Annotated in this window: 64 protein-coding genes (1 of these 64 cut by a window edge); 38 read left to right on the top strand and 26 right to left on the bottom strand. The window is 65.1% G+C overall.

The features are described 5' to 3' along the window. The 13 genes from nuoH to GQ651_RS07805 form a co-directional block, all read left to right on the top strand. Positions 1-139, top strand: partial view of an NADH-quinone oxidoreductase subunit NuoH gene (gene nuoH / locus GQ651_RS07865; protein WP_160763622.1) — the 3' end only. It extends 899 nt beyond the left edge of the window; only the last 139 of its 1,038 coding nucleotides appear in the window; the start codon falls outside the window, past its left edge; its stop codon occupies positions 137-139. A gap of 4 nt (positions 140-143) precedes the next feature. After that, the gene (nuoI, locus tag GQ651_RS07860) at positions 144-638 is read left to right on the top strand and encodes an NADH-quinone oxidoreductase subunit NuoI (RefSeq protein ID WP_160763621.1); all 495 of its coding nucleotides are present in this window, start codon (positions 144-146) and stop codon (positions 636-638) included. Then, positions 635-1,039, top strand: a complete 405-nt coding sequence (locus GQ651_RS07855) for a carboxymuconolactone decarboxylase family protein (protein WP_160763620.1) — start codon at positions 635-637, stop codon at positions 1,037-1,039. Before nuoI ends, GQ651_RS07855 begins: the two co-directional genes overlap by 4 nt. Then, complete coding sequence (locus GQ651_RS07850; RefSeq protein ID WP_160763619.1) at positions 1,036-1,650, top strand: NADH-quinone oxidoreductase subunit J; 615 nt, start codon at positions 1,036-1,038, stop codon at positions 1,648-1,650. Before GQ651_RS07855 ends, GQ651_RS07850 begins: the two co-directional genes overlap by 4 nt. A 3-nt stretch (positions 1,651-1,653) precedes the next feature. After that, complete coding sequence (locus GQ651_RS07845) at positions 1,654-2,556, top strand: hypothetical protein (protein WP_160763618.1); 903 nt, start codon at positions 1,654-1,656, stop codon at positions 2,554-2,556. Positions 2,557-2,665: 109 nt separating this feature from the next. Continuing rightward, positions 2,666-2,971, top strand: coding sequence for an NADH-quinone oxidoreductase subunit NuoK (nuoK, locus tag GQ651_RS07840; RefSeq protein ID WP_160763617.1), 306 nt, complete (start codon positions 2,666-2,668; stop codon positions 2,969-2,971). Positions 2,972-2,977: 6 nt separating this feature from the next. Continuing rightward, complete coding sequence (gene nuoL, locus GQ651_RS07835) at positions 2,978-5,098, top strand: NADH-quinone oxidoreductase subunit L (RefSeq protein WP_160763616.1); 2,121 nt, start codon at positions 2,978-2,980, stop codon at positions 5,096-5,098. Then, on the top strand, positions 5,098-6,657 hold the full coding sequence (locus GQ651_RS07830; protein WP_160763615.1) for an NADH-quinone oxidoreductase subunit M: 1,560 nt from the start codon (positions 5,098-5,100) through the stop codon (positions 6,655-6,657). Before nuoL ends, GQ651_RS07830 begins: the two co-directional genes overlap by 1 nt. Then, positions 6,657-8,093 carry an NADH-quinone oxidoreductase subunit NuoN gene (nuoN, locus tag GQ651_RS07825; protein ID WP_160763614.1) on the top strand — a complete coding sequence of 479 codons (1,437 nt, stop codon included), beginning with the start codon at positions 6,657-6,659 and terminating at the stop codon, positions 8,091-8,093. The genes GQ651_RS07830 and nuoN overlap by 1 nt, the downstream gene beginning before the upstream one ends. Before the next feature lie 89 nt (positions 8,094-8,182). Beyond that, positions 8,183-8,935 carry a biotin--[acetyl-CoA-carboxylase] ligase gene (locus tag GQ651_RS07820; RefSeq protein WP_160763613.1) on the top strand — a complete coding sequence of 251 codons (753 nt, stop codon included), beginning with the start codon at positions 8,183-8,185 and terminating at the stop codon, positions 8,933-8,935. Between the two features lie 15 nt (positions 8,936-8,950). Then, positions 8,951-9,724, top strand: coding sequence for a type III pantothenate kinase (locus tag GQ651_RS07815; protein ID WP_160763612.1), 774 nt, complete (start codon positions 8,951-8,953; stop codon positions 9,722-9,724). Next, complete coding sequence (locus GQ651_RS07810) at positions 9,721-11,388, top strand: ribonuclease J (protein WP_160763611.1); 1,668 nt, start codon at positions 9,721-9,723, stop codon at positions 11,386-11,388. The genes GQ651_RS07815 and GQ651_RS07810 overlap by 4 nt, the downstream gene beginning before the upstream one ends. After that, positions 11,385-12,059, top strand: coding sequence for an HAD-IA family hydrolase (locus GQ651_RS07805; RefSeq protein WP_160763610.1), 675 nt, complete (start codon positions 11,385-11,387; stop codon positions 12,057-12,059). Before GQ651_RS07810 ends, GQ651_RS07805 begins: the two co-directional genes overlap by 4 nt. Positions 12,060-12,135: 76 nt before the next feature. On the opposite strand, the gene GQ651_RS07800 is transcribed toward GQ651_RS07805, so the two are convergent. Further along, a complete protein-coding gene (locus GQ651_RS07800) occupies positions 12,136-13,629 on the bottom strand; it encodes a DEAD/DEAH box helicase (protein WP_160763609.1) in 1,494 nt (497 codons plus the stop codon). A 481-nt stretch (positions 13,630-14,110) separates the two neighbouring features. On the opposite strand from GQ651_RS07800, the gene GQ651_RS07795 reads away from it, so the two are divergent. After that, positions 14,111-14,482: a hypothetical protein gene (locus GQ651_RS07795; protein ID WP_160763608.1), complete on the top strand. Its 372-nt coding sequence runs from the start codon at positions 14,111-14,113 to the stop codon at positions 14,480-14,482. Here the strand turns inward: GQ651_RS07795 and GQ651_RS07790 are convergent. Further along, positions 14,479-16,086: a peptide chain release factor 3 gene (locus GQ651_RS07790; protein WP_160763607.1), complete on the bottom strand. Its 1,608-nt coding sequence runs from the start codon at positions 16,084-16,086 to the stop codon at positions 14,479-14,481. The genes GQ651_RS07795 and GQ651_RS07790 overlap by 4 nt on opposite strands. Positions 16,087-16,177: 91 nt before the next feature. Between GQ651_RS07790 and GQ651_RS07785 the strand changes: the two genes are divergently transcribed. The 6 genes from GQ651_RS07785 to GQ651_RS07760 all read left to right on the top strand — a co-directional run bounded on the left by GQ651_RS07785 (position 16,178) and on the right by GQ651_RS07760 (position 20,435). Next, positions 16,178-16,438 (top strand): DUF7218 family protein, encoded by a 261-nt coding sequence (locus GQ651_RS07785; RefSeq protein WP_160763606.1) that lies wholly within the window; start codon positions 16,178-16,180, stop codon positions 16,436-16,438. 88 nt (positions 16,439-16,526) lie between these two features. Then, complete coding sequence (locus tag GQ651_RS07780; protein ID WP_160763605.1) at positions 16,527-16,898, top strand: nuclear transport factor 2 family protein; 372 nt, start codon at positions 16,527-16,529, stop codon at positions 16,896-16,898. Positions 16,899-17,068: 170 nt separating this feature from the next. Beyond that, complete coding sequence (locus tag GQ651_RS07775) at positions 17,069-17,692, top strand: HupA family protein (protein WP_160763604.1); 624 nt, start codon at positions 17,069-17,071, stop codon at positions 17,690-17,692. Positions 17,693-17,761: 69 nt separating this feature from the next. Next, positions 17,762-18,541: an SDR family oxidoreductase gene (locus tag GQ651_RS07770; RefSeq protein ID WP_160763603.1), complete on the top strand. Its 780-nt coding sequence runs from the start codon at positions 17,762-17,764 to the stop codon at positions 18,539-18,541. 78 nt (positions 18,542-18,619) lie between these two features. Further along, complete coding sequence (locus GQ651_RS07765) at positions 18,620-19,246, top strand: hypothetical protein (RefSeq protein ID WP_160763602.1); 627 nt, start codon at positions 18,620-18,622, stop codon at positions 19,244-19,246. A gap of 88 nt (positions 19,247-19,334) precedes the next feature. Then, positions 19,335-20,435, top strand: a complete 1,101-nt coding sequence (locus GQ651_RS07760) for an ABC transporter ATP-binding protein (RefSeq protein ID WP_319637354.1) — start codon at positions 19,335-19,337, stop codon at positions 20,433-20,435. 74 nt (positions 20,436-20,509) lie between these two features. On the opposite strand, the gene GQ651_RS07755 is transcribed toward GQ651_RS07760, so the two are convergent. Together GQ651_RS07755 and GQ651_RS07750 are read right to left on the bottom strand one after the other, a co-directional pair. Beyond that, positions 20,510-21,196 (bottom strand): helix-turn-helix transcriptional regulator, encoded by a 687-nt coding sequence (locus GQ651_RS07755; protein WP_160763601.1) that lies wholly within the window; start codon positions 21,194-21,196, stop codon positions 20,510-20,512. Positions 21,197-21,199: 3 nt separating this feature from the next. Next, entirely contained in the window at positions 21,200-21,538 is a 339-nt protein-coding gene (locus tag GQ651_RS07750; protein WP_160763600.1) for a hypothetical protein, read from the bottom strand. Between the two features lie 179 nt (positions 21,539-21,717). On the opposite strand from GQ651_RS07750, the gene GQ651_RS07745 reads away from it, so the two are divergent. The 5 genes from GQ651_RS07745 (at position 21,718) to GQ651_RS07725 (ending at position 24,558) form a co-directional block, all read left to right on the top strand. Next, positions 21,718-21,951, top strand: coding sequence for a twin-arginine translocase TatA/TatE family subunit (locus GQ651_RS07745; protein ID WP_160763599.1), 234 nt, complete (start codon positions 21,718-21,720; stop codon positions 21,949-21,951). 24 nt (positions 21,952-21,975) lie between these two features. Continuing rightward, complete coding sequence (gene tatB, locus GQ651_RS07740; RefSeq protein WP_160763598.1) at positions 21,976-22,437, top strand: Sec-independent protein translocase protein TatB; 462 nt, start codon at positions 21,976-21,978, stop codon at positions 22,435-22,437. After that, positions 22,434-23,357, top strand: a complete 924-nt coding sequence (gene tatC, locus GQ651_RS07735) for a twin-arginine translocase subunit TatC (protein ID WP_160763597.1) — start codon at positions 22,434-22,436, stop codon at positions 23,355-23,357. The genes tatB and tatC overlap by 4 nt, the downstream gene beginning before the upstream one ends. Beyond that, positions 23,354-24,193, top strand: a complete 840-nt coding sequence (locus GQ651_RS07730) for an ATP-binding protein (RefSeq protein ID WP_160763596.1) — start codon at positions 23,354-23,356, stop codon at positions 24,191-24,193. The genes tatC and GQ651_RS07730 overlap by 4 nt, the downstream gene beginning before the upstream one ends. Positions 24,194-24,351: 158 nt before the next feature. Then, a complete protein-coding gene (locus tag GQ651_RS07725; RefSeq protein WP_160763595.1) occupies positions 24,352-24,558 on the top strand; it encodes a cold-shock protein in 207 nt (68 codons plus the stop codon). Positions 24,559-25,202: 644 nt separating this feature from the next. On the opposite strand, the gene GQ651_RS07720 is transcribed toward GQ651_RS07725, so the two are convergent. The 18 genes from GQ651_RS07720 to GQ651_RS07635 form a co-directional block, all read right to left on the bottom strand. After that, positions 25,203-25,397, bottom strand: coding sequence for a hypothetical protein (locus GQ651_RS07720; RefSeq protein ID WP_160763594.1), 195 nt, complete (start codon positions 25,395-25,397; stop codon positions 25,203-25,205). Positions 25,398-25,642: 245 nt separating this feature from the next. Next, on the bottom strand, positions 25,643-26,770 hold the full coding sequence (locus tag GQ651_RS07715) for a LysM peptidoglycan-binding domain-containing protein (protein WP_227257992.1): 1,128 nt from the start codon (positions 26,768-26,770) through the stop codon (positions 25,643-25,645). A gap of 58 nt (positions 26,771-26,828) precedes the next feature. Then, positions 26,829-27,473 (bottom strand): protein-L-isoaspartate(D-aspartate) O-methyltransferase, encoded by a 645-nt coding sequence (locus GQ651_RS07710; RefSeq protein WP_160763593.1) that lies wholly within the window; start codon positions 27,471-27,473, stop codon positions 26,829-26,831. Then, positions 27,470-28,255, bottom strand: a complete 786-nt coding sequence (gene surE / locus GQ651_RS07705) for a 5'/3'-nucleotidase SurE (protein ID WP_160763592.1) — start codon at positions 28,253-28,255, stop codon at positions 27,470-27,472. Before surE ends, GQ651_RS07710 begins: the two co-directional genes overlap by 4 nt. Positions 28,256-28,365: 110 nt before the next feature. After that, on the bottom strand, positions 28,366-29,016 hold the full coding sequence (locus GQ651_RS07700) for an SDR family NAD(P)-dependent oxidoreductase (RefSeq protein WP_160763591.1): 651 nt from the start codon (positions 29,014-29,016) through the stop codon (positions 28,366-28,368). 42 nt (positions 29,017-29,058) lie between these two features. After that, complete coding sequence (locus GQ651_RS07695; protein ID WP_160763590.1) at positions 29,059-29,628, bottom strand: DUF2199 domain-containing protein; 570 nt, start codon at positions 29,626-29,628, stop codon at positions 29,059-29,061. A gap of 31 nt (positions 29,629-29,659) precedes the next feature. Further along, on the bottom strand, positions 29,660-30,325 hold the full coding sequence (locus GQ651_RS07690) for an MIP/aquaporin family protein (protein WP_319637352.1): 666 nt from the start codon (positions 30,323-30,325) through the stop codon (positions 29,660-29,662). Continuing rightward, positions 30,325-30,801: an arsenate reductase ArsC gene (locus GQ651_RS07685; RefSeq protein WP_227257991.1), complete on the bottom strand. Its 477-nt coding sequence runs from the start codon at positions 30,799-30,801 to the stop codon at positions 30,325-30,327. Before GQ651_RS07685 ends, GQ651_RS07690 begins: the two co-directional genes overlap by 1 nt. 81 nt (positions 30,802-30,882) lie before the next feature. Beyond that, positions 30,883-32,364, bottom strand: coding sequence for an amidophosphoribosyltransferase (purF, locus tag GQ651_RS07680; RefSeq protein WP_160763589.1), 1,482 nt, complete (start codon positions 32,362-32,364; stop codon positions 30,883-30,885). A gap of 859 nt (positions 32,365-33,223) precedes the next feature. After that, on the bottom strand, positions 33,224-33,790 hold the full coding sequence (locus GQ651_RS07675) for a CvpA family protein (protein ID WP_160763588.1): 567 nt from the start codon (positions 33,788-33,790) through the stop codon (positions 33,224-33,226). 28 nt (positions 33,791-33,818) lie between these two features. Beyond that, positions 33,819-35,183, bottom strand: coding sequence for a DNA repair protein RadA (gene radA, locus GQ651_RS07670; RefSeq protein WP_160763587.1), 1,365 nt, complete (start codon positions 35,181-35,183; stop codon positions 33,819-33,821). Positions 35,184-35,267: 84 nt separating this feature from the next. Next, a complete protein-coding gene (locus tag GQ651_RS07665) occupies positions 35,268-36,053 on the bottom strand; it encodes a DNA repair protein (RefSeq protein ID WP_160763586.1) in 786 nt (261 codons plus the stop codon). A 151-nt stretch (positions 36,054-36,204) separates the two neighbouring features. Next, positions 36,205-36,777 (bottom strand): hypothetical protein, encoded by a 573-nt coding sequence (locus tag GQ651_RS07660; RefSeq protein ID WP_160763585.1) that lies wholly within the window; start codon positions 36,775-36,777, stop codon positions 36,205-36,207. Between the two features lie 120 nt (positions 36,778-36,897). Beyond that, positions 36,898-37,659, bottom strand: coding sequence for an ABC transporter ATP-binding protein (locus GQ651_RS07655; protein WP_160763584.1), 762 nt, complete (start codon positions 37,657-37,659; stop codon positions 36,898-36,900). Beyond that, the gene (locus tag GQ651_RS07650; protein WP_160763583.1) at positions 37,656-38,429 is read right to left on the bottom strand and encodes an MlaE family ABC transporter permease; all 774 of its coding nucleotides are present in this window, start codon (positions 38,427-38,429) and stop codon (positions 37,656-37,658) included. The genes GQ651_RS07655 and GQ651_RS07650 overlap by 4 nt, the downstream gene beginning before the upstream one ends. After that, positions 38,426-39,472: an alanine racemase gene (gene alr, locus GQ651_RS07645; RefSeq protein WP_160763582.1), complete on the bottom strand. Its 1,047-nt coding sequence runs from the start codon at positions 39,470-39,472 to the stop codon at positions 38,426-38,428. The genes GQ651_RS07650 and alr overlap by 4 nt, the downstream gene beginning before the upstream one ends. A 61-nt stretch (positions 39,473-39,533) precedes the next feature. Beyond that, on the bottom strand, positions 39,534-39,842 hold the full coding sequence (locus GQ651_RS07640) for a hypothetical protein (RefSeq protein ID WP_160763581.1): 309 nt from the start codon (positions 39,840-39,842) through the stop codon (positions 39,534-39,536). Beyond that, a complete protein-coding gene (locus GQ651_RS07635) occupies positions 39,829-40,629 on the bottom strand; it encodes a DUF1194 domain-containing protein (protein WP_160763580.1) in 801 nt (266 codons plus the stop codon). Before GQ651_RS07635 ends, GQ651_RS07640 begins: the two co-directional genes overlap by 14 nt. 198 nt (positions 40,630-40,827) lie before the next feature. Here GQ651_RS07635 and GQ651_RS07630 point away from each other — a divergent pair, with 198 nt between their 5' ends. Beyond that, on the top strand, positions 40,828-41,862 hold the full coding sequence (locus GQ651_RS07630) for a phosphatase PAP2 family protein (RefSeq protein ID WP_160763579.1): 1,035 nt from the start codon (positions 40,828-40,830) through the stop codon (positions 41,860-41,862). 194 nt (positions 41,863-42,056) lie between these two features. Here the strand turns inward: GQ651_RS07630 and GQ651_RS07625 are convergent, their stop codons facing one another. From GQ651_RS07625 to pyrC, 3 genes are all read right to left on the bottom strand, one after another. Continuing rightward, positions 42,057-43,547: a replicative DNA helicase gene (locus tag GQ651_RS07625; RefSeq protein ID WP_160763578.1), complete on the bottom strand. Its 1,491-nt coding sequence runs from the start codon at positions 43,545-43,547 to the stop codon at positions 42,057-42,059. 221 nt (positions 43,548-43,768) lie between these two features. After that, a complete protein-coding gene (locus GQ651_RS07620; RefSeq protein WP_160763577.1) occupies positions 43,769-44,443 on the bottom strand; it encodes an orotate phosphoribosyltransferase in 675 nt (224 codons plus the stop codon). Between the two features lie 47 nt (positions 44,444-44,490). Next, positions 44,491-45,552: a dihydroorotase gene (gene pyrC / locus GQ651_RS07615; RefSeq protein WP_160763576.1), complete on the bottom strand. Its 1,062-nt coding sequence runs from the start codon at positions 45,550-45,552 to the stop codon at positions 44,491-44,493. A 165-nt stretch (positions 45,553-45,717) separates the two neighbouring features. Between pyrC and GQ651_RS07610 the strand changes: the two genes are divergently transcribed. From GQ651_RS07610 to ureG, 12 genes are all read left to right on the top strand, one after another. Next, positions 45,718-46,530, top strand: coding sequence for an urease accessory protein UreD (locus tag GQ651_RS07610; protein WP_160763575.1), 813 nt, complete (start codon positions 45,718-45,720; stop codon positions 46,528-46,530). 13 nt (positions 46,531-46,543) lie between these two features. Further along, positions 46,544-46,846, top strand: coding sequence for an urease subunit gamma (locus GQ651_RS07605; RefSeq protein WP_160763574.1), 303 nt, complete (start codon positions 46,544-46,546; stop codon positions 46,844-46,846). 42 nt (positions 46,847-46,888) lie between these two features. After that, positions 46,889-47,176, top strand: a complete 288-nt coding sequence (locus GQ651_RS07600; protein ID WP_160763573.1) for a hypothetical protein — start codon at positions 46,889-46,891, stop codon at positions 47,174-47,176. 9 nt (positions 47,177-47,185) lie between these two features. After that, a complete protein-coding gene (locus GQ651_RS07595; RefSeq protein WP_160763572.1) occupies positions 47,186-47,494 on the top strand; it encodes an urease subunit beta in 309 nt (102 codons plus the stop codon). Next, a complete protein-coding gene (locus tag GQ651_RS07590; protein ID WP_160763571.1) occupies positions 47,491-47,790 on the top strand; it encodes an antifreeze protein in 300 nt (99 codons plus the stop codon). Before GQ651_RS07595 ends, GQ651_RS07590 begins: the two co-directional genes overlap by 4 nt. A gap of 22 nt (positions 47,791-47,812) precedes the next feature. Next, positions 47,813-48,322: a GNAT family N-acetyltransferase gene (locus GQ651_RS07585; protein WP_160763570.1), complete on the top strand. Its 510-nt coding sequence runs from the start codon at positions 47,813-47,815 to the stop codon at positions 48,320-48,322. A 10-nt stretch (positions 48,323-48,332) separates the two neighbouring features. Further along, positions 48,333-50,042: an urease subunit alpha gene (gene ureC, locus GQ651_RS07580; protein ID WP_160763569.1), complete on the top strand. Its 1,710-nt coding sequence runs from the start codon at positions 48,333-48,335 to the stop codon at positions 50,040-50,042. A 123-nt stretch (positions 50,043-50,165) separates the two neighbouring features. Beyond that, positions 50,166-50,324: a hypothetical protein gene (locus GQ651_RS07575; RefSeq protein ID WP_160763568.1), complete on the top strand. Its 159-nt coding sequence runs from the start codon at positions 50,166-50,168 to the stop codon at positions 50,322-50,324. Positions 50,325-50,352: 28 nt separating this feature from the next. After that, positions 50,353-50,919, top strand: a complete 567-nt coding sequence (locus GQ651_RS07570) for an urease accessory protein UreE (protein WP_160763567.1) — start codon at positions 50,353-50,355, stop codon at positions 50,917-50,919. Continuing rightward, entirely contained in the window at positions 50,813-51,550 is a 738-nt protein-coding gene (locus GQ651_RS07565) for an urease accessory protein UreF (RefSeq protein ID WP_227257989.1), read from the top strand. The genes GQ651_RS07570 and GQ651_RS07565 overlap by 107 nt, the downstream gene beginning before the upstream one ends. Beyond that, positions 51,547-51,954: a DUF3995 domain-containing protein gene (locus GQ651_RS07560; RefSeq protein ID WP_160763566.1), complete on the top strand. Its 408-nt coding sequence runs from the start codon at positions 51,547-51,549 to the stop codon at positions 51,952-51,954. The genes GQ651_RS07565 and GQ651_RS07560 overlap by 4 nt, the downstream gene beginning before the upstream one ends. Then, the gene (gene ureG / locus GQ651_RS07555; protein ID WP_160763565.1) at positions 51,951-52,580 is read left to right on the top strand and encodes an urease accessory protein UreG; all 630 of its coding nucleotides are present in this window, start codon (positions 51,951-51,953) and stop codon (positions 52,578-52,580) included. The genes GQ651_RS07560 and ureG overlap by 4 nt, the downstream gene beginning before the upstream one ends. An 81-nt stretch (positions 52,581-52,661) precedes the next feature. Here ureG and GQ651_RS07550 read toward each other — a convergent pair whose 3' ends face one another. Further along, a complete protein-coding gene (locus GQ651_RS07550; protein WP_160763564.1) occupies positions 52,662-53,627 on the bottom strand; it encodes a phosphoadenosine phosphosulfate reductase in 966 nt (321 codons plus the stop codon). Positions 53,628-53,738 lie beyond the last annotated feature (111 nt).

The raw sequence follows: 53,738 nt of genomic DNA, 5'->3' as shown, positions 1-53,738 counted from the left end.
CTACCGCTACGACCAGCTGATGCGCCTTGGCTGGAAGTGGTTCCTGCCCTTCTCGCTGGTCTGGGTGGTGCTGGTGGCCTTCTTCGCGAAATTCGAACTCTTCGGCGGTGCCTATGCCCGCTGGGCTGTGGGGGGCTGATCCGATGAGCTCAATCGACTGGAACCGCGCGGGCCGCTACTTCCTGCTGATGGACATCCTCGGCGGCTTCAAGCTGGGCATGAAGTATTTCTTCGGCCGCAAGGCCACGCTGAACTACCCGCATGAAAAAGGGCCGCTGTCTCCGCGCTTCCGGGGCGAGCACGCGCTTCGCCGCTATCCGAACGGCGAAGAGCGCTGCATCGCCTGCAAGCTCTGCGAGGCCATATGCCCGGCGCAGGCCATTACCATCGACGCCGAACCCCGCGCCGACGGCTCACGCCGGACGACGCGCTATGACATCGACATGACGAAATGCATCTATTGCGGCTTCTGCCAGGAAGCCTGCCCCGTGGATGCCATCGTCGAAGGCCCGAATTTCGAATTCTCGACCGAGACCCGCGAAGAGCTGTTCTACAACAAGGAAAAGCTTCTCGAGAACGGCGAGCGGTGGGAAGCCGAGATCGCCCGCAACCTGGAAATCGACGCGCCTTACCGATGACCGACCCCAAGAACCCTTTCGAGGCCATGATGGCCATGGGTCAGGACATGGCCAAGGCGCTGAATCCGGCGCTTGAATCCTTCACGCCGAAAGGGTTCGAGGCGCTGTGGCCGACCATGCCGAAAGAGGTCATGGAAACCGTCATGGGCAAGACCTTCAATCCCGAAGGGCTTGATTCCAAGACGCGGCTTCTGCTGACGCTCGGCGCGCTCACCATGCTCGGCGCTCAGGCCGAGGCGCAGATCCGGCTGACCGTGCGCCACGCCATCGAAGCCGGCGCCACCAAGCAGGAGATCGCGGAAGCGATTGCCGTCATGGGCGTCTTCGCGGGCGTGCCTGCGATGTCGAAGGCCATGGAACTGGCGAGCTCCGTGATGGACGCTCCGAAGGAGGACGAATGACCCCTCTCGTTTTCGCATTCTATCTCTTCGCCATCTCCGCGCTTCTGGGCGGGCTGATGACGGTGATCTCCCGCAACCCGGTGCATTCGGTGCTCTGGCTGATCCTGGCCTTCCTGTCGGCGGCGGGTCTCTTCGTGCTTCTGGGCGCGGAATTCGTGGCGATGCTGCTGATCATCGTCTACGTGGGCGCGGTCGCGGTGCTGTTCCTGTTCGTCGTCATGATGCTCGACGTGGATTTCGCCGAGCTGAAGGCCGAGATGGCCAAGTACATGCCTCTGGCGCTCTTGATCGGGGTCGTGATCCTGATGCAGCTTGCGCTGGCCTTCGGGGTCTGGACCAGCGCCGAGGGCGTTGAAATGGCCGCTGTGCCGGACGCCATCGCGGGCGGCGGCGACCACAACACCGACGCGCTTGGCCGCATCCTCTACGACCGTTATTTCCTGGCCTTCCAGCTTTCGGGTCTGATCCTTCTGGTGGCCATGATCGGCGCCATCGTCCTGACGCTCCGCCACCGCGCGGATGTGAAACGCCAGGATATTCTGCAACAGATGTACCGCGATCCGGCCAAGGCGCTGGTGATGAAGGACGTCAAACCGGGGCAGGGGCTCTAACCGATGGCGAAGAAGGGCAAAGGCGTCTTCGGCGCGATGGGCAACCTCTTCCGCTGGACCATCTACGGTCTGGCCGCCGTTCTGCTGTTCGCCATCTATCTCGGCTGGACCGCCGAAGAGAGCGATCAGATCGCCAGCGCGCCCGATATCGTTCTGGAAGAGCCCGCCCCCGAACCCGAAGTGCTGTCCGATGCGGAGCCAGAGGTCACCGAGGCGCCCGCCACCGAGGCCGAGCAGGCCGCCGAAAGCATTTCTGATCAGGCCAGCGCCGCCGCCGAACAGGTCCAGGCTGAAGCTGGCGCCCTCGCGGCCGAGGCTGAAGCCGCAGCAGCCGACGTGGCCAGTCAGGCCGAAGCCGCTGCTGCCGAGGTCGCCAGCGAAGCCCAAGCCGCGCTGCAGGAGGCCGAGACGGCGGCCAATGACATCCGGTCGGATGTTGAAGAGGGGCTTCAGGGCCTCGCAGACCGGCTTGCCGGTCAGGACGCGCCCGACAGCGCCGCCGCAGCTGCGACCCCCACTGCAGAAGAAGTCGAAGACGCGGCGCGGCCGGGCGACACGCCCGAGTTGTCCGACGCCGTTCCCGCCGAAGCGGCTGTCGAGGAGGTTGAAACACCCATCGAGCTACCCTCCGACATCACGACATTCACCGTTCCGGGCGATGACGCCACTTATAGCCTTCAGAACGCCTTCAAGCGCGATGACGGCGCCATCGAGTTCACAACCGAGCGCACCGGGCCGGACGGGATCACCCAGACCGTGACCCGCCTGATCACCTGCGCGCCTTTCGCCGTTGGCATCATCTCGGAAGGCGACGGCGCCCGCATCGACCAGCCGGACATGGAGCGTCTGGCGCTCGGCACGCCCGAGGCATCGGTCGCCGCGCTGGCCTGCGGGGTCTTCAAGTGACCGGGGCCGCGACATATCCGACCGCGCGGGCAGAGGCGAAAACGCCCGCCCGCCGCGACGTTGAAAACGCCCGGCAATCGGGCACGACTAAGCCGTATCAGAGGGACCTATGATCGGACTTGAGCATTACCTGACGGTCGCCGCGGCGCTCTTCGTCATCGGGATTTTCGGCATCTTCCTGAACCGGAAGAACGTCATCATCCTTCTGATGTCGATCGAGCTGATGCTGCTGGCGGTCAATATCAACCTTGTCGCCTTCTCGGCCTATCTGGGCGATCTGGCGGGGCAGGTCTTTACGCTCTTCGTCCTGACCGTGGCCGCCGCCGAGGCCGCCATCGGCCTTGCGATCCTCGTCTGTTTCTTCCGGAACCGCGGCACGATCGACGTCGAAGACGTCAACGTGATGAAGGGGTAAGGCGACATGGCGACGATCATTCTCTTCGCGCCCCTGATCGGAGCGCTGATCTGCGGCTTCGGCTGGCGGCTTATCGGGGAAAAGGCGGCTCAGTGGACGGCCACCGGCCTTCTGTTCCTCGCGGCCTTTCTGAGCTGGATCATCTTCCTGACCTTCGACGGCGAGACCCAGCAGATCCAGATCCTGACCTGGATCGAGTCGGGCACGCTCGCCACCGACTGGGCCATCCGGCTCGACCGGCTGACGGCGATCATGCTGGTGGTGATCAACAGCGTCTCGGCGCTCGTGCACCTCTATTCCTTCGGCTACATGGCGCATGACGACAACTTCCGCGAAGGCGAAAGCTATCGCCCGCGTTTCTTCGCGTATCTGTCGTTCTTCACCTTCGCCATGCTGATGCTGGTGACCGCCGACAACCTCGTCCAGATGTTCTTCGGCTGGGAGGGCGTGGGCCTCGCCTCGTACCTGCTGATCGGCTTCTACTACCGCAAGCCTTCGGCCAACGCCGCTGCCATCAAGGCCTTCGTCGTGAACCGCGTGGGGGATTTCGGCTTCGCGCTCGGTATCTTCGCGATCTTCTTCCTGGTCGACTCGATCAATTTCGACGATGTCTTCGCCGCCGCGCCGACGCTGGCGGAAACCGAGATCAGCTTCCTCTGGACCTCTTGGAACGCCGCCGAACTGATCGCCTTCCTGCTCTTCGTGGGCGCCATGGGCAAATCGGCCCAGCTTCTTCTGCACACATGGCTGCCGGATGCGATGGAAGGCCCGACGCCGGTGTCGGCGCTGATCCACGCGGCCACCATGGTCACTGCGGGCGTGTTCCTCGTCTGCCGCATGTCGCCGGTGATGGAATTCGCGCCCACCGCCACGACCTTCATCGTCATCGTGGGCGCCTCTACCGCCTTCTTCGCGGCGACCGTCGGTCTGGTCCAGAACGACATCAAGCGAGTGATCGCCTATTCGACCTGTTCGCAGCTTGGCTACATGTTCGTGGCGGCTGGCGTGGGCGTCTACTCGGTCGCGATGTTCCACCTTTTCACCCACGCCTTCTTCAAGGCGATGCTGTTCCTCGGCGCCGGTTCGGTCATCCACGGGATGCACCACGAGCAGGACATGCGGAACTATGGCGGTCTGAAGAACAAACTGCCCTACACGTTCTGGGCCATGATGATCGGCACTCTGGCGATCACCGGTGTCGGCATCCCGCTTCTCTATCTCGGCTTCCCGGTGGGCTTCGCGGGCTTCGTCTCGAAGGACGCGATCATCGAGAGCGCCTTCGCGGGCGGCACCGATGCGTCGATGTTCGCCTTCTGGGTCCTCGTCATCGCGGCGCTCTTCACCAGCTTCTATTCCTGGCGGCTGATGTTCCTGACCTTCTACGGCGAGCCGCGGGGCGACAAGCATACCCATGAGCACGCCCATGAAAGCCCGCGCGTCATGCTCGTGCCGCTCGGCGTTCTGGCCGTGGGTGCGATCCTTGCCGGCATGGTCTGGTACAAGCCGTTCTTCGGCAGCCAGTCCTCGGTCGACAAGTGGTTCGGCATCAAGACCGCCGCGGTCGAGGCCGAAAGCGAAAGCCACTCGCAGCTTCTGGGCATTGTCGGTGCGGCCCATGCGGCGGGCGAGGAGAGCGACAGTCACGGAAGCTCCGAGCCGCGCGTCCAGACGCCGGGGCAGGGTGCCATCTATATCGGTGACGACAACCACGTGCTGCACGACGCGCATGAGGTGCCTGTCTGGGTCAAGCTCTCGCCATTCGTCGCGATGCTCATCGGCTTCCTGACGGCGTTCCAGTTCTACATCCGCCGCCCGGACCTGCCGGCCAAACTGGCCGAGAACCAGGCGCCGCTCTACCGCTTCCTGCTGAACAAGTGGTATTTCGACGAGGCCTACAACTTCCTCTTCGTACGTCCCGCCATGTGGGTCGGCCGCTTCCTCTGGAAGAAGGGCGACGGCGCGACCATCGACGGCGCGCTCAACGGGTTGGCCATGGGCGTGGTGCCGTTCTTCACCCGCCTCGCGGGCCGTGCGCAGTCTGGCTACATCTTCACGTATGCGTTCTGGATGGTGGTCGGCATCGCCGTCCTCATCACGTGGATGTCTATCGCCGGGGGGGCTGAATAATGCTTCTCGACAACCTCCTCTCGATCGTCACCTTCATCCCGCTGATCGGCGCGGTGATCCTCGCGCTGTTCCTGCGAGGCGATGACGAGGCCGCGCAGAAGAACGCCAAATGGCTGGCGCTGGCCGCGACCTCGGCCTCGTTCCTGGCCTCGCTCTTTATCCTGTTCGGCTTCGATCCGACCAACCCGGGCTTCCAGTTCGTCGAGGAGGACGAGTGGATCCTCGGCCTGACCTACAAGATGGGCGTGGACGGGATCAGCGTGCTCTTCGTCATGCTGACCACGTTCCTCATGCCCATCGTGATCCTTGCCTGCTGGGACGTCACACACCGGGTCAAGGAATACATGATCGCTTTCCTCGTTCTGGAAACGCTGATGCTGGGCGTGTTCTGCGCGCTGGACCTCGTCCTTTTCTACCTGTTCTTCGAGGGCGGGCTGATCCCGATGTTCCTGATCATCGGCATCTGGGGCGGGAAAGAGCGGATCTACGCGTCCTTCAAGTTCTTCCTCTACACCTTCCTCGGCTCGGTCCTGATGCTGGTCGCGATGATCGCGATGTATGTGGATGCGGGCACCACCGACATCCCGACGCTTCTGGCCCACAATTTCGGTTCCGAGACGCTGGATGTCTGGGGCTTCCAGATCGTGGGCGGTTTGCAGACCCTGCTCTGGGTCGCCTTCTTCGCCAGCTTCGCGGTCAAGATGCCGATGTGGCCGGTTCATACCTGGCTTCCGGATGCGCACGTTCAGGCGCCGACGGCGGGCTCGGTCGTTCTGGCGGCGATCCTTCTGAAGATGGGCGGCTACGGCTTCCTGCGCTTCTCGCTGCCGATGTTCCCGGTCGCCTCCGACCTTCTGGCGGATTTCGTCCTCTGGCTCAGTGCCATCGCCATCGTCTACACGTCTCTGGTGGCGCTCATGCAGGAGGATATGAAGAAGCTCATCGCCTATTCGTCGGTCGCCCATATGGGCTACGTCACGGCGGGCATCTTCGCGGCCAATCAGCAGGGCGTCGACGGCGCGATCTTCCAGATGCTCAGCCACGGCTTCATCTCGGGCGCGCTCTTCCTCTGCGTCGGCGTGATCTATGATCGGATGCACACCCGCGAGATCGACGCCTATGGCGGTCTGGTGAACCGGATGCCGGCCTATGCGGCGGTGTTCATGCTGTTCACCATGGCCAATGTGGGCCTGCCCGGCACCTCGGGCTTCGTGGGCGAATTCCTGACGCTGATGGGTATGTTCCAGGCCAACACCTGGGTTGCGGTCATGGCGACCACCGGCGTGATCCTCAGCGCCGCCTATGCGCTCTGGCTCTATCGCCGGGTCGTCATGGGCGACCTGATCAAAGAAAGCCTGAAGAGCATTTCCGACATGACGAGCCGCGAGCGCTGGATCTTCGCGCCGCTCATCGTCATGACCATCCTGCTCGGCGTCTACCCGAGCCTTGTGACCGATATCATCGGCCCCTCGGTTGAAGCCCTTCTGGGCCAGTACGAGACCGCCGTGGCCGACTTCGCAGCCGAGAACATGGTTGCGGCGAATGAGGGGGCGAACTGATGCAACCCGGCGATCTTTCGATCATCCTGCCCGAACTGGTGCTGTCGATCTATGCGATGGCCGCGCTTCTGGTCGGCGTCTATGGCGGCAAGGACAAGCTCGCGCCGCTTCTTCTCTGGGTGACCTCGGGGCTTTTCGTGGCCGTGGCGCTCTGGATCGGGTTTCAGGGGCGGGGCACCTCGGTCGCCTTCGAGGGTATGTTCATCGACGACGCCTTCGCGCGCTTTGCCAAGGTGACGATCCTTCTGTCGGCGGCGGTGATCCTGCTCATGAGCGAGGGCTACATGCAGAGGCGGGGGCTTCTGCGCTTCGAGTACCCGCTTCTGATCGCGCTGGCCGCTGTCGGCATGATGATGATGGTCTCGGCCGGCGACCTGATCGCGCTTTACATGGGGCTCGAGCTTCAGTCGCTGGCGCTTTACGTCGTCGCCTCGCTTCGCCGGGACAGCGTGAAATCGACCGAGGCGGGCCTCAAATACTTCGTGCTCGGCGCCTTGTCCTCGGGCCTGCTGCTCTACGGTGCCTCGCTGGTCTACGGTTTTGCCGGAACGACGTCTTTCGCTGGTATCATTCAGGCCGCTCAGGGCGAGACGCCGCTCGGTCTTCTCTTCGGTCTCGTCTTCGTCATCGCGGGTCTTGCGTTCAAGGTTTCGGCCGCGCCGTTCCACATGTGGACGCCGGACGTCTACGAAGGCTCGCCCACGCCTGTCACAGCGTTTTTCGCCACCGCGCCTAAGGTCGCCGCTATGGGCCTTTTCGCCCGCGTCGTACATGACGCCTTCGGCGGGGTCGTGGGCGACTGGCAGCAGATCGTGGCCTTCCTGTCGGTGATCTCGATGTTCCTCGGCGCGGTCGCGGCCATCGGTCAGACCAATATCAAGCGCCTGATGGCCTATTCGTCGATTGCCCATATGGGCTATGCGCTGATGGGCCTTGCCGCCGGCACCGCCTTCGGCGTGCAGGCGATGCTGGTCTATATGGCGATCTACGTGACGATGAATATCGGCACATTCGCCTTCATCCTCGCCATGGAGAAGGACGGCAACCCGGTGGTCGAGATCGCGTCGCTCAGCCAGTATTCGCGCCGCGACCCGGTCAAGGCGCTCTGCATGCTGGTGCTGCTTTTCAGCCTCGCAGGCGTGCCGCCGCTGGTGGGCTTCTTCGGCAAGTATTACGTGCTTCTGGCAGCGGTCGAGGCGGACCTCGCATGGCTCGCCGTCGCGGGCGTGGTGGCCAGCGTCATCGGCGCGTTCTACTACCTCCGCATCGTGTACCTGATGTATTTCGGCGCTGACGAGAACCACCTCGATACCGGCACTTCGCCGGTGCTCTGGGGCGCGCTGGTGGCCTCGGCGGTGATCATGGTCGTGGGTGTCATCAACCTCTTCGGGATCGAAGGGGTGGCGGCGGCCGCGGCGGCGACGCTTGTCAATTAAGCCCGGAATGACCCTTTCGCCGGGGCGACAGCCCCGCATCGCGCCCGCCCCCCGCCATGGGGGCGGGCGGCCTGCTTTCGGGGGTATCGATGTCTGACCACCTGCTCCCCTGGCCCGACGGCACCGGCCGTATCATCCTCGACGAGGTCGACAGCACAATGGCCGAGGCGCAGCGCCGTGCTCCAACGCTGGACCGCCCGACATGGATCATGGCCCGCCGCCAGACCGCCGCACGCGGCAGGCGGGGCCGGAAGTGGTCACAGCCCAAGGGCAATTTCTCGGCCACTTTCGTGATGAAGCCGCGCGGCAATCCTGCCGCCGCAGCGCTTCGCTCCTTCCTCGCCGCCAATGCGCTGTTTGAAACGCTTGCGCTTCAGGTCAACCGCGACGCGCTGGCGACGAAATGGCCGAATGACGTCCTGCTCAACGGAGGCAAGGTGGCTGGCATCCTTCTGGAAAGCGCCGGGGCGGGTGGCCGCGTCGACTGGCTCTCTATCGGGATCGGCGTCAACCTGATGACGGTCCCCGAAGACGTGCGCGACGCCGCTTTCCCGCCGGTCAGCGTCCGGGGCGAGGGCGGTCACCCGATGCCCCGCGACGAGTTCCTGTCGGCCATCGCCTCCAGCATGGCCACCGAAGAGGCGCTGTTCAAGCGCTTCGGCTTCGGCCCGATCCGCGAGCGCTGGCTTCAGCACGCCGCCCGGCTGGGCGAGGTCATCACCGCCCATACGGGCCGTGACGAGATCACCGGCACGTTCGAGTCCGTGGACGAGGCGGGCCAGCTTGTGCTTCAGACGCCGAAGGGCCGGGTGACCGTGCCCGCGGCGGATATCTATTTCTAGAAAGGCCGAACGACCATGCTGCTCTGCATCGACTGCGGCAACACGAACACCGTCTTTTCCGTCTGGAACGGGTCCGAGTTTCTCGCCACCTTCCGCGCCTCGACCGAGCATCAGCGGACGGCGGACCAGTATTACGTCTGGCTCTCGACGCTGATGCAGCACAAGGGCCTGCCAATGGACATCGACGAGGTCATCGTCTCGTCCACCGTGCCGCGCGTGGTGTTCAACCTGCGTGTCCTCTCGGACCGCTACTTCAACACGCGCCCCCTTGTCGTGGGCAAGCCCGACTGCCTGCTGCCCGCCGCGCCGCGTGTGGATGCGGGCACCTCGGTCGGCCCGGACCGGCTGGTCAACACCGCCGGGGCCTATGACAGACATGGCGGCGACCTGATCGTGGTGGACTATGGCACCGCCACCACCTTCGACGTGGTGGCCGAAGATGGCGCCTATGTGGGCGGAGTGATCGCGCCGGGGGTGAACCTCAGCCTTGAGGCGCTGCACATGGCCGCCGCCGCGCTGCCCAACGTGGACGTCACCCAGCCCCAGAACGTGATCGGCACCAACACGGTCGCATGTATGCAGTCGGGCATCTTCTGGGGTTACATCGGCCTCGTCCGCGAGATATGCGGACGGATCAAGGCGGAATACGATCGCCCCATGCGCATCATCGGCACCGGTGGCCTCGCCCCGTTGTTCGACCGCGCCGACGGGCTATTTGATACAATCGAAGACGATCTGACCATGCATGGCCTGACGGTCATCCATCGGTTCAACAAGGAAAATACATGAGTAATGACAGACTGATCTACCTGCCCCTCGGCGGGGCCGGGGAAATCGGCATGAACGCCTATGTCTACGGATACGGCGCGCCCGGAAAGGAGCGGCTAATCGTCGTGGACCTTGGCGTGACCTTCCCGGAGATGGAGGGATCGCCCGGGGTCGACCTGATCTTCGCCGACGTGGAATGGCTGGAAGAGCGCGCCGACCGCATCGACGGCATTTTCATCACCCACGCGCACGAAGACCACGTGGGCGCGGTCGGCCATCTCTGGTCGCGGTTGCGCGCTCCGGTCTATGCGCGGGAGTTCACCGCCCATCACGCCAAGCGCAAGATGGAAGAGCAGGGCCAGAACCCTGACAACGTCACCGTCATCCCGCCATGGCCCCAGACCATGACGGCCGGCCCGTTCAAGCTGGGTTTCGTGCCGATCAGCCACTCCATCCCCGAGTCCTCGGGCCTCGTCATCGACACGCCCGCCGGGCGGCTGGTCCATACGGGCGACTTCAAACTCGATCCCACCCCGCTGGTGGGCGAGCCCTTCGATGCCGTGATGTGGGGCGAAATCGGGGCGTCGGGTGTCAAGGCGCTGATCTGCGACTCCACCAACGTTTTCTCGCCCAATCCGGGCAGATCGGAGGCATCGCTCGGCCCCGAGATCACCAAGCTGATCCAGGCACAGGACGGCATGGTCGTGGCCACCACCTTCGCGTCGAACGTAGCGCGGGTGAAAACCTTAGCCGAAGCCGGCGTCGCGGCGGGCCGCTCGGTCTGCCTGTTGGGTCGTGCCATGCGTCGGATGATCGAGGCGAGCGTCGAGACCGGCGTCCTCACCGATTTCCCCACCGTGGTCAGCCCGGAAGAGGCGACCAGCATTCCGCGCGGCAACCTGATGCTGATCGTCACCGGCAGCCAGGGCGAGCGGCGCGCAGCGTCGGCCTCGCTCAGCCGGGGCAAATATCTCGGCCTGACGATGGCCGAGGGCGACATGTTCCTCTTCTCGTCAAAGACGATCCCCGGCAATGAGCGGGGCGTCATCCGCATCATGAACGCCTTCTCCGAGATGGGCGTGGACGTGGTGGACGACTCGGACGGGCTCTACCACGTGTCGGGCCATGCCAACCGGCCCGACCTCGAACAGATGCACGAGCTGATCAAACCCCAGATGCTGGTCGCCATGCATGGCGAGCACCGTCACCTCCGCGCCCACAAGGCGCTCGGCGAGGCGCGCGGCATTCCGGGCGTCGTGGCTCCGAACGGCACCATGGTGGACCTGACCGGCGACCGGCCCGTGGTGGCAGAATATGTCGAGGCGGGGCGCACCTATCTCGACGGGTCGGTTCAGATCGGCGCGCTCGACGGCGTGGTGCGGGACCGTATCCGCATGGCGCTGAACGGCCATGTCCTCGTCACGCTCATCATCGAGGATGACGAGCCCCTGGGCGAACCGTGGGTCGAGCTTCGGGGCTTGCCCGAAACCGGCAGTTCCAATGCACCTCTGGCCGAGGTGATGGAAGAAGACCTGTCGCAGTTTCTGGGCCGCGCCAAGCGCAAGACGCTGGCGGATGACGACAAGCTGGAAGACGAGTTGAAGCAGATCGCCCGCAAGGTCGCGCAGGACGAGATCGGCAAGAAGCCCGAGGTTACGGTTGTCATCAGCCGCCTGACCGCATGACGCCGGTTCTCTTCGATCTAGACGGGACGCTGATCGACAGCCTCGGCGGTATCACCGAAGCGGCCAATGCTACGCTGGCCGAGTGGGATGTCGCGCCCATCGGCCCCGATCTGACGGTGGGCTTCGTAGGGCGGGGCGAAAAAGTCTTCGTCCAGCGCATGATCGCTGCGACGGCCTTGCCCGAAGGCGAGGAGGCCGCGATCCTGCCGCGCTTCGTCGAGCACTATAAGATCGCCGCGCGCAACACGCCGCTCATGCCGGGCGCGCGGGCGGCGCTCGACCGGCTCCATGCGCAGGGCGTGGCCCTCGGCCTTGTCACGAACAAGCCACGCGCGCCGCTCGGCCCGACGCTCGAGGCGGCGGGCCTGACGCAGGATTTCCAGGTGGTGCTGGCGGGCGACGATCTGCCCCGGCGCAAGCCCGACCCCGACCCGATCTTCGAGGCGATGCGCGTGCTTGGCGCCGAGCGCTGCCTCTACGTCGGCGACAGCGATATCGACGCCGAGACCGCGCTCGCCGCGGGGCAACCCTTCGTGCTCTACACCGAAGGCATCCGCACCGTGCCGGTGGAGGATATCCCGCATACCGAGAAATTCAGCGATTTCGCCGATCTCGACGCGATCATCGCCCGGATCGACGAGGGCTGGAGCGCGGGGCGCGTCGGCCTCTGATCACCCAAAAGAAAAGCCGGAAACGCGTCTCGCGTCTCCGGCCTTTTCAATGGCTTAGGGCAGGGCAATCGCCTTATCAGCCCGCTTTGCGTTCTTCGAAGCTCTTGGCGATGAAACTGGGCATATGATCGCCCATGCCGACGACCTTGTTGCCCCCCCGGTCATCATTGCCGCCACGCCCGCCGCGACGGCCGCGGCCGCCCCGGGTGTTGTCCTTGTCGGAGCGGGCCTCTGCAGGCTCGCTCGCCACTTCGGCTTCGGCCTCGGCGGGGGCAGCGTTTTCATTCGTCGCCTCGACGATCTCTTCCGCCTTGGCCTCGTCCTTGCGGCGACGGCCGCGGCCACGACCCCGGCTTTCGCCCTCGTCACTGCCCTCATCGTCCTTCTTGCGGCGGCCGCGCTGCGGCTTGTCGTCAAGCTGAACCTCGGGCGCGTCGGCGCGGGGGATGGCCTTGTCGATCAGTTTCTCGATCGCATCCAGCAGCTTTTCATCGGACGGCGCGCAGATCATCACCGCCTTGCCGTCACGACCCGCGCGGCCCGTTCGGCCGATCCGGTGGACGTAATCCTCGGAATGGGTGGGGACGTCATAGTTGAACACGTGGCTGACCGACGGGATGTCCAGACCGCGCGCCGCCACATCGGAGGCCACGAGGATCTTCAGCCCGCCATCGCGGAACTGGTCCAGCGTGCGCGTCCGCTGCGACTGGTCCAGATCGCCATGGATCGGGGCCGCGTCGAACCCGTATTTCTTCAGCGACTTGGCGACGATGTCCACGTCCACCTTGCGGTTGCAGAAGACGATCCCGTTGGTCATCTTCTCGCCTTCGCGCTCGATCACACCGCGCAGGATCGCGCGCTTCTCGCGTGCGCCCTTCTCGCCACGGGCAGTCTTGGTCATCACGACTTCCTGCGCGATCGTCTCGGACGCCGTCGCCTGACGGGCGACCTCGATACGGACGGGGTTCGACAGGAAGGTGTTGGTGATGCGCTCGATCTCGGGCGCCATGGTGGCCGAGAAGAACAGCGTCTGCCGCGTGAAGGGCGTCAGCGAGAAGATACGCTCGATATCCGGGATGAAACCCATGTCGAGCATCCGGTCGGCCTCGTCCACCACCATGACCTGCACGCCGGTCAGCAAAAGCTTGCCGCGCTCGAAATGGTCCAGAAGACGGCCCGGCGTCGCGATCAGGACGTCCACGCCCCGGTCGATCAGCTGGTCCTGCTCCTTGAAGCTGACGCCGCCGATCAGAAGCGCCTTGGTCAGCTTCACGTTCTTGGAATAGGTGTCGAAGTTCTCCGCCACCTGCGCCGCCAGTTCCCGCGTCGGACACAGGACAAGACTGCGCGGCATCCGCGCCCGGGCGCGGCCGCGTGCCAGCATGTGGATCATCGGCAGCGTGAAGCTGGCCGTCTTGCCCGTGCCGGTCTGTGCGATGCCCAGGACGTCGCGTCCTTCGAGGGCGGGAGGGATGGCGCCGGCCTGAATGGGTGTCGGCGTCTCGTAGCCTGCTTCTTCAACAGCCTTGAGGATTTTCGGCCCGAGGGCCAGATCGGTGAATTTCGTCATATTGGTCCATATATTACGGACCAAAATTCACGGCCCGTCGGCATTGTCGCGGGCGGGTCCGGATGACCCTGAGCTCATTTGTCCACAAGCCCCCGCCTAGGTGCGTGAGAGGTAGGGCAAGAATGCCCTCTGGTCAATGCGCCCTTTCGTTCCGGCAACAATGCGTGGAAATCGACAAACTTGTTTCCGTTTCGCAGGAGGCATCTGAAATGCCGAAGAATTTCCGCTTTTCTCAGAAAAATCGGATTTGAGGCCGATCCGGTCCTATCGCCTGACGCCGCGTCATGCGTCGAACGGGCTGCGGATAGGACCGGATCACCGGGTCTGCCGTTGTTATCGGAAAGCGATGTCCTCGTGACTTCACGTCATCTGTCAGGCGCCGAGTGTCAGATTTCGCGAACAGGGTTATCCACAAGTCGCAGCGGTTGCGTGGCCAAGCTGCGCGCGCTAGGCCGAGCCGGGCGCACTGCGGGACGCGGGAATGGGACGGATAGAAGCCATCTGGACGAGCTTTTGCGCGCTGCCGCTCTGGGTCAGAGTCTGGATCGCTGTCGTCCTCGTTCCGGTAAACCTCGCTACTGTCACGCTAATCGGCCAGCCGAACGGGGGGCTGATCGCGGCGCTGGCCGTGGCTGGGCTCGCCCCAAATCTCGTGTTGCTACTGGTCCAGCGCGGCTTTTCCCGCGCCATGGCCTTCTCGCATCTGGTGTTCTGGACGCCGCTTCTGGTTGTGCTTTGGCCGCTTCTCGGCGCGCTATTCCCGACGGTGCTCTTCGCCGTCAACGCGGTGTCACTGGCGTTCGACCTCCGCGACGCGGCGCTCTGGGTGCGGGGCGACAGGGCGGTTGCCTAGACCATCATCTCCTTGGTCGCACTCAGCGTAAGGTCGGGATAATCGCGCTCGATCCGGTCGATGTCCCACTGAAGCCGCGTCAGGTAGACGAGATCGCCGTCATTATCCTGGGCCATGTGTCCCTTGTTGGCCTGCGCAAACGCCTCGACCTTGTCCTTCGGGCCACTGACCCAGCGGGCGGAGGTGAACTGCGACGGCTCGAAACGGACGGGCAGGCCGTATTCAAGCTCGATCCGGCTGGCCAGAACCTCGAACTGAAGCTGGCCGACGACGCCCACGATAAAGCCCGAGCCGAGCACCGGCTTGAACACCTTGGCCGCGCCTTCCTCGGCGAACTGCATCAGTGCCTTGTCCAGATGCTTGGCCTTCATCGGATCGCCCGCGCGGCAGTTCTGCAGAAGCTCGGGCGCGAAGGACGGGATGCCCGTGACCTTCAGCGTCTCGCCCTCGGTCAGCGTATCGCCGATACGAAGCTGCCCGTGGTTCGGAATGCCGATGATGTCGCCCGCCCACGCCTCTTCCGCCAGCTCGCGGTCGGACGCGAGAAACAGCACCGGGTTGGAAATCGCCATCGGCTTTTTCGACCGCACATGGGTCAGCTTCATGCCCCGTTCGAAATGCCCCGAGGCGAGGCGGACAAAGGCCACCCGGTCGCGGTGCTTGGGGTCCATGTTGGCCTGCACCTTGAAGACAAAGCCCGCGACTTTGTCCTCCTCAGGTGCGATCTGGCGCGGCTCTGCCGATTGCGGCTGCGGCACGGGGCCATAGTCCCCGATCCCGTCCATCAGTTCCTTGACCCCGAACGAGTTGATGGCCGAGCCGAACCAGATCGGCGTCAGCGTCCCGTCCAGAAAGGCCTGCCGGTCGAAGGCGGGCAGCAGCTCGCGCGCCATCTCGACCTCTTCGCGAAGCTGCTCCAGAAGCGCGGCGGGCACATGCTCGGCCAGCTTGGGGTCGTCCAGCCCGTCGATCTTGATCGATTCCGCGACCTTGTTCCGGTCCGACCGCTCCATCAGTTCCAGCCGGTCCCGCAGCATGTCGTAAGACCCGATGAAATCGCGTCCCGTCCCGATGGGCCAGGAGGCGGGCGTCACGTCGATGGCAAGGTTCTCCTGGATCTCGTCGATGATCTCGAAGGTCTCGCGGCTTTCCCGGTCCATCTTGTTACAGAAGGTCAGGATCGGCAGATCGCGCAGGCGGCAGACCTCGAACAGCTTCTGGGTCTGGCTTTCCACGCCCTTCGCGCCGTCGATCACCATGATCGCCGCATCCACCGCCGTCAGGGTGCGATATGTGTCTTCCGAGAAATCCGAGTGGCCGGGCGTGTCCACCAGATTGAAGCGGTACTTGCCGTAATCGAACGACATCGCCGAGGCCGAGACCGAGATACCCCGGTCCTTTTCCATCTGCATGAAGTCCGATCGCGTCCGCCGTGCCTCGCCCTTGGCGCGGACCTGACCCGCCATCTGGATCGCGCCGCCATAAAGCAGGAATTTCTCGGTCAGCGTGGTCTTGCCCGCATCCGGGTGCGAGATGATCGCGAACGTCCGGCGACGCGCGATTTCCGGGGGCAGGGGGGCGGTGTTCGAGGCTCGGTCCAGCATGATGCGCCGCCTATACGGTCCCGCGCGTGCGCTGGCAAGGAACAGCACGCGCGGACGCAGCGTTTACCCCTGAACGGACAAGGAGACCACGATGACCAAGGACCACGGCCCCAGCATCAAGGACGATGAGGCCTATGAAAGCCTCCGCGACGAGGGCTATTCCAAAGGCAAGGCGGCGGCCATCGCCAATGCGCAGGCCAATGACGATATGGACCCCGGCCAGAAGGGCGGAAAGCAGCCGCCTTACGAGGAATGGACCAAGGACGAGCTCTACGAGCGCGCGCAGGAGCTCGACATCGACGGGCGGAGCGACATGACCAAGGACGAGCTGATCGAGGCCCTGAGAAGCTGACTTGACGGGGGTGTCGGTCTGAGATTAGGCTGCGAACATAACAAGAACATTTGATTTGAGTTCGAGCCTTTTTCAGAGAGGAAACACCATGTCCGTTAAGGATATCGCCGAGAAACTCGTCCAGCACTGCAATACCGGCACCGAGGGAGAGGCGCTCAAGACGCTTTACGCCGATGATGCCGTCTCCATCGAACCCATGGCCCCCGAAGGCCAGTCGCCCGTCTCCGAAGGCCGCGCCGCGATCGAGGCCAAGCATGAGTGGTGGAACAACACGATGAAGGTGCACAGCGCCGAGCTGGAAGGCCCGTTCATCAACGGTAACAATTTCAGCCTGATTTTCGAGATCGACGCCGAGGACACGACGACCGGCCAGCGCTGGAAGGCGAAAGAGGTCGCGCTTTACGAGACGGACGGCGACAAGATCGTGCGCGAGAGCTTCTTCATGGCGCCGATGGGCTGAGCCTTGGGACAAGCGCCACGTGGACAGTCGCGGTGAAATCCCGCGATTGTCCGCCTATTCCGACCGTATGCACCGGCGGAAACAGCCATTTTCCGACAAATCGGATTTTCCCGCTTGAACCCGCGCGCTCGCAGGATACCCTCGCCACGGGTTTTAGTGGGGAGTTACCAATGTCCATTCGTTTTGTAATAACCGGCGCTGCGCTTCTGGCCCTGACCGCCTGCGGCGGCGGTGGTGATGGTGGGACAGGCGTCGATCTTGGTGCCGGACCGGCAGGTTTTGATGGTCTGATCGCCGAAACCGAGCGGCTTACCAGCTATTTTTCAAGTACTCCGACATCAACTTTGCCGACTAATGACACTGCCACCTACAACGGTGTGATCGTGATCGGTCAAGACTTGACGGCCGATGCTACGCCGGTATCGGCCACCGGTTACATCGGTCAGGTCGCGATAGCTGTGGATTTCGGGGCGTCGGATGCCAATCTCAGTGGTACAGCGAACAACTTTTTCTCGACCAACCTAAAGACGAATGGCGATCCGGATACACGGATAGCGGATCTTCCGGAAAATTCGGACAACGAATTGGCCTTTGTTGGATCGGGAATAACTGGCAACAACTTCGTATTCACCGCCGATGGCGCGCTTGAAGGTGTAACGGTCGATGGAGATATGGTGGGTGCGTTCGCCCTGAGCAGCGCAAGGGCGCTGATTGCGCGCGAAAACGGTACCGATTTCCTTGTGGGCGGAGATTCTTGGGACGCCCGTCTGGCGGCAGACGACAGGTCGCGCTAAAAACCACCATTTGAACATCCGCGTGTTACACGCTACCTCCCCCGGGTCACCACTCAGGGGAGGTTTTTCATGGATTTCGGTATCAAGGGCAAAAAGGCGCTGGTCTGCGCGTCGTCCAAGGGTCTTGGGCGCGGCTGCGCCGAGGCGCTGGCGGGTGAGGGGGTCAACCTTATCCTGAACGCGCGCGGCGATGAGGCGCTGCAGGCCACCGCGCAGCACATCCGCGTTACCTACGGGGTCGAGGTCACCGCCGTCGCCGCAGACATCACAACCGAAGAGGGCCAGGCCAAGGTGCTCGAGGTCGCGGGCGAGGTCGACATCCTCGTGACCAACGCGGGCGGCCCGCCTCCGGGCATGTGGACCGACTGGGACCGCGAAGACTTCATCAAGGCGCTCGACGCCAACATGCTGACGCCCATCGCGCTCATCAAGGCGCTGGTCCCCGGCATGATGGAGCGGGGCTGGGGCCGCGTGGTCAACATCACCTCGCAATCGGTGCGTGCGCCCATCGGTGTTCTCGGCCTGTCGAACGCGGCCCGCACCGGCCTGACCGGCTATGTCGCCGGCACCTCGCGGCAGGTGGCCGACAAGGGCGTGACGATCAACAACCTTCTGCCCGGCATTCACGATACCGACCGGGCCGTGTCGCTCGACACCGGCGTGTCGAACAAGGAAGGCATCTCGTTCGAAGAGGCCCGGAAAAAGCGCGAGGCGTCGATCCCCGTGCGCCGCTACGGCACGCAAGAGGAATTCGGCGCGACCTGCGCATTCCTCTGCTCGGTTCACGCCGGCTTCATCGTTGGCCAGAACCTCCTCCATGACGGCGGCGGCACCAACATCACGATGTAGGGCATCTGCCCAATTCACCGGACCCGAATCCCCCGTTTGAATGGGCGTGGATCAGGGACCGGTGAATTGGGAGAAATGATGAAATACGTCGTAATTGCAGGAGTTTGTGTTGCGCTTTCCGGGTGTGGTTGGTTTGACGGAGGCGGCGAGGACAGCGGTGGAGGCGGCACCACGCCACCCGTGTCCAGCGGTCCGACGCCGGCAGAGTTTGCCGCCCTCGGCGACGAATATGCCGACGTCTACGAGAGTACGCGCGGTCTCACGCTCAGCTCCAGCCTGCCCGGCAGCGGTACGCCCACCTATACCGGCGTCATGTATATCGTCGACGATTTCGGTGTCTCCACCGAGGGCATGCTCGGCAGCCTGACGGTTGCTGTCGATTTCGCCAACACCACGGTCGACGGCACGGCCAACGGTTTTTACGCGGGCACGATCGACAGCTCCGGCACCATCGCGGGCGAGGGCCGCGCGGTCGATGGCGAGATCACGTTTCTTTCCTCTGCGGCGGTGGGCGGCGGGACGTTCTTCGCGCCGCTCGACGGGGCGCTCGAGATCGACGAGGACGGCGTTGTCCGGGACATCACCGGCGGTGACATCGAGCTCTTCTTCCTCGACAACCCCACCACGGCGCTTCGGGGGGGCAGCACCGACATCACATTCGACGGCTCCGCGACCTCGCCCAACGCGATCGTCTACGCCGACTGAGGCCCTTTGATGCTTGCCTGACCGGGCGGGCGTTGTTATTCCGCCTCAATTCCGACTGCTTCGGTCGGAATTGGGGACGAGGCACGCCGTGAGCACGACAGCCAAAGGCTTGGTGGTCGAAGGACTGACCCGCCGGTTCGGCGGGCGGAACGTCGTGCATGACGTCTCGCTTAATGTCGCGCCGGGGCAGGTGACCTGCCTTCTTGGGCCTTCGGGCTGCGGCAAGTCCACGACGCTCCGCCTTGTCGCGGGCGTCGACCGGCAGGACCGGGGGCGCATCCTTCTTGACGGCACCGTCCTGTCCGACGACAGCATCCACCTGCCGCCCGAGGCGCGCCATATCGGCCTGATGTTCCAGGATTTCGCGCTTTTCCCGCATCTCTCGGTCATCGACAACGTGGCCTTCGGCCTTTCGGGCGCCAAGGCCGCCAAGCGCAAGCGGGCCGAGGAGATGCTGGAAAAGGTGCACCTTGCGGGCTTCGGCAGCGCCTATCCCCACGAGTTGTCGGGCGGCGAGCAGCAGCGCGTGGCGCTCGCCCGCGCCATCGCGCCGCGGCCCCGCGTGATGCTGATGGACGAGCCGTTCTCGGGCCTCGACAACCGGCTGCGCGACGGTATCCGGGACGAGACGCTGGACATCCTCAAGGCCGAGAACACAGCCGTTCTTCTGGTCACCCACGAGCCGGACGAGGCGATGCGCATGGCCGACGAGATCGCGCTGATGCGCGAAGGCGAAATCGTGCAGCGGGGCGCACCCTATAACGTCTACAATGCCCCCGTCGACCGGCGTGCGGCGGCGTTCTTCAGCGATATCAACGTGATCCGGGGCACGGTGCGCGGCGCACTGACAGACACGCCCTTCGGCGTCTTCCTCGCTCCCGGCGTGCCGGACGGCACCGAGGTCGAGATCGTGATCCGCCCCCAGCACATCCGTATCGACTTCGACCGCGACGGGCGCGGCCCCAACCCCACACCCGAGGACGGCGTGCCCGCGCGCGGCACCGTGATCCGCTCGCGCTACATGGGTCGGGAAAGCCTGGTCGAGTTTCTGATGGACCATGACGGCTCGGTCCTGAAGGCGACGGTGCCATCCGTCTTCCTGCCGAAACCCGGCACCGCGCTCTGGCTGATGATCCGGCGGGGGCGGTGCTTCGTGTTTCCCGTGATGAAGACGGCTGCGGCCGAATAGATTGGCCGCGGTGGGCGAGGGGGACGCTGTCCCCCTCGCGCTCCCCCTTGAGTATTTTTACCAAGAAGAAGGGATCAGGCGGGCGGCGCGTCCACAGTGGCAAAGTAATCCGCTAGCGTCTTGCCCGGCTCCTCGTCGAAACTCTCGGGGCGGATGTCCAGCGTCTGAATGCGGTCCACGCGGAACACGCGAAAGGCGTCGCGCAGCTCGCACCACGCGGTAAGCGTCCAGACCCGGCCCCAGTACTCCATCTGAAGCGGACGGACGGTGCGGGTCGTCTCGGCTCCGTCAAGTGCCAGATACCCCAGGTCGATCTTGCGGCGGCTCCTGATCGCGGCCCGGATCGGCGCCATGTGGACAAAGCCCCGCGCGGCCTCGGCGAAAGGGTAGACAGCAAAGCCCCAGCCATTGGCGGGCGCGGTCCGGTCCTCGGGCAGGACGGCGTCGATCTTGGACGCAAGGCTGAGGGCGGCGCGGCGCATGTCTTCGTCGGCGGCCTTTTCGACGACCGAAAGCCCCAGATGCAGCGCCTCCAGTTCGGCCAGGGTCAGGTTCAGGGGCGGCAGCGTGATCGGCGCGGTCATCATATAGCCCAGCCCACGTTCGCCCTCGACGGGGATGCCGCTCGCGACCAGCGTATCCATGTCACGGTAAAGCGTGCGGAGCGACACGCCGAGCCGCTCCGCCAGATCCTTGCCGCGATGCAGCCGGCCGTCTCTCAGCACCTGGATCAGTTCAAAGAGGCGGTCGGTGCGGCGCATCGGTCAGTCCATCCGCCAGCGGATGGGCGCGTGCCGCATGGTGACCGTACCGGGGTCGATCATCGCGCCGAAAGGGGCGAAGTCGGGATGGCTCATCACCGCCTCGGCGGCGGCCATGGCGGCCTCTATCGAGGTCCATTCGACGACATCCGTCCAAAGCCCGTCGGCGTCCCGGACAAGGGCGCGGCGGACAAGGCTGCCGCGCTCTCGAAGCAGTGCTTCGGTTCCGGCGGCGGCGGTCAGGAAGGCGGCCTCATCGGTGCCGTCCAAAAGGCGGAAGGTCACGATTTCCAGGACCGGGCCGGCGCCCTCGGCGGTGATGGTGGCAGGTTGTGTGGACATAGGTGTCTCCTTGATTCGGGTTTCGAGGCTTTCCGACTACAGCACCCCAACTGCCATTGACCTGTCAGTTGTATTCCCGGACCCCGCAAAAAACCAGACCCGAGCCGCGCCCATGCGTTTGCCGCTTTTCCTCGCCCGGAGGGCTGCCTAAATACGGTCCGAAATCAGGGAGATGATCCATGCTCAACAATATCGGCCTTCCCGGCCTTCTTCTGATCGCAATCGTCGTTCTGGTCCTTTTCGGACGCGGCAAGATCTCGTCGCTCATGGGCGAGGTCGGCAAGGGCATCACCGCCTTCAAGAAGGGCGTCGACGAGGGCAAGAAAGAGATCTCGGACGAAGAGAACGCTTCGGCCTCTGCCCGTGACGTGACGCCGGCGGAAGAGACGACCGAGACCAAGGACAAGGTCTAAGGCCCCCCAAGGGAGACAGACCCAATGTTCGACCTCGGTTGGAGCGAGCTTCTCGTCATCGGCATCGTGGCGCTGATCGTGGTGGGTCCCAAGGACCTGCCCGGCATGTTCCGTGCGCTTGGGAAATTCACGGCCAAGCTCCGGCGCATGGCGCGCGAGTTTCAGCGCGCCATGGAGGATGCCGCCGATGAGGCCGGGGTCAAGGATGCCGCCAAGGATTTCCGCAACATGACCAACCCGTCCAAGATGGGCATGGACTCGCTGAAAGAAGCGGCGGACGACCTGAAGAACTACGACCCGGACAAGCCGTCCAAACCGCGCGGCCCCGAGACATCCAAGCTGACCGAGGAGCGGGCCGAGGCCGCCCGCAAGATCCGCGAATATTCCACCAAGAAGACGCAGGAACGGCTGGACCGCGAAGCGGCTGAGGCTGCCGAAGCCAGCGCGGAACCCGAGACGCCCCCCGCCACCGAGGACAAGGCATGAGCGCCCGCGAAGACGATATCGACGACAGCTCTGCCCCCCTGATCGAGCATCTGGCCGAGCTTCGCACACGCCTGATCCGCTCGGTCATCGCGCTTCTGATCGGCATCGTGCTGGCCTTTACCGTGGCCGAGCCGATCCTTCAGTTCCTTCTGGGCCCGATCGAGGCGACGCTGCGTGATCTGGGCGATCCGGCGCCGACGCTGCAATATACAAGCCCGCAGGAATACCTTTTCACGCTCTTCCGCATCTCGATGGTCTTCGGCTTCGGCCTGGCCTTCCCAGTGATCGCGCACCAGCTCTGGCGATTTGTCGCGCCGGGCCTCTACCGGTCCGAGAAATCGGCCTTTCTGCCGTTCATCATCGCCTCGCCGGTGATGTTCCTTCTCGGCGCCTCCTTCGCGCATTTCGTGGTGACGCCGCTCGCCATGGCCTTCTTCCTGGGCTTCGCGGACGTCTCGTCGATCTTCGCGAACCTTCTGTCCGGCACCGTTGACGAGCTTCCGCCCGATGCCGCCGTGGTGCCGGAAACGGCGGACGGCATCCGCATCACCTTCTTCGGCAAGGTCAACGAGTCGCTGGATATTTCGCTCAAGTTCATCATGGCCTTCGGGCTTTGCTTCCAGCTTCCGGTGCTGCTGACGCTGATGGGGAAGGCGGGCCTCGTGTCGTCCAAAGGGCTGGGACAGGTCCGGAAATACGCGGTGGTGGGCATTCTGGTCCTCGCCGCGCTCGTCACGCCGCCTGACGTCATCACGCAGGTGATCCTCTTCACCGTGGTCTACGGGCTTTACGAGATCTCCATCCAACTCGTGAAACGGGTCGAGGCCGCGCGTCTCCGCCGTCTCCGCGAGGAGGGCGTCCTTGACGAGGACGAAGACCTTTGGGGCGAGGATGACGACGACGAGGACGCCAAGGCGTGACGGATGAGGCACTGACCCGCATCGCCGCCGCGTTGGAGCGGATGGCGCCCGCGCCGCTGGCGGCCCCCGATTTCGACGAGGCCGACGCCTATGTCTGGCATACCAACCCAGACCGGCTTGACCCTGTCGCCCGCGTCAACCGGGTGGAGATCGGGCTTCTGGTGGGCATCGACCGGTCCCGCGACACGCTTCTGGAGAACACGCGCCAGTTCGCGCGGGGTCTTCCCGCCAATAATGCGCTTCTCTGGGGATCGCGGGGCATGGGAAAATCCAGCCTCGTAAAGGCCGCCCATGCCCAGGTGCTGTCCGAGGGGCTCAGGCTCAAGATCGTCGAGATCCAGCGCGAGGACCTGCCGAGCGTCGGGCGGCTTCTCAACCACCTCCGCGCCACCGATCACCGCTTTCTCTTGTTCTGCGACGACCTGTCGTTCAGCCATGACGACCAGCATTACAAATCGCTGAAAGCGGTGCTGGACGGCGGGATCGAGGGGCGGCCGGACAACGTGCTGTTCTACGCCACGTCCAACCGACGCCACCTGATGCCGCGCGACATGATCGAGAACGAGCGGTCGTCCGCCATCAACCCGTCCGAGGCGGTCGAGGAAAAGGTATCGCTCTCCGACCGGTTCGGTCTGTGGCTGGGTTTCCACCCCTGCACGCAGGACGAATATCTGTCGATGATCAGAGGGTATTGCGATGCCCATGGCGTCGAGATCGACGACGAAACGCTCCGCGCCGAGGCCATCGAATGGCAGGCAACCCGTGGCGCGCGTTCGGGGCGTGTGGCGTGGCAATATTTCACCGATCTTGCGGGACGAAAGGGCGTAGCGCTTTGAATTTCCTTTGACGCAAGCCCCCGAACCTGTCATACGCCCGCTCGCTAAGTTACTCTTTCGACCCCTGACTCCTTTATGGCGCCAAGGCACTCGATCGCCCTGACGACGCCAAGCTGCCACATGTCGTGGGCAGTGAACTATCTAAAGGAGACACGGATATGGCCAATGGCACCGTGAAATGGTTCAACACCACCAAAGGTTACGGCTTCATCGCCCCTGAATCGGGCGGCCGTGACGTTTTCGTTCACATCTCGGCTGTCGAGCGTTCGGGCCTGACCGGCCTCGCCGACAACCAGAAGGTCACCTTCGACCTCGAAACCGGCCGCGACGGCCGCGAAAGCGCCACGAACATCTCGCTGGCCTGATCGACCGTACGGTTGATTGACGAAAAATGAACGCGGGGCGGAGATGATCCGCCCCGAACGTTCATTCGGGGACGGGGTAGCGCCCGACCCGGCACAAAACCGGTTCCATCGGGCCTGACATGCCCTGTCCGACCGGCCGAATTCAGGACATACCGGGACCGCTTTTGCAGCGGCGCCGTTGCTTCCCTCAGGAATTCAAAACCATTCGAGACACCGCCGACACGGCACCGCGCCCTCGATCCGAAGGCGGCGGCGGCATCGGCGTGCCGCTACGGGCCGTCGTTGGCAATCGGTGCCGTTGTCAGGTCCGACGCGAACAGACGGACAAGCTCGCTCTTGCGGGCGCGCTCTCGCGGTCGATGGGACGGCAAGTCCTGCGGTGTGGCCCTGGCCATCTCGCGAGCGGATACTTCCACGATCGGCGGACGAGTGGTGTCATTGGCGGCCGTTTGGCGCCATGAAATCATTTTCCGGATCAATACTTTGCTCCAATGTCTTTTGCGACGCGTCAGTCTCTTGGCGTCTTGGTCCGATCCGCATCGCTCCGGCTCGATCGTTGGATTTCTATGATGCGGTACGGCGCCACCAAAGTGACGACCAGTACGGCCAGGAAGTACGTCAGCACATGTTCCGACATCGCCTTCTCACGAAACACTATGTGAAAGCTGACGTGACTGGCTGATCCGGCTGCGGCGATAGGCGCGCACCACGTCCAGTTGATCATGCGGTGGATTGGGGTCCGGGCAGACCGGCTGCCAGCCGGTGTCGTCCTGGCGCATCACGGACATGCGATGGCGGATGGATCCCAGAAGCCCTGGTTGTTTGGTGGTCATACTCATACCCTCTCACTCGAAACACATACGGTTATTGCAATCATATTTGTTTAAATTTGGGCGGAATTTTCAACGCTGCTCTCCTTGAGGTGGAGTATCTCGTTAAATCAGAGGGTTATACTATTTCATGACGCAACGTCACGAGCGCCGATCTCTGTTCAGAAACCGTTAACACTGGCGCGAATCGGGCGCCTGCCTGGGTGAATACGGGCGTGGCGTCCCGCCACGAACACGGGCGGGACGGAAAGGCGTCACCGCAGGTAGGGCTCGGGATCGACACTTTCGAAGCCCTCGCGCACTTCGAAATGCAGGAAGGACGGGCTGCCCTCGCGGACCTCGGCGATCTTCTGGCCCCGGCGGACGCTGTCGCCCTTTTCCACGCCCACATTGGCGACGCCCGCATAGACCGTCAGGATGTTGTTCTCGTGGCGGATGACGAGGATCGGCACCTGATCCGTATCGCGGGTGATCGCAGCGACGGTGCCCGCGTCGGCGGCTACCACGGCAGTACCGGCCGGGGCCGAAATGCCGATCCCCTCGTTCCGCCCCTTCTCGAAGGCGCGGATGATGGGGCCTTGGACCGGCATCCTCAGCCGCGAGGTGTCCGAGGCCGCCGATTGCGTGCTGGCCGTCGGTTGCGGCGCGGGCGCCGGGGTTGGGGCGGCGGCAACGGGTGTCTCGTCGACCGCCGGCAGCGGCGCTGAGGCCGAGGGCGGCACAGGCGTGGCACTGCCCGCACCGGGGCGCGCGACGGGGACGGGGGCGATGGTCGCGACCTCGACCGGTTCGCTCCGCGTCGGGATCAGAAGCGTCTGCCCGTCGCGCAGCGCCAGGTCCGAGCCCAGCCCGTTCCATTCCGCCAGCGCCGAGACCGGCACGCCATAGGTGCGCGCGATCGAGAAGGCGGTCTCGCCCGGCTGGACCGTGTGCCGGATCGGCTGCGTGGCCGAGCCGTTTTCCGCACGCTCGATGGCCGAGCCCGCGATGGTCGCCACATCCACCGTGCCGCCGGGGCCGACAGGCGCGATGCCCGGCGTGACGGCGCCCTGCGGCAGGATGACGACCGCGCCAGATCTCAGCGCCACGTTCTGCGGCAGCGCGTTGATCCGGGCCAGCTCGTCCGCCGAAACGCCAAGGCGGGCCGCAATGGTGCCGACCGTGTCGCCGGGCCGTGCCACGGCCACCTGATAGTCGGGATAGGTCAGCACGCCGCGCGCGTCCGGCTGCGGCGCGGGTGAGGTCAGCCCGCCCGTCGGCTGGAAACGGTCATTCCCGTTTCCGCGCATATCCATGTCGAAATCGCCCAGCCCGTTACAGGCTGTCAGCATCAGAAGCGCCGCCACCGCCACGCCGCTCTTCGCACTCATCATGTTCGCCATCGCTCAATCCTCAATCCGGAGGGACCCGTCTGTCGGGGTCCTCACCCTGAAAAATCCTTCAGTCCTGTCCCATCCCCTCGACAAGGGGGACGAAGCGGACCGGTCGAAGCTCGTCATAGTCGTAGCCCGTCTCGGTGCGCGTCACCTTGATCAGGTGCTGCACCGCGTCCGACTGCCCGACCGGCACCACCATGATACCGCCAGTTTTCAACTCTGCCAACAAGGGGCCGGGCGGGTCTTCGGCGGCGGCGGTCACCAGAATGCGGTCGAAGGGCGCCTGTTCGGGCAGGCCGCGCGATCCGTCGGCGGCAAAGGCGGTGATATTGGTCAGGCCAAGCGCGTCGAACCCCGCCTGCGCCTCGGCCACGAGGCGGCGGTGACGGTCGACCGTATAGACCCGGCGCGCCAGCTGGCTGAGAACGGCGGCCTGATATCCCGAGCCGGTGCCGACCTCGAGCACCTTGTGCCGCGGCTGCACGTCCAGCGCCTGTGTCATCAGACCCACGACCGAGGGCTGGCTGATGGTCTGGCCGCAGGCGATAGGCAGCGGCATGTCCTCATAGGCGCGTTCCGCGAAGAGCCCCTTCACGAAGACGCCCCGGTCGATCTTTTCCATCGCTTCCAGCACGCGCTTGTCCGTCACGCCCCGTTGCCGGAGCGCGAAGAGAAACGCCATCTGGCGCTCGGCATGATCCGCGGTCATTCCAGCCGGTCCTTCAGAGTCTGGATCGTGTCGTGGGCTGTCAGGTCGGCGCGGAGGGGCGTGACCGAGACATAGCCGTCGAGGTTCGCCGCCGCGTCGGTGCCGGGGGCGGTCGGTACGTGCTGCGGCCCGCCCTTGACCCAGAGGAACATGCGCCCCGAGGGCGAGACATGCGGCTCGACCCCGAAGGAGGTGTCGTCGCGCCAGCCCTGAGTGGTGACCTTCAGCCCCTTCACATCCGCCGCAGGCACGGGCGGGAAATTGACGTTGTAAAAGACGCGGTACGCCTCGCCGTCCCAGATGCCGTGGCGGAGAAGCCGCCGCACCGTGTCGACGCCGTGCTTGGCGGCTGCCTCGAACGGGTTGTCGAGACCCGCATTCTCGGGTCCGTAGAACTGGCTGAGGGCGATGGCCGGCAGCCCCTGAAGCGCCGCTTCCATCGCGCCGCCAAGGGTGCCGGAATACAGCACGTTCTCGGCGGCGTTGTTGCCCCGGTTGACGCCCGACAGCACAAGGTCGGGGGGCGCGTCCTTCATCACCTGATAGAGCCCCGCCAGCACACAGTCGGCGGGCGAGCCCTCGGCGGCGAAACGCCGTTCCTCGAGCTGGATCAGCATCGTCGGGTGAGTGTAGCTGATGCAGTGGCCCACGCCCGACTGCTCGAAGGCTGGTGCCACGGTCCAGACCTCGCCATCCTCGCCCGCGATCTCGCTGGCGATGGCGTGAAGCACCTTCAGACCGGGTGCGTTGATCCCGTCGTCATTGGTGATGAGAATACGCACGCGTGCTGCCCCTTCTGCCCTTGGTTCTGATTAGAACATCCGCGCGGGGGATTGAATCCCAAATTCACCGGGTTTCTGCGGGAATGAGACGGTGACGGGCGCCGCGCGCGTCAGAGAGCCGAGACGATCCGCTCGGCCACATCCGCCGGTGCGGCCAGAACCGAGCGGTCCTCGCCGGGAAAGAAGCGCGCGCGGACGGCGGTGGGCATCGGGTCGGGCGTCGCGATGACGACGCGGGGGCCGGTGCGCTCGGTCTCGGCCTGCCAGCTTCGTGCCAGCGCGATCTGCGCGGCCTTGGTCGCGCCGTAGCCGCCGAAGAACTTCTGACCGGCACGCAGGTCGTCCATGAAGACCGCCGTCGCACCTTCGCGGTTCAGAAGCGGCGCCACCATGCGGATCAGCGTGGCCGTGGCCGTCACGTTGATATCGACCGATTTCGACAGGTCCTTGGCGGCAAGGTGATCGGCCGGCGAGAGCGGGGCGGCGTGGATTGCGGTATGGACCCAGAGGTCGATCCCGCCCCAACGGTCGAAGACCGAGCGGCAAAGCTGCGCCATCGCGCCTTCGACGGTGACGTCCATGGGCGCCAGCGTGGCTGAGCCGCCCTTGGCCTTAATACGGTCGTCCAGTTCTTCCAGCGCGCCCACCGTCTTGGCGACGGCAACGATGTGATGCTCGGGCGCCAGCGCCTCGGCCATGGCGGCGCCCAGGCCGCGCGATGCGCCGGTGATCAGCGCGATTTTCTGTGTCGTCTCGGTCATGGTGCCCGCGATGTGCGCCGCGCGCGCCCAAAGGTCAAGCGTTCAGCCGTCCAGAAGGTGCGGCCGGATGTCCTGACCGGCGGCGGCGTAGATGTCGAGCAACTGGTCGAAGGTGATGCCCTCTTCCTGAAGACGCGCGAGGTCGTGGCTACCATCGTGAACCTCAAGCACCGGCCGCTGGCCGGCTGCTCCGGGGACGAGGTTGCAGGGCAACCAGTCGTCGAACTCGAAACCGGGCAACTTGTTCATGAGCCAGGCGAAGCTGCCCTCGAACGGCGCGCCGCCCAGGCTCGCCTCGATATAACGGTCGTAGTTGGCCGGGTTCACGCTGCCCCATGGCCCGAAGGCGAACACCTTGTCGCTGCCCCTGATCGGCAGGGGCAGGACGGCGCGGATGAACCGGTGCTGCCCCCAGGAACAGTAATCCGCCGTCAGCCCGTCTTCGCCGACCTGCAGCACGTCCTCACCGCTGGCCGAACGATTGCCGTGGGGCCAGGGATCGGGATGGTCATAGCCGATGTCGAAGACGCCGTCGAAGCGGCGTCCGCAGCAGGGGCAGGGGCGGCTGGTGTCGTTGAACCGCCGCCAGCGGGGATCGTCGTTCAGGTCCATGGCCACTTGATGGGGCGGGGACGCGCCCCGGTCAAGCGCTCCGCTTGGCCCAGAGCCAGCCTGCCACCCAGACGGCCAGCGCCGCGCCAAGGCATTCCGCCACGATGAACCCCGGCAGGTCGCCCGGACGAATGCCCGAGAAGGTGTCGGTCAGCGCGCGCGCAATGGCAACAGCGGGGTTGGCGAAGGATGTCGAGGCGGTGAACCAGTAGGCCGCCGTGATATAGAGCCCCACCAGCCACGGCACGGCATTGGCGCGCGTGGCCAGCCCGCCAAGGATGATCGCCATCAGCCCGAAGGCGGCCACCAGTTCCGAGAACCACTGTGCCGGCCCCGTCCGCATCGTGGCCGAGGCCTGTAGCATCGGCATCTCGAACATCAGATGCGCCGCGAAGGTGCCAAGGATGCCGCCGGCCACCTGCGCCGCCACATAGGGCGCCAGTTCGCGCCAGGGCAGAGCGCGCGTCAGCGCGAACCCCAGCGAGACCGCAGGGTTGAAATGCGCGCCCGACAGCGGCCCAAGTACCGTAATCAGCACGACAAGGATCGCCCCCGTCGGGATCGTGTTCCCCAGAAGCGACAGCGCCACGTCCTCGGTCAGCGTGTCCGCCATGATGCCCGAGCCGACGACCGTGGCCACAAGGAAAAAGGTGCCAAGCGCCTCGGCAGCAAGGCGGCGGGGAAGGTCGGTCTGCATCAGGCGGTCTCGGTATGTATTCGGGAAAGCGCGGTTTTTCGCTCGGCCGGGGTCATGTCTTCAAGGGGCAGAGCCAGCATCGCCTCGACGCGGGACTTGAGCGCGGCGAACGCCTCGGCAAAGGCGCGCGGCTCGTCCTGGGCGCCCGCCGGGTCCGGCAGACCCCAATGCACCGTCACCGGCGCGCCCGCCCAGTAGGGACAGGTCTCGCCCGCCGCGCTGTCGCAGACGGTTATGACGATGTCGAGCCGGGGCGCATCGTCGCCCGAGAACTCGTCCCAGCTTTTCGAGCGGAACCCTTCGGCCGCGATCCCCTCGGCGCGAAGCCGTGCCAGCGCTTCGGGGTGCGGCTGACCCTTGGGATGCGAGCCTGCGGAATGCGCGGCGACGCGTCCGGCGCCGAGCGCGCCGATCAGGGCCTCGCCCAGGATCGAGCGCGCGGAATTCCCCGTGCAGAGAACCAGAATATTCAGCATTGCCCGACGCGCGCCCCCGACCGTTTCTTTCCGCCCTCGGGCGATACGACGGTTTTGCAAAGCTTTTGTGACAGTTGGAGCTTATTCCGCCGCCTTCAGCGTGAAGCCCTTGTCGATCTGGTCCTTCGGCGCCACCGGGTATTCACCCGAGAAACAGGCGTCGCAATATTGCGGACTGTCGGCGTCGCGCCCCTTGGCCTCGCCCACAGCGCGATAGAGCCCGTCGAGCGAGATGAAGCGGAGCGAATCCACCCCGAGATGCTCGCGCATCTCCTCCTCGCTCATGGTGGCGGCCAGTAGCTTTTCCCGCTGCGGCGTGTCGACGCCGTAGAAACAGGGCCATGCCGTTGGCGGCGAGGCGATGCGGAAATGCACCTCGGCCGCGCCCGCGTCCAGGATCATCTCCTTGATCTTCCGGCTGGTGGTGCCGCGTACGACGCTGTCATCGACCAGAATGACCCGCTTGCCCCGTATGAGCGCCCGGTTCACGTTCAGCTTCAGGCGCACGCCCATGTTCCGGATATGCTCGGTCGGCTCGATGAAGGTCCGGCCCATATACTGGTTCCGGATGATCCCCATGGCGTAGGGGATGCCCGATTCCAGGCTGTAGCCGATGGCCGCAGGCGTGCCGCTGTCCGGCACCGGGCAGACGAGGTCGGCCTCGACCGGCGCCTCGATCGCCAGTTCCCGCCCGATGGCCGAGCGCGTCTCGTAGACCGACCGCCCGCCAAGCGTCGAATCGGGGCGGCTGAAATAGACATGTTCGAAGATGCAGAAGCGCGGGCGCTTCGCCTCGAACGGCCGGTGGCTCGCCACCTTGTCGTGCTCGATGACGACCATTTCGCCCGGCTCGACCTCGCGCACGAACTGCGCGCCGATGATGTCGAGCGCACAGGTCTCGGACGCCAGCGCCCAGCCATCCTCACCCAGACGGCCCAGGACCAGCGGGCGCACGCCTAAGGGATCGCGCACGCCGATCAGCTTGGTCCGCGTCATGGCGATCACGGAAAACGCCCCTTCGACCCGCCGCAGCGCATCCTTCATCCGCTCGGGGATCGAAGTCTGCAAGGACCGCGCCATCAGGTGGATGATGCATTCGCTGTCCGACGAGGACTGAAAGATCGAGCCGCGCTCGATCAGCTCGCGGCGGAGCGAATCCGCATTGGTGATGTTGCCGTTATGGGCAATCGCCGCGCCGCCCATCGAGAACTCGCCGAAAAACGGCTGCACGTCCCGGATCTGCGTGTTGCCCTTGGACCCGGTGGTCGAATAGCGCACATGCCCGATGCCAAGCGCGCCCGGCAGCGTGTCCATGATCGACTGGTTGGTGAAGTTGTCCCGGACCAGCCCGAAACGCCGGGCCGAGTTGAAGCCCTGCTCGGGGTCGTAGGTGACGATCCCGCCCGCCTCCTGACCCCGGTGTTGCAGCGCATGGAGGCCAAGCGCCACGAAATTCGCGGCATCCGCCACGCCGGTCACGCCGAAAATACCGCATTCCTCGCGCAGTTTGTCGTCGTCGAAGGGATCGGTGGTCAAAGGTGTCGGGGACAAGGTCTGGGCCATCGCGTTGCAACAGGCTCCGATGTCATGGGCAGCTTGGCCCCCTATAGCGGCCAGTGCCGGCGCTGTCACGGGTAGAAACCGCCTCGCGGTCCCTCACATGAGCCACCGGGACGGAATGCCGCGTGGGCGGGCGCTCCTGCCGCCTCCTTCGCCTGTTCGGAAATATCCCGGGGGGTGAATTGGGCCGCGCCAGCGGACCAAGAGGGGGGCAGCGCCCCCCGCCACCCCGCGACGGGCGAAGCCCGGCGCAACCCCTCAGAGTCCGAAGGCCCGCATCCGGTGGGGACACGGGCCTTCAGGGGCGGGGTTGCACCATACTGGTGGCACTCACTACACAAACGGGCTGAAACACTTGTCCCGATACACTCGCTACCGCCCGTTCTGGGGGTGGCGCCGGGGACCAACACGGCCCTCCGGCGCCGGTACGCTTTCACTCGTTACGCGAAACCCTGGAAACCACGACTTCGCTTACAAGACTGTTTATGACAGGTGGGCTTGGCCTCACTTGGGCGCAATTCCTCGCTTTCGGGGCGTCTTTATGATCCTGCCGCCAAAAGCATGAACGAGGCGCCTCCAGAGGCCCGCAAAAGGCGAAACAATGCGGGCCGGTCTTCGGGCGCATCTTCAGGAATCATTGGATTTTTCCGGGTCATTGTTCCGGCTGGCCCGACAATAACCGTCGAAAACAGCCTTAACCCGACGTCCCGAGTTTGCCCGATTTCGCGCCGCCCCAGCATGGAAACAGTTTGTTTTCCATGAATTTTTCGGAAATTTCTTTGTTCAAAACGGATTTCGGTGCAGCCACCTGCACCGAATCAATCCGCTTTCAGCGGTCCAAGGTCTCAATTGTGGCGAAAGATCACGCGCCCGAGGCGGTCGAGCACTTGCCGATCAGCTCTTCGTACCGCGCGACGACCCAGCCGGGCGCGTCCTGCGGCATCCGCTCATCCAGCGCTTCCGAGATTTGCGCGAAGACCACGGCGGTCCGGCTGTCATCCACCATGGGGATGGGGTCGGAGACGATCACGCGCTCGTAGATGATGAAGGCGATGGCCACCAGAAGCGCACCCCGCACCACGCCGAAGAGAAATCCGAGCCCCTGGTCGATGCCGCCAAGGGCCGAGCGCTGCACCGCGCCCGCGAAGAGGGGTGTGAAAACCGACACGATAATCAGCGCCAGCGCGAAGACGGCGGCGAAGGACGCGATCATCGCCAGTTCGCAGGACGGTCCCAAGAAATCCTTCAGGACCGGCACTTCGCGCATCAGAGGCTCGGCGGTGGGCGCGAAGATATAGGCAGCGATGGCGGCGAGGATCCAGCCGCCGATGGCCAGCGTCTCGCGGATGAAGCCCCGGCTATAGGCCAGGATGGCCGACAACAGGATGATGACGGCGACGATACCGTCGATGATGGTGAAATTATCCATGCCTTGCCTCGCTCAATTGCCTCCGGGCCTAGCCCGCACCAAATACATCACCGACCAGCGTCTGAAGGTTCGGCATCTGGCGTGCCGCCACCTTTGCATCGCTGCTGACCTTGGCGCCCTTGGGCAGTATGGCCGCCCCGAAGCCCAGCTTCTCGGCCTCCTTCAGGCGCGCATCCGTCTGCCCGACGGGACGCAGGTCTCCTGATAGGCTGATTTCGCCGAAAACGACAGTATTGGCGGGCAGGCTCACGTCTTCACGCGCCGAAAGTAGCGCCGCGGCCACAGCAAGATCCGCCGCCGGTTCGGTGATCCTGAGGCCGCCGGCCACATTCAGATAGACGTCGAGCCCGGCGAAGGGGATGCCGCAGCGCGCTTCGAGCACGGCAAGGATCATGGCCAGCCGCCCGCCGTCCCACCCCACGACCGAACGCCGCGCCTGACCCGCCGGCGCAGGCGCCACGAGGGCCTGGAACTCGCAAAGGACGGGGCGGGTGCCCTCGATGCCCGCAAAGACCGCCGATCCCGCTGTGTTGGCGCCCCGGTCGGACAGGAACAGCGCCGAAGGGTTCGCCACCTCGGCCAGACCGCCGCCTGTCATCTCGAAGACGCCGATCTCGTCGGCAGGGCCGAAGCGGTTCTTGACCGCGCGGAGAATGCGGAACTGGTGCCCGCGCTCGCCCTCGAAATAGAGAACCGTGTCCACCATGTGCTCGACCACGCGCGGACCCGCGATCTGGCCGTCCTTGGTGACGTGGCCCACAAGGATCACCGCCGTGCCCTTGCGCTTGGCGAAGCTCGTCAGCTCATGGGCAGCCGCGCGCACCTGAGAGACCGAGCCGGGGGCGGAGCCCACCGTGTCGAGCCACATGGTCTGGATCGAGTCGATGATGGCCACGTCCGGCGCCTCGCGGTCGAGCGTGGTCAGGATGTCGCGCAGGTTGGTCTCGGCGGCCAGTTGCACCGGCGCGTCGCCAAGGCCGAGGCGGCGGGCGCGCATCCGCACCTGCGCCGCCGCTTCCTCGCCCGTGATATAGGCGGCTTTCAGCCCGGCCCGGCCAAGGGCGGCCGCGGCCTGCAGGAGCATCGTGGATTTGCCGATCCCCGGATCGCCACCCACCAGAACGGCCGACGCCTCGACCAGACCGCCGCCCAGCACGCGGTCCAGTTCCGCGATGCCCGAAAGCGTCCGGGGCGGGGGGGCGTCTTCGCTTGCCAGCGTGCCGAGCGCGATGGCGCGGCCCCGCGCGTCGCCCAGACCCGCCTTGGCGGGACCGGCCGAGAGTGGGATGTCTTCGGTAATGGTGTTCCACGCGCCGCAATCGTCGCAGCGGCCCGACCATTTCGAGTGGACCGCGCCGCAATTGCTGCAGGTGAACGAGGGTTGCTTCGCCATGCCGCCTTCTTGCCCCCGCCCGGAGCCAAGGGCAAGCGTCCTTGGGTGGCAGGCAGGGGCAGCCGGGGGAACGGCGGTGTCGGTCTATTCGGCGGCGATGTCGCGCGGCTTGGCGCGGTCCGACAGGCGGATCACGTCGGGGCGGGTCGCGGGCGCGGTGGGGGCGAGGCCGATCTCGGGCAGCACCTCGTCCAGCTCCGCGATCAGGACGTTCAGGCGCGACTGCGCCACGTCTTCGTCCAGCGCCACGCGGTCATGCCAGCGGCGGATGTCGCGGCTGGCGGCAAGCGCGGTCTCGATCCGCTCCTGCATCCGCTCGGCCTCGGTCTGACGCTCGGTCAGGAAGGCGCGGGCGCGGGCGACTGTCTCGTCTGAGTATTTCCGGGCGAGGTCCTGGCTGGTCTGGCTCATCTGTGCGGCCAGTTCGAGGATGCCGGGCTCAAGATGGCCAAGGTCGGGGTGGTTTGCCAGATGCTCCATCCGTTCACGGACCGCGTCGTATTCCGAGCCGAGTTTGAACGCGCCCGCGCGGTCGGCGGCGTGGGCCGCGCGGTAGGCGCGGATCACGTCGTCCTGCCCCATGCGGAACGAGCGGTGCGACGTCTCAAGCGCGCGCATCCGCCAGTTCGCGGGCATGTAGGCCACGAGCAGAAGCGCGACGAGCGCCGCCGCACCGTGCAGGGCGGGGCCGGCGGCAAGCGCCGTGCCGTCGCTGAGCGTCAGCGTGGCGGTAAGGCCGGGCAGGATGCCGGCCGTAGAAAGAACAAAGGAAAGCGTAAGTCCCAAAGCCAGGGCGGCGACAAGCGCCATGGACATGGCCTGCAGGACGGAGTGCGCGCGCCAGAGCGGCGTCAAAGCATTAACGGACATGGGAGACCCCCACTAATTAACCAACACAAGGCGGCGCGGCTCAAATACAACGCCTACCGCATGGTTAACATAACACACATCCTGCCGGTTCCGATGGAAACAGCGGGTTGCGGTTGGGTGGTCAATACCCCCCGAATTCTGTGGATAAGCCCTAGCGCAGGAACGGCAGGTCGGCGGGGCCGGGGGCAGGGGGCGGCAGGAGCTTTCTGACGCGGCGCGCCTCGCTCGTCGCGCGGCCCCGCATGGCGCGGGCCACCTCCATGACGCTGCCGGGCGTCGTGGCCACGGCGACGGGTGCCGGGCGGTGGCGGAACACGGGCACCGGATCGGCCTTTGCTTCGGGCGCGACCGGGTCGGTCAGAAGAAGCGGCGCAACGCGCGGTTTCAAGGCCGCGGGGTTGTCCGTCACGGCCATGGTTTCGGCATCCGGCAGATCGTAATGATCCCTGCGCCCGATCCCGCAAACCACTACGGTGACAAGCCAAATCAGGGGCGACACCGCCGCCGAGACAGCGAAAAGAATCGGGAGGTCGGCCAGACCGACCGCCCAGGGCACCAGCCCGGCAACCGAGAAGGCCGCGAAGCCGACGATCAGGGCGTAGAGCCATGCGTTCAGCGTTTCTGACAGCAACAGGCGGCGAAAGGCCAGAAGCCCTACCGAGATGGGCAGGGCAAGGAGGCAGGCGCGCAGGAAAATCAGCGCAAAGAGATCGATGGGCAGCATCAATGCTCCGTCCGTTTGTCACCCCATGGGCAGAACAGACGGGAGTTTGGTTAAATTTCCGTTGAGAGTCCCCCGTTGTTTCCAAAATGGAACCAAACCGTTGCGAATTTGCAAAAAGGGTTAACGGACAGATTCGATGGGGCCGTCCGCGGAGCCGGTGATGAACTGCGTGAGGTACGGGTCGCCGCTGTTGTCCATCTGGGAGATCGGCCCGGTCCAGCGCACCTTGCCGCCGTGAATCATGGCGACCTTGTCGGCAATTGCGCGCACGCTGGTCATGTCATGGGTAATAGTCATGGCGGTTGCGCCCATCTCGACCACGATCTCGCGGATCAGCTCGTTGATGACGCCCGACATGATCGGATCGAGGCCCGTTGTCGGTTCGTCGAAGAAGATGATTTCGGGCTCGGCGGCGATGGCGCGGGCGAGGCCTACGCGTTTCTGCATGCCGCCCGACAGCTCAGACGGGTAGAGGTCCGCCACGTCAGGGGTCAGCCCCACGCGGCGCAGCTTCTCGATGGCGATCTCGCGCGCCTCGGCCTTGGTCTTCTTCATCGTCCCGCGCAGCAGGCGGAAGGCCACGTTCTGCCAGACGGTTAGCGAGTCGAAGAGCGCACCGCCCTGGAACAGCATCCCGAAGCGGGCGAGGAAGGCGTCGCGCTCGGACGAGCCCTGGCGGAGCTTGGTCACGTCCTGCCCGTCGACAAGGATCTCGCCCTTGTCGGGCGTGATCAGGCCAAGCACGCATTTCAGCGTGACCGACTTTCCCGTGCCGGAGCCGCCGATGATCACCATGCTTTCGCCCTTCGGGATCGTCAGGTCGACGCCCCTCAGAACGTTCTTGGGCCCGAAGGACTTTTCTATGCCGCGAAGCTCGATCATGCCGCGAAGAACAATTCTGTCAGGATGAAGTTGGCCGCCAGGATCAGGACCGAGGCCGCGACGACCGCGCCCTTGGTGGCCGCGCCCACGCCCGCCGCGCCCCGTGCCGAGCCCATCCCGAAATAGCAGCCCATCAGCGCGGCGAGAAAGCCGAAGACAGCGCCCTTCGAGAGTGACGACACGATGTCGAGCCATTCGAGAAAGTCGATGGTGTTGGTCAGATAGGTTCCGGGGTTGAAGCCCAGACGCCCGGTGCCGACCAGATACCCGCCCATGATCCCGATGGTGTCGCCCACGGCGACAAGGATCGGCATGACCAGCGTGGCGGCCAGCACGCGGGGCAGCGTCAGGTATTTCATCGGGTTGGTCGACAGCGTGACCAGCGCGTCAATCTGCTCGGTCACCTTCATGGTGGCGATCTCGGCGGCGATGGACGAGGTGACGCGCGCCGCGATCATCAGGCCCACAAGGACGGGGCCAAGCTCGCGCACCATGCCGATGGCGACGATCTGGGGCACCACGGCCTCGGCCGAGAAGCGCGCGCCGCCGGCGTAGATCTGCAGGGCCAGCGCGCCGCCGGTGAAGATGGTGGTCAGGCCCACGACAGGCAGCGAGAAATACCCGATCTGCATCAGCGCCGCGCCGAATTCGCGCGGGTACCATGGCGGACGGAACAGGTGGCTGATCGTCTCGACGGCGAACAGCGCCACGCGCCCGATCGCCGCCAGAAGGCCAAGGACCGACCGTCCTATCGTGGCGAGAAATTTCATGCGCCGCCCGTGTAGTGGCGCGCGTAGCGGTGACCCAGCGAGGTCAGGATCTCGTAGCCGATGGTGCCGGCGGCGTCGGCCAGTGCATCGACGCCCTGAGCGGGGGAGAGGATGTCGAGACGCTCGGGCACCTCGTCCAGATGGGTGACGTCCACAGTAATCAGGTCCATGGACACCCGGCCCACCACGGGGCAGGGCGTGTTGCCCGCATAGACCTGAGCCTTCGGTCCCATGGCCCGGATCAGCCCGTCGGCGTACCCGGCCGAGATCGTGGCGATCCTGCTTTCGATCTTGGCTTCCCAGCTATTGGCGTAGCCGACCGTCTCGAAGGGGCGGACGGTGCGCGTCTGGATCACCGGGGCGGAGAGGGCGACGACGGGGGTGGCCTCGGCAAAGGGCAGACCCCCGTAAAGGCCGACGCCGGGGCGGGTCAGGTCGAAATGGTATTCGGGTCCCATCATAATGCCGCCCGTCGCACCAAGGGACCGGCGATGCGCGATCCCATCTGTCATGTCGCGGAATTGCGTGAGTTGCCGGGCGTTCATCGGATGGTCCGGCTCGTCGGCGCAGGCAAGATGGCTCATCACGAGGCGCGGGCCCGCGTCGATCAGGTCGCCTTTCAGCGCGTCCCAGTCCTCGGGCTCCAGCCCCAGCCGGTTCATGCCACTGTCGAGCTGGACCGCAAAGGGATGGCCCGGCAGGCGCGAGAAATGCCGCGCCACCTGATCGGGGCTGTTGAGGCAGGGGATCAGGCGGCTGGCCGTCAGAAGGTCGGCGTCACCATCCAGATGCCCTGCAAAGACATAGATATCGGCCTCGTCACCCACCGCCTTCCGAACCTCGCGGCCTTCGCCCGCTTGCGCGACGAAAAAGCTGGTGGCGCCTGCGCGGGCCAGCGTTGCCGCGACACGGCCGGAGCCCAGCCCGTAGCCGTCCGCCTTGACGACCGCGCCGGTCTCGACATGGGGGGGGGAGGTCTCGTCCAGCGCGCGCCAGTTGGCTGCGATGGCGTCGAGGTCGATGGTCAGATGTGCATGGGCCATGGTGAGGTTGGTTTCGCCTTGCGACGTGGCGGGGTCAAGCCGCTTTCGCGCGAGGATGCCCTTAGGCGGCGGCCGCCATCTGTATCCAGATGAATAAATGCGCGAGGCTGACGAAGGCGACCCAGATCGTAGTCCAGCGCGGAACCTTGGGGCGCACCTCGTTCATCTTCGACAGAAGGAAGGTCGCCAGAAAGGCGACAAGCGGCACGCCGAAGACCGAGGTGATGATGTATTCCGGGTCGAGGACGTAGAAGGAACCCCGGCCTATCGCGAGCGCCATTCCGCCAAAGAGAACCACGGGCGTCAGAACGGCCCCGGCCAGAAAGGACCACGGTGTGCTCTTGCCGCGCCCATCCTCATGGCTCGCCATAGATCAGCTCCCTTTCGCGGCGGAGCTTTTCTCCGATCATGCAGTCATAGCCCGTTTCGGTCGCGCCAGTGCGCCCCTGAACCGGCCAGAGCCCCTCGGGCATCGGCCCCACCAGTTCGAGGACGAGCTTGCGGCGCACCGCCAGCGGGAAGTCGGCCCAGTCGGTCACCGGCACGACGAAGGCGCCGGGACCGCCGATCACGCAGCGCTCATAGTAGACGTCGAGGTCGTCGATCCCCCAGCGAGAGGTCGAGTCCTCGGTCATCAGCGGCAACCCGTTGATGACGATGCCGGCCTCCAGCGCGGCGTCGCGGGCCATCGTCACCGGGCGCCCGTCATTGTTCGGCCCGTCTCCCGAAACATCGATGACGCGGCGCAAGCCGATGAAATCGTTGTTTTCTATCTCGTAAGTCGCGAAACGGATCGCGCCGGACACCGACGTGCGGCGCATCCCGTAATCGTAGGTGGCCGTCAGTTGGTCCGCGATGGCCTGTGCTGCCTCAGGCCCGTCGACGATGGTCCATGGCACCACCACACGTTGCAGCCCGTCGCCCGCCCATTCGACATAAGTCAGCGCGATCCGCCCGGTGAAACTGGTTTCGATCACCCGCGTCACCTCGTCCGAAGCGATGGCCTCGGCATAGCCCTTCCGCTGGAGCTCCAGCTCCATTGGCCCCATCGAGCGCGAGACATCGACCATGAGCGCAAGCTCGACATCAACCTCGACGGGGTCGGCGGCGGCAGGAAGGGCGAGAAAGGCGAGCAAAGGAATGACAAAAATGCGCATGGTTTCAGTCTGCCCGAGAATTCCAACCGGACAAGCCCGGATGAACCTCAAACACGATGATTTTATAGGCGATCCACGTCCTGACATGAGGCCTGCGGCTACCCATTCCCGTCCTTTGCGCGCCCCATTCCTGCCACCTTCCGCCTCTAGCACGGTCAGTGAAACAAGAGCATTTTTCCTCTTCCGGGGCAGACACGCATGACGGCGGACGCCAATATCCAGACTTTCGACAGGCCGCAAAGCCTGCCGCTCGGCCTGTCGCGCGCCTATCTGTTCCTGATTGCTGCCCATGGGGCGACCGCCATCGCGCTGGGCCAGGTCTCGGCCTATCGTTTCGACCCCGGTATGGTGCAGATCCTGGGCGTTCTCTTGACCATCTGCGTGCCGTGGTTCCTGCTTGCGCTGCTGATCCGGCGCGTTGTCCTGCTGGCGGTTGTCGAGAAATCGACGACCCCGATTCCGGACCTGATGGCATCGCTCCGCGCGCTTTTCACCGACCGGGACCGGGTGCTGGGTGGCATCGCCAAGATGGTGATCCTCAGCTTCTTCATCGGCGCGTCGGCATATCTGAAAGAGATGATCACGGTCCTCAATCCCTTCGCCTGGGACGAGGCTTTCGCGAAACTGGACCGCATTCTTCATTTCGGCGTCGACCCCTACCGGATCACGCTGGCGCTGTTCGGAACGGCCCCCGCGACGACATTCCTGAACGCGGCATATCACGCGTGGTTCTTCCTGATTTATTTCGTGACCTTCGTGGCCTGTTTCGCCCGGCCCGAAGACACAAAGGCCCGCGCCTATCTCATCGGCTTCGTCCTGACCTTCGGCGTGGGCGGCAACCTTCTGGCGATGGTGTTCTCCTCCGCCGGACCGGTCTATTACGACCGGCTCGGGCTGGGCTCTGATTTCGAGCCGCTCATGATCCATCTTCGCGCATTGGCCGAGGTCTCGCCGGTCTGGGCGCTCGACGTGCAGGAAGGGCTCTGGTCCGGTCACATGACCGACGGGCGGCTTGCGGGTATCTCGGCCATGCCGTCCATGCATGTGGCGACATCGGTCCTGATGGCGCTCTACGCCTCCACCCATGCGCGCTGGTCCGCCTGGGTCATGTGGGGTTTCGCCGCGATCATCATGGTGGGCTCGGTGCATCTTGGCTGGCATTATGCCGTCGACGGCTATGCGGGCGCGCTGATCGCATGGGGCGCCTGGGTGATCGGCAGACGTCTGGCCTGAGCGGCCGCGTCCCGCATCGCCCGATCTGTGTTCTTGGGGGCTCCGCCCCACGCCTCGCTGCGCTCGTCGCTCCCCGGAGTATTTTTTGAACAGAAGTAGCGACAATTTAAGTCAAATTGTCTTCGCCTGTTCCGAAAAATCCCGGGGTGAGCCGCAAAGCGGCGAGGGGCAGCGCCCCTTGCCACCGGAAAAGATCAGAAGCCGCTGTCGGCCCCCTGCTGCCACGGCTTCACGAGGTTCCCGAAGCGGGTGAAGCGGCCTTCGAAGGACAGTTCCACCGTGCCGATCGGGCCGTGACGCTGCTTGCCGATGATCACCTCGGCCCGGCCGTGGAGCCGCTCCATCTCTTCCTGCCATTTCGCCATGGCTTCAAGATCGTGATCGCCCGGCTTTTCGCGCTCCTTGTAGTACTCCTCGCGGAACACGAACATCACCACGTCGGCGTCCTGCTCGATCGAGCCCGATTCCCTCAGGTCCGACAGCTGCGGGCGCTTGTCCTCGCGGCTTTCCACCTGACGGCTCAGCTGCGAAAGCGCGATCACGGGGATGTCGAGCTCTTTGGCGATGGCCTTCAGGCCCTGCGTGATCTCCGAGACCTCGTTCACCCGGCTGTCTTTGGCCGAGGCCGGCCGGACAAGCTGCAGATAGTCCACGATCAGAACGTCCAGCCCATGCTCGCGCTTCAGCCGCCGCGCCCGCGCCGCCAGCTGGCTGATCGGCAGGGCGGGGGTGTCGTCGATATAAAGCGGGCAGGCCTCCAGCGTCTTGGCGGCCTCGACGAAGCGGCGGAACTCGCCCTCGGTCATATCGCCCCGCCGGATCTGCTCCGACGGCACCTCGGCGGCTTCCGACAGGATACGTGCGGCCAGCTGTTCGGCGGACATTTCCAGCGAATAGAAGCCCACCACGCCGCCATCCACCGCGCCCTCGGTCCCGTCGTGTCGTTTGCCCTTCCGATAGGCCTTGGCGATGTTGAAGGCGATGTTCGTGGCGAGCGACGTCTTGCCCATCGACGGCCGCCCGGCGAGGATCAGAAGGTCCGACTTGTGCAGACCGCCCAGCTTCTTGTCCATGTCGATCAGGCCCGTGGACACACCGGCCAGCCCGCCGTCCCGCTGATAGGCGGCGTTGGCGACGTTCACCGCGTCGGTCACCGCTTTGAGAAAGCTCTGGAATCCCTGCGTCGTCTGACCCTGCTCGCCCAGCTTGTAGAGTGCCTGTTCCGCCTCGACGATCTGTTCTTTCGGCTCGCTGGCCACCTCGACCCGCGCGGCCTTGGCCGAGATGTCCCGGCCAAGCTCCATCAGCTTCCGCCGGATGGCGAGGTCGTAGATCATCTGAGCGTAATCGCGTGCGGCAAAGGACGAGATCGCCGCGCCCGCCAGCCGCACCAGATAGGCCGGTCCGCCCAGCTCCTTCAGGCCTGGATCGTCCTCCAGAAACGCCTTCAGCGTCACAGGCGACGCCAGCGCATTCTTGGCGATCCGGCTTGCCGCGATCTCGTAGATGCGGGCATGGACCGGGTCGTAGAAATGCGTCTCGTTGATGACGCCCGCCACCCGGTCGTAAATGTCGTTATTCGTCAGGATCGCGCCAAGCAATTGCTGCTCGGCCTCGATATTGTGCGGTACGGTTTCTTTCTCGTCCGGCGCGGTGTCCGTGCGGATCTGTGCGATCTCGTTCATGCCTGCTCATCCTGTCCCCTGAGGCCACGGTCTTACTGCCTTTCCCCGGCCTCTGGCTATCGGGAAATCTCTGGGGGTAAGGGTGAGGATAACCCGAGGGATGGTTCGGGTCGATCAGAAATATGGTATCGACACGCTGCGCCGCCACAAGATGCAGGCCGGTGAGGGCGATTCTGTGGACGGGTTCTCCACAGGGACGGCCTCCCTGTGGAGAAGATTTCTCAGGCCCGCGCGTCCTGCCACGCCCTCGGCGCGCGCAGGAAGGATTCCACTTCGTCGAGGGTCTTGGCATCAAAGGTTTTTCCCTCGCGGGCGACCTTCAGCACGTCCCACCAGGTGCAGAGATGATGAAGCTGGACGCCATGCGCGCCAAGCGTGTCCACCGTCTCGGGGAAGATGCCGTAATAGAAGATCACCGCCGTGTGGCCGCAGCTCGCGCCGGTCTCGCGAATCGCGTCCACGAAGGACAGCTTCGAGCCGCCATCGGTGGTCAGGTCCTCGACCAGAAGCACCCGCTCGCCCTCTCGCATGTGCCCCTCGATCCGCGCGTTCCGTCCGTAACCCTTGGGCTTTTTCCGTACGTAGGTCATCGGCAGCGCCAGCCGCTCGGCCATGAGCGCGGCGAAGGGGATGCCTGCGGTTTCGCCGCCCGCGATATTGTCGAAAGCCTCGAAGCCCGCGTCGCGCATGACCGTCACGGCCAGGAAATCCATCAGTGTCGATCTGATGCGCGGGTACGAGATCAGCTTCCGGCAGTCGATATAGGTGGGCGACGGCAGACCCGAGGCCAGCGTAAACGGCTCGGCGGCATTGAAATGCACCGCTTCGATCTCCAAAAGCATCGACGCGGTCAGCCGGGCGATCTCGTCCTTGGGCGGAAAACTCGTTGGGATCATCGTCGTCCTTCGTCCTTCTTCTGTTCGGAAATACTCCGGGGGGAGCGTCAGCGGGGGGCAGCGCCCCCCTCCGTCACTCGCCAGTGGATGGGCCGGTTCGGGTCGAAGACCACGACAGGCCCCGCGCCGGTCTCCACCCGGTCGGGCAGGTCCACGGGGTCGCCCTTTTCAAGCGTCAGTGTCGCGGTGTTGACCGGGCGACGGTAGAAGCCGGGTCCGTGCCGCGACACGAAGCCCTCCAGCCGGTCGAGCGCGCCTTCCGCCTCGAAAAGTTCCGCCAGACAGGCCAGCGCCACGGGCGCGGTGAAACATCCGGCGGCGCAGCATTCGGCCTCTTTCCGGTCGAGCGGGTGGGGCGCGCTGTCGGTGCCGAGGAAAAAGCGTTCGTCTCCGCCGGTGGCGGCGGCGACAAGGGCGGGGCGGTGGGTGCCGCGCTTCAGGATCGGCAGGCAGTAGTAATGCGGACGCATACCGCCAACGAGCATGTCGTTCCGGTCGAGCATCAGGTGCTGGACCGTGATCGTCGCGCCGAGATCGCCAGTGGTATCCGCCTGCACGTACTCGGCCGCGTCGCGGGTCGTTATGTGCTCCATCACTACGCGCAGTCCCGGCGTGGCTTGGCGGATCGGGTCGAGCACCTCTTCGATGAACACCGCCTCACGGTCGAAAATGTCGATCTCGGCCCGCGTGACCTCGCCGTGGACGCAGAGCGGCAGGCTGATCTCGGCCATGCGTTCCAGCACTGGGCGAACGCGGTCGAAATCCGTCACGCCCGAGGCCGAGTTCGTCGTGGCCCCGGCGGGATAGAGTTTCACCGCCGCGATCAGGCCGCTCTCTGCCGCCGCCGCCACGTCGTCCGGGTCGGTGTCCTCGGTCAGGTAGAGCGTCATCAGCGGCTCGAACGTCATGCCCTCGGGCAGGGCGGCCATGATCCGCTCGCGGTAGGCTGCCGCATGCGCGCCGCGCACGACGGGCGGCACGAGGTTGGGCATGATGATGGCGCGGGCGAAATGGGCCGCCGAATGGGGCAGAACGCCTTTAAGCATCTCGCCGTCGCGCAGATGCAGGTGCCAGTCGTCGGGGCGGGGGATGGTCAGCCGGGTGGTCATGGCGTTGTCCTAGAGGAAGGCCGCGATCTGCGCCAGTCGGGAATGACTGCCCATGTTTTAGGCGGTCGCCCCGAAATCCGGCGATCTCGTGCAGCGCGGGGCACGGCAGACGTTGCAGGCGGCGGCGCGCCGGTTAGGGTGGTGTCGCTGCCAAACGGAAGACCCATGTTCGACGCGCCATTCTCAAGCTATCAGCGAAGCCGGGGCCGGGCGCGCGTGGCACTTGGTGCAACGGGGGCGTTGACGGGTCTCTTCCAGCAGGGATCGGCCAAGGCGATGCTGCCGCGCACCCATGGTCCCCTTCCCGAGGTCGTCTTTCTGAATACGTCCGGCGGGTTGACGGGAGGCGACCGGTTCCAGTTCTCGCTGGATGTGGCGGCAGGCGCGGGCGCCATGGCCGCGACCCAGACCGCCGAGCGCGCCTATGCCTCTCCCGACGGGGTGGCCGAGGTGTCGGTCTCGCTGAGCGCGGGCGAGGGCGCGACGCTGTTCTGGCTGCCGCAGGAGACGATCCTATTCGACCGCTCGGGCCTCGACCGAAGAACCGAAGTGACGCTGGGCGAGGGCGCGCGCTATCTCGGGCTGGAAACCGTTGTGCTGGGCCGCGAGGCGATGGGCGAGCGGGTGGAGACGCTCGACTTCCAAGACGTGCGCGTGGTGCGGGATGCGGCGGGCAGGGTGATACATGCCGAGCAGATCGCACTCGGCAGCGGCACGCTGGCCGGGCGGGACAGGGCCGCCGGGCTGGCGGGCGCGAGTGTGCTGGCGAGCCTTGTTTACATCGCGCCAGATGCCGGGGACCGGATCGGGCCGGTCCGGGCTGCCCTTGGCGATGCGCCGGGATGTGCGGCCAGCGCCTGGGACGGGCGCTTGACGATCCGCGCCATGGGCCGCGACAGTTGGGATCTGCGGCGTGCGCTGATCCCGGCGATCCGCCTTCTGACAAATGACCATCTGCCGCGCGTGTGGCAGACATGACAAGGAAAGACCAATGAACCTGACCCCCCGCGAAAAGGACAAGCTCTTGATTTCGCTCGCCGCGATGGTGGCGCGCGAGAGGAAGGCGCGCGGCGTCAAGCTGAACCATCCCGAGGCGATCGCGCTGATCACCGATTTCGTGGTCGAGGGCGCGCGCGACGGACGCTCGGTCGCGGACCTGATGGAGGCGGGTGCCCATGTCATCACCCGCGCCGACTGCATGGAGGGGGTGGCCGAGATGATCCACGACGTTCAGGTCGAGGCGACATTCCCCGACGGCACCAAACTTGTCACGGTACATGCGCCGATCCGCTGACCGTGTGCTAGGATCGGCCTTGTGTGATGTGAGGAGGATATGATGTTCGGAACATTCATTCTGGGGATACTGGCAGGCGCCGGCGCGCCCTATGCCGAGCCCAAGATCAAGGAGTTTCTGGAAAGCGTTCTGCTGAGCGACGCGCCGATCCAGCCCGGAGAGATGAAGCTTTTTTCGCTTGCCGTCTGCCTTGTGGGTGCGGCGATCCTGTCGATGATCTTCGGCGAGCCCCACGCGGTGCCTCTGGCGCTTGGCGCGGCGGCGGGCGTGTTCGGGCCGCGTCTCATCGACAAATACAAGGCGTCGCGTGCGCCCGATTACGACAGTTAAGGAGTTTCCATGATTCCCGGAGAAGTCATCACTGCGCCCGGCGACCTGATCCTGAACGAGGGGCTGGAGCAGACCGTTCTGATGGTCGCCAATACGGGCGACCGCCCGGTGCAGGTGGGCAGCCACTATCATTTCGCCGAGACCAACCCCGCGCTCGATTTCGACCGCGAAGCGGCGATGGGCAAGCGGCTGGACATCGCGTCCGGCACCGCCGTCCGGTTCGAGCCGGGCCAGCGCCGCGAGGTGCGGCTGGTGCCCTATCGCGGGGAGCGAAAGGTCTATGGCTTCAACCAGAAGGTTATGGGGGCGCTTGAATGATGCCTTTTCTCGCCTGGTGGGGGCTGGGGATGCGCACCGCGCAGATGCTGGCCGAGGCGAATACGGTCATCGCGATGCGAAGCCTGGGCGCCTTTGGGCTCTGGCCCGTTGCGGCCGGCGAGGCGCGGCGGATGTGGATGGAAAAGCCCGGCGCCTTCGTCGAAAGCGCGGGCCGCGCGACGACCGCCATGGTGCAGCTGAAACGCCCTGATCAGATCGTCGACGCGGCGCTCAAGCCCATCGGGCGCAAGACCCGGTCGAATTCGCGCCGGCTGTCGAAGCGGCGGCGACGCTAGGCGCGAAGGAAGGGGCGACACCATGCCAGATGCCACGATCGAGAAAGTCCGAAGCGCGCCGCAGATCGGTGACGCAACGGCTATGGTGTGGGAATTCTTCGATCTGCTGAAGGACCGCTACCCGGACATGGTGACCGAGATCGACGAGTATATCGCGTCTCAGGGCGTCGCCGGGGAGTTGGAGAACTTCCGCGAATACTTCAATCCGCCGAAGGGCGAGGCGTTTCTGGGGCGTCTCGACGGACAGCCCGCAGGGATCGTCATGCTGAAGCCGCACGGCGAAAACGATGGCGAGCTGAACCGGATGTTCGTCCGCGAAGCCGCGCGTGGAACGGGCCTCGGCCGGAAGCTGGCCCAGGCGGTCATCGACGAGGCGCGCGCCCTTGGCTACCGGACCGTCTATCTCGACGCCCTCTACCGACATGTCGAGGCCCTGCCTCTCTATGAGAGCCTTGGCTTCGAATACTATACGGACCCCACGGCGTTCCGCGCCGATGACAGCCGGGTCATTCACATGAAACTCGCGCTCTGAAGGACGACATATGCCCACATCCATCTCCCGCGCCGCCTATGCCGACATGTTCGGACCCACCACCGGGGACAAGGTTCGGCTTGCCGATACCGACCTGATCATCGAGGTTGAGAAAGACCTCACAACCTATGGGGAAGAGGTGAAATTCGGCGGCGGCAAGGTGATCCGCGACGGGATGGGCCAGTCTCAGGCGACCCGCGCCGAGGGCTCGGTCGACACTGTCATCACCAACGCGCTGATCGTGGACCATACCGGCATCTACAAGGCCGACGTGGGACTGCGCGACGGGCGCATCCACAAGATCGGCAAGGCGGGCAACCCCGATACCCAGCCCGGCGTCGACATCATCGTCGGCCCCGGCACCGAGGCCATCGCGGGCGAGGGCAAGATTCTGACCGCCGGCGGTTTCGACGCGCATATCCATTTCATCTGCCCGCAGCAGATCGAGGACGCTCTGCATTCCGGCATGACCACGATGCTCGGCGGTGGAACCGGTCCGGCCCATGGCACGCTGGCCACCACCTGCACGCCGGGCCCTTGGCATATCGGGCGGATGCTGCAGGCGATGGACGCGGTGCCGATGAACGTGGCGCTCTCGTGCAAGGGCAACGCCTCGACCCCTGCCGCGCTTCACGAGATGATCAACGCGGGCGCGGCGGCGATGAAGCTGCACGAGGACTGGGGGACGACGCCCGGCGCCATCGACTGTTGCCTGACCGTGGCCGACGAGATGGACGTGCAGGTGATGATCCACACCGACACGCTGAATGAGTCCGGCTTCGTCGAGAACACGGTCGCGGCCATCGGCGGGCGCACCATACACGCCTTCCACACCGAGGGGGCGGGCGGCGGCCACGCGCCCGACATCATCAAGGTCTGCGGGCTGCCCAACGTGATCCCGTCCTCGACCAACCCGACCCGGCCCTACACGGTGAACACCCTGGAAGAGCATCTGGACATGCTCATGGTCTGTCACCACCTCGACAAGGCGATCCCCGAAGATGTGGCCTTTGCCGAAAGCCGCATCCGCAAGGAGACCATCGCGGCCGAGGATATCCTGCATGACATGGGGGCGTTCTCGATCATCGCGTCCGACAGTCAGGCCATGGGCCGCGTGGGCGAGGTGGCGATCCGCACATGGCAGACCGCCGACAAGATGAAGAAGCAACGCGGGCGTCTTGCCGAAGAGACCGGGGACAACGACAATTTCCGCGTGCGCCGCTATATCGCCAAATACACGATCAACCCGGCCATCGCCCACGGCATCAGCCAGCATATCGGTTCGGTCGAAGAGGGGAAGCGCGCGGACCTCGTCCTCTGGAACCCGGCGTTCTTCGGCGTGAAACCCGAGATGGTTCTGATCGGCGGGTCGATTGCGCTGGCGCAGATGGGCGACCCCAACGCCTCGATCCCGACGCCGCAGCCGGTCTATTCGCGCCCCATGTTCGGGTCCATGGGCCGCGCCGTCGAGAACTCGGCGGTGACCTTCATCAGCCATGCCGCCAACGCGGCGCTGGTCAGGAGCACGCTCGGGCTCGCCAAGGAAACGATTCCGGTCGAGAAATGCCGCGGCATCGGCAAGAAGGACATGGTTCTGAACGATGCCATGCCAGAGATCGAGGTGAACCCCGAGACCTACGAGGTCCGCGCCGATGGCGAACTTCTGGTCTGCGAGCCGGCCGAGGTTCTGCCCATGGCGCAACGCTATTTCCTGTTCTGAGGCCGCACATGAGTTATGCATTGGCGCCATATCGGGCATGCTTTTTGAGCAGTTGTAAAACCTCCGTCTCCACACCAGTTAGGGCGCATCTATTGACCTATCTGACTCTAATGGAGACTTCCCATGGCTTCGCCCGCCTGGTTTCACGGCTTTCTGCACGCGTTCACGCGCGCCAACCGTTACTCGACGCTCTTTTCGATGAGCGATCGCGACCTTGCTCGCCGCGGCTACGACCGCGCCGGTCTGACCCGCAGCTTCATCACGGGTATCGGCGGCCACTGATCGCCGACGCCCATGCGGGGGATCGGTCATGAGCCTGCCCCGCGCCGATGGTCTCGCGCCCGCTGAGACGGGCGACGACACCGTCTCTCTCACCTACGACGCCCGGCTTTTGCGCAGAAAGCGCCTTGTCTCAGAGAGCGGTCGCGCCTTTCTGGTGGACCTGCCCGAGACGCGCTCGGTCGACGAGGGAGAGGCTTTTCTTCTCGATGACGGAACCCGTGTGGCGGTCAGTGCCGCGCCGGAGGACCTTGTCGCCGTGACGGGCGGGCCGCTGACGCGGCTGGCCTGGCATATCGGCAACCGCCACACGCCCTGCCAGATCGAAGCCGGACGCCTGCTTATCGCCCGCGACCACGTGCTGGAGGCGATGCTGGCGCATCTGGGGGCCGAGATCGCCATTGTGACCGAGCCCTTCCGCCCCGAGGGCGGAGCCTATGGCCATGGCCGCACCTTTGGGCACAGCCACGGGCCTGATCACGGTCACAGCCATGGTCACGGGCACAATCACGGGCACGACCATTCCCACGATCATGGCCATGACCACTCACATGATCACGATCATGGGCATCACCACCACCATCACTCCCATGACTGACGCGGGGCTGCTCACCCTGACGCACTGGCTGTCCCCGGTCTTCCCGGTGGGCGGCTACGCCTATTCGGCGGGGCTGGAGACGGCGATTGCCGACGCGCTGGTTGCCGACGAAGAAGCTCTGGCGGACTGGCTGGACCATTCTCTCGCTGCGGGGGCGGGGCTGACCGATGCGGTGCTTCTGACCTCCGCCATGGAAGCCGATGCTGATGCCGCCACCCTGAACGACTGGGCGCGGGCGCTGTCGCCCTCGGCCGAGCGCTGGCAGGAAACCTGGGAACAGGGGCAGGCTTTCACCCGCGCGCTGGCCGACATGGGCAGCGATCCGGGCGTGCCGGTGGCGTTGCCGGTGGCAGTGGGCCGCGCGGCACGGGACCTCGGGCTTCGGCCCGAACAGGTGGCGGCGCTGTACCTGCAGGCGATGGTCGCGAACCTCGCCACCGGTGCCGTGCGGCACATCCCACTCGGGCAGACCGCGGGGCAGAGGATTATCGCGGGGCTGGCCCCCCGCATCCTCGACACGGCTGCGCACGCGGTGACGCTTACGCCCGAAACCTGCTTCACCGCGTCTTTCGGCGCCGAACTCGCCGCGATGCGCCATGAGACGCAGGAGACGAGGATCTTCCGCACATGATCGCGTTCCTGCTGTCGGCGGTGCTCTTGGTGCTGGCGGGGTTCCACCTGCTCTGGGCGCTCGGCTACTGGATGCCGATCCGGGACGAAGCGGCGCTGGCCCGCGCGGTCACCGGGCAGCCCGGCGCGACGCGGATGCCGGGGGCCGCCCCGACCGCAGCGGTGACGGCGGCGCTCATGCTGGCCGCCGCCTGGCCATGGTTCGAACCGTCGCCCGTCACCACGATTGGCCTCATGGTCCTCGCCCTCATCTTTCTCGCGCGGGGCGCGGCCGCATGGGTGCCCGTCTGGCGCCGTCTGACGCCGGAAGAGCCCTTTCCCCGGCTCGACCGAACCCTCTACGGCCCGCTCTGCCTGATCATCGGCGCGGGCTTCACCACCCTCGCAACACGAGCCCTGACATGACCTCACCGAACGGACCTCTTCGCATCGGCATCGGCGGCCCTGTGGGCGCGGGCAAAACCTCGCTCACCGAGGCGCTCTGCCGCGCCATGGCGCCGCGCTATTCCGTGGCCGTCATCACCAACGATATCTATACGCGCGAGGATGCCGAGGCGCTGACCCGCGCGCAGGTGCTGCCCTCCGAACGCATCCGGGGGGTTGAGACCGGCGGCTGCCCGCACACGGCAATTCGCGAGGACGCGTCAATCAACCTTGCTGCTGTCGCGGACCTGAGAGAAACCTTCCCCGATCTGGACGTGATCTTCATCGAGTCCGGCGGCGACAACCTTGCCGCGACCTTCTCGCCCGAGCTTGCCGACCTGACCATCTACGTGATCGACACGGCAGCCGGACAGGACATTCCGAGGAAAAAGGGGCCGGGCCTGACGCGCTCGGACCTTCTGGTGGTCAACAAGCTCGACCTCGCCCCCCATGTGGGTGTCGATCCCGACCTTCTCGAGGCCGATGCCCGCGCCGCCCGCGGTCCCCGCGAAACCGTCATGGCTGCGATCCGGCAGGGCCGGGGCGTGGACCAGATTGTCAGGTTCCTCGAACGCGAAGGCGGGCTGGCCGAACCGGCAAGCGCCTAAAATTCAATTCAAATTTTCGCCTCTTCTTGGCGAAAATACTCCGGGGGAGACGCCCGGAGGGCGGCGGGGGCAGAGCCCCCTTCACCCGGCCCGTTCGCGCATTCGTTCGGGCAGCGTCCCGCCCCGTTCGGCCAGCCGGTGCTCGGCGATCCCCAGATGATGCCGGAAACGCGGGATAGGCTGCCAGTCGAGGACGGCGCGACAAAGGAGGGCGGTCAGGTATGGCCGGTCATCGCCAAGCGTCCGGGCCAGCACCGCGCGCAGATAAGGCACATGGCGGTGGCGCGCCTTGAAGATGCGCCCGACCGCCGCCGGATCGAGCGCGCCGGCGACGGCGGCCTCGGCCAGACGCGAGACAAGCCCCATTGCGCGCAGATCCCCGTCTATCGCGCCCGAGCGGCCGCGCCGGTACCGGACATGTTCGATATTCGCGCCCTGAAAGAGCGTGGCGTGCATCGCGTCTTCTGTCTCGTCGGGGTCATAGATGACAAGGGCTTGCCCCGCCGCCTCTAGCATGAAGGGCGCGTAACCATAGCGGCTCCTGAAATCGAGCCCGCGCGCCTTCGGAAAACGGTCGTCCCATTCGGTGAGCCGCCGCTCAAGCGTGGCCTGCGGCGCCACCGCGATGACGCTGGCCCCCGGCGCTACGACGGAAAACGCCGCGGCCGCGTAACCGCACATGCCCGCGCCATAGAAGACCACATGGTCGAAATCCTCGAAGAAGCCTTCGTCCACCAGCCGGTCGAAATAGCCATAGACGAAGCGGTCGCGGTACCACGTGTCCGAGGTGGCGAGGATCGTCAGATGCGACCAGCCGCGGCTTTCGCAGACGTCGAAGCCGAGCGGCAGCCCGCGTTCCGATGTCGCGCGGATTCCGGTCACCGTCTCGAAGGCGACGAACAGCACTTTTTGCGAGCGGTCCACGAAGACCGCCGCATGATTGTCACCTAAAGGTGAAAAATACCCTTCTTCCTCACCGATCTCCTCAAGCTCAGCGAGCCATTGGGTTTCGGTGAGGTCTCCGGATAGGTTAGCCCCCGCTACCATATCACTCTTTCCCCACTCAGTGCGCCGATCCTAGCGGCGCTTGGGGGCGCTCATCAAGCCACGTTTGGCGGACAGTCGGTGGCGATTGTTTCCGCGCGCCGGGCGGCGGAA

This window comes from Kangsaoukella pontilimi (assembly GCF_009830125.1).
In the GTDB taxonomy this organism is placed as follows: domain Bacteria; phylum Pseudomonadota; class Alphaproteobacteria; order Rhodobacterales; family Rhodobacteraceae; genus Kangsaoukella; species Kangsaoukella pontilimi.
This window is presented reverse-complemented; position numbering and strand designations above follow the sequence as displayed.

Bases quoted from the DNA above. Each gene is read 5' to 3' on its own strand.
- nuoL (WP_160763616.1), top strand. From the start codon at position 2,978: ATGGCGACGATCATTCTCTTCGCGCCCCTGATCGGAGCGCTGATCTGC.
- GQ651_RS07695 (WP_160763590.1), bottom strand. From the start codon at position 29,628: ATGGACCTGAACGACGATCCCCGCTGGCGGCGGTTCAACGACACCAGC.
- GQ651_RS07725 (WP_160763595.1), top strand. From the start codon at position 24,352: ATGGCCAATGGCACCGTGAAATGGTTCAACACCACCAAAGGTTACGGC.
- purF (WP_160763589.1), bottom strand. From the start codon at position 32,364: ATGGCCCAGACCTTGTCCCCGACACCTTTGACCACCGATCCCTTCGAC.
- GQ651_RS07550 (WP_160763564.1), bottom strand. From the start codon at position 53,627: ATGGTAGCGGGGGCTAACCTATCCGGAGACCTCACCGAAACCCAATGG.
- GQ651_RS07635 (WP_160763580.1), bottom strand. From the start codon at position 40,629: ATGCGCATTTTTGTCATTCCTTTGCTCGCCTTTCTCGCCCTTCCTGCC.
- GQ651_RS07845 (WP_160763618.1), top strand. From the start codon at position 1,654: ATGGCGAAGAAGGGCAAAGGCGTCTTCGGCGCGATGGGCAACCTCTTC.
- GQ651_RS07805 (WP_160763610.1), top strand. From the start codon at position 11,385: ATGACGCCGGTTCTCTTCGATCTAGACGGGACGCTGATCGACAGCCTC.
- nuoI (WP_160763621.1), top strand. From the start codon at position 144: ATGAGCTCAATCGACTGGAACCGCGCGGGCCGCTACTTCCTGCTGATG.
- tatB (WP_160763598.1), top strand. From the start codon at position 21,976: ATGTTCGACCTCGGTTGGAGCGAGCTTCTCGTCATCGGCATCGTGGCG.
- GQ651_RS07710 (WP_160763593.1), bottom strand. From the start codon at position 27,473: ATGACCGCGGATCATGCCGAGCGCCAGATGGCGTTTCTCTTCGCGCTC.
- GQ651_RS07640 (WP_160763581.1), bottom strand. From the start codon at position 39,842: ATGGCGAGCCATGAGGATGGGCGCGGCAAGAGCACACCGTGGTCCTTT.
- pyrC (WP_160763576.1), bottom strand. From the start codon at position 45,552: ATGACCACCCGGCTGACCATCCCCCGCCCCGACGACTGGCACCTGCAT.
- GQ651_RS07795 (WP_160763608.1), top strand. From the start codon at position 14,111: ATGGGACGGATAGAAGCCATCTGGACGAGCTTTTGCGCGCTGCCGCTC.
- GQ651_RS07655 (WP_160763584.1), bottom strand. From the start codon at position 37,659: ATGATCGAGCTTCGCGGCATAGAAAAGTCCTTCGGGCCCAAGAACGTT.
- GQ651_RS07750 (WP_160763600.1), bottom strand. From the start codon at position 21,538: ATGTCCACACAACCTGCCACCATCACCGCCGAGGGCGCCGGCCCGGTC.
- GQ651_RS07650 (WP_160763583.1), bottom strand. From the start codon at position 38,429: ATGAAATTTCTCGCCACGATAGGACGGTCGGTCCTTGGCCTTCTGGCG.
- GQ651_RS07700 (WP_160763591.1), bottom strand. From the start codon at position 29,016: ATGACCGAGACGACACAGAAAATCGCGCTGATCACCGGCGCATCGCGC.
- GQ651_RS07785 (WP_160763606.1), top strand. From the start codon at position 16,178: ATGACCAAGGACCACGGCCCCAGCATCAAGGACGATGAGGCCTATGAA.
- GQ651_RS07765 (WP_160763602.1), top strand. From the start codon at position 18,620: ATGAAATACGTCGTAATTGCAGGAGTTTGTGTTGCGCTTTCCGGGTGT.
- GQ651_RS07620 (WP_160763577.1), bottom strand. From the start codon at position 44,443: ATGATCCCAACGAGTTTTCCGCCCAAGGACGAGATCGCCCGGCTGACC.
- alr (WP_160763582.1), bottom strand. From the start codon at position 39,472: ATGGCCCATGCACATCTGACCATCGACCTCGACGCCATCGCAGCCAAC.
- GQ651_RS07715 (WP_227257992.1), bottom strand. From the start codon at position 26,770: ATGGCGAACATGATGAGTGCGAAGAGCGGCGTGGCGGTGGCGGCGCTT.
- GQ651_RS07815 (WP_160763612.1), top strand. From the start codon at position 8,951: ATGCTGCTCTGCATCGACTGCGGCAACACGAACACCGTCTTTTCCGTC.
- GQ651_RS07585 (WP_160763570.1), top strand. From the start codon at position 47,813: ATGCCAGATGCCACGATCGAGAAAGTCCGAAGCGCGCCGCAGATCGGT.
- GQ651_RS07745 (WP_160763599.1), top strand. From the start codon at position 21,718: ATGCTCAACAATATCGGCCTTCCCGGCCTTCTTCTGATCGCAATCGTC.
- GQ651_RS07790 (WP_160763607.1), bottom strand. From the start codon at position 16,086: ATGCTGGACCGAGCCTCGAACACCGCCCCCCTGCCCCCGGAAATCGCG.
- GQ651_RS07610 (WP_160763575.1), top strand. From the start codon at position 45,718: ATGTTCGACGCGCCATTCTCAAGCTATCAGCGAAGCCGGGGCCGGGCG.
- GQ651_RS07595 (WP_160763572.1), top strand. From the start codon at position 47,186: ATGATTCCCGGAGAAGTCATCACTGCGCCCGGCGACCTGATCCTGAAC.
- radA (WP_160763587.1), bottom strand. From the start codon at position 35,183: ATGGCGAAGCAACCCTCGTTCACCTGCAGCAATTGCGGCGCGGTCCAC.
- GQ651_RS07590 (WP_160763571.1), top strand. From the start codon at position 47,491: ATGATGCCTTTTCTCGCCTGGTGGGGGCTGGGGATGCGCACCGCGCAG.
- GQ651_RS07850 (WP_160763619.1), top strand. From the start codon at position 1,036: ATGACCCCTCTCGTTTTCGCATTCTATCTCTTCGCCATCTCCGCGCTT.
- GQ651_RS07575 (WP_160763568.1), top strand. From the start codon at position 50,166: ATGGCTTCGCCCGCCTGGTTTCACGGCTTTCTGCACGCGTTCACGCGC.
- GQ651_RS07780 (WP_160763605.1), top strand. From the start codon at position 16,527: ATGTCCGTTAAGGATATCGCCGAGAAACTCGTCCAGCACTGCAATACC.
- GQ651_RS07775 (WP_160763604.1), top strand. From the start codon at position 17,069: ATGTCCATTCGTTTTGTAATAACCGGCGCTGCGCTTCTGGCCCTGACC.
- GQ651_RS07675 (WP_160763588.1), bottom strand. From the start codon at position 33,790: ATGGATAATTTCACCATCATCGACGGTATCGTCGCCGTCATCATCCTG.
- GQ651_RS07660 (WP_160763585.1), bottom strand. From the start codon at position 36,777: ATGCTGCCCATCGATCTCTTTGCGCTGATTTTCCTGCGCGCCTGCCTC.
- GQ651_RS07690 (WP_319637352.1), bottom strand. From the start codon at position 30,325: ATGCAGACCGACCTTCCCCGCCGCCTTGCTGCCGAGGCGCTTGGCACC.
- tatC (WP_160763597.1), top strand. From the start codon at position 22,434: ATGAGCGCCCGCGAAGACGATATCGACGACAGCTCTGCCCCCCTGATC.
- GQ651_RS07810 (WP_160763611.1), top strand. From the start codon at position 9,721: ATGAGTAATGACAGACTGATCTACCTGCCCCTCGGCGGGGCCGGGGAA.
- GQ651_RS07570 (WP_160763567.1), top strand. From the start codon at position 50,353: ATGAGCCTGCCCCGCGCCGATGGTCTCGCGCCCGCTGAGACGGGCGAC.
- GQ651_RS07720 (WP_160763594.1), bottom strand. From the start codon at position 25,397: ATGAGTATGACCACCAAACAACCAGGGCTTCTGGGATCCATCCGCCAT.
- GQ651_RS07755 (WP_160763601.1), bottom strand. From the start codon at position 21,196: ATGCGCCGCACCGACCGCCTCTTTGAACTGATCCAGGTGCTGAGAGAC.
- GQ651_RS07855 (WP_160763620.1), top strand. From the start codon at position 635: ATGACCGACCCCAAGAACCCTTTCGAGGCCATGATGGCCATGGGTCAG.
- GQ651_RS07605 (WP_160763574.1), top strand. From the start codon at position 46,544: ATGAACCTGACCCCCCGCGAAAAGGACAAGCTCTTGATTTCGCTCGCC.
- GQ651_RS07565 (WP_227257989.1), top strand. From the start codon at position 50,813: ATGGTCACGGGCACAATCACGGGCACGACCATTCCCACGATCATGGCC.
- GQ651_RS07665 (WP_160763586.1), bottom strand. From the start codon at position 36,053: ATGTCCGTTAATGCTTTGACGCCGCTCTGGCGCGCGCACTCCGTCCTG.
- nuoN (WP_160763614.1), top strand. From the start codon at position 6,657: ATGCAACCCGGCGATCTTTCGATCATCCTGCCCGAACTGGTGCTGTCG.
- GQ651_RS07630 (WP_160763579.1), top strand. From the start codon at position 40,828: ATGACGGCGGACGCCAATATCCAGACTTTCGACAGGCCGCAAAGCCTG.
- GQ651_RS07560 (WP_160763566.1), top strand. From the start codon at position 51,547: ATGATCGCGTTCCTGCTGTCGGCGGTGCTCTTGGTGCTGGCGGGGTTC.
- ureC (WP_160763569.1), top strand. From the start codon at position 48,333: ATGCCCACATCCATCTCCCGCGCCGCCTATGCCGACATGTTCGGACCC.
- ureG (WP_160763565.1), top strand. From the start codon at position 51,951: ATGACCTCACCGAACGGACCTCTTCGCATCGGCATCGGCGGCCCTGTG.
- GQ651_RS07830 (WP_160763615.1), top strand. From the start codon at position 5,098: ATGCTTCTCGACAACCTCCTCTCGATCGTCACCTTCATCCCGCTGATC.
- GQ651_RS07820 (WP_160763613.1), top strand. From the start codon at position 8,183: ATGTCTGACCACCTGCTCCCCTGGCCCGACGGCACCGGCCGTATCATC.
- GQ651_RS07625 (WP_160763578.1), bottom strand. From the start codon at position 43,547: ATGAACGAGATCGCACAGATCCGCACGGACACCGCGCCGGACGAGAAA.
- GQ651_RS07600 (WP_160763573.1), top strand. From the start codon at position 46,889: ATGTTCGGAACATTCATTCTGGGGATACTGGCAGGCGCCGGCGCGCCC.
- GQ651_RS07800 (WP_160763609.1), bottom strand. From the start codon at position 13,629: ATGACGAAATTCACCGATCTGGCCCTCGGGCCGAAAATCCTCAAGGCT.
- GQ651_RS07685 (WP_227257991.1), bottom strand. From the start codon at position 30,801: ATGCTGAATATTCTGGTTCTCTGCACGGGGAATTCCGCGCGCTCGATC.
- nuoK (WP_160763617.1), top strand. From the start codon at position 2,666: ATGATCGGACTTGAGCATTACCTGACGGTCGCCGCGGCGCTCTTCGTC.
- GQ651_RS07770 (WP_160763603.1), top strand. From the start codon at position 17,762: ATGGATTTCGGTATCAAGGGCAAAAAGGCGCTGGTCTGCGCGTCGTCC.